The organism is Candidatus Tenderia electrophaga, from assembly GCA_001447805.1.
Classification (GTDB): domain Bacteria; phylum Pseudomonadota; class Gammaproteobacteria; order Tenderiales; family Tenderiaceae; genus Tenderia; species Tenderia electrophaga.
Window position 1 is genome coordinate 287,303 of the sequence record CP013099.1, and the last position, 57,671, is coordinate 344,973.

A 57,671-nucleotide genomic window follows, 5' to 3' on the forward strand; every position below is an offset into this window, starting at 1 on the left:
GGTCCACAGCGTGGTCCAGGGCGCCAAGGATCAAGCCCATCAGGCGCAGCGCGGCGGTTTGGTATACAAGGCCTACTGTGTGCTGTGCCACGGTGCCCAAGGTAAAGGCGGATCGCGCATGACGAAACTGCATGGTGATCTGCAATTAGAAATTGGCGTGCAGTCGACCGAACATTATCAGTCCATCATTCGTGCTGGTGGCGAAGCTGTGGGAAAATCCGAGTTTATGCCCGCCTGGGAAGACGAGCTTACGGATGAGCAGATCGAGGATGTGGTGGCCTACCTATCCCTGTTGAATGACCCGGTACGTCGCGGTGAAGTGGTGTTCAAGACCAATTGTATTCTTTGTCACGGCGTGAACGGCGACGGCAAAGGCCGCGCGGCGGTGTTGTTTGACCCGCCCCCGGCAGACTTGACGCGTAGCGATAAGAACGATGACTACAAGCGCATGATTATCACCATGGGCGGCGCCGCGATGGGGCGTTCTGACGTGATGCCGCAGTGGGGTTTGCAGCTGAATGACCAGGAAATTCAAGACGTGGTGGCCTATTTGAGAACGATCCTCCTCGTCTCATCGGCCGAGTAACGGCACGTTTCAGGTATCAAAGAGGGTTTTATGTTTGGCGTAATACATGGCTATAAAGTGAATGGAGTCTTGGCGGCGATGGTGCTGGGCCTGTTCTTTTTCCTTGCACCGCTTGGTCAGACGTACGGCGCCGACGATCTCGATGCCGAGCAAAAGAAACAGCTCAAGCATGAGATGAGGGAAAGTCGCAAAGAAATCCGCAAGGTGATGAAACAGGCCCGGGATAAGTCTCACCGGGCCGTGCGCGGCAGCCTGGTGTATAAGGCCTATTGTGTGTTGTGTCACGGCGCCAAGGGCGACGGCAACGCCAAGATGAGAAAGGTCCATGGCGACCTGCCGCTGACAATTACCAAGCGGTCACCCGAGTACTTCCGCAAGATCGTCGTCGGCGGTGGCGAAGCTGTCGGGCGTTCCAGGTTTATGCCGACCTGGCAGGATGAACTGACCGACGAGCAAATAGAGGATGTGGTGATGTATCTTTCCATGATCACTGACCCGGTGCGTCGCGGTGAAATCGTCTTTAAGACCAACTGCATTCTCTGTCATGGCGTCAACGGTGACGGCATGGGGCGCGCCTCGGTGTTGTTCGACCCGCCGCCGGCGGATCTGACCCGCAGCGACAAGAACGACACCTATAAAAAGATGATCATTACCATGGGCGGTGAGGCCATGGGGCGCTCGCCGGTGATGCCCATATGGGGGCAGGAACTAAGCGAGGCGCAGATCGACGATGTGGTCAATTATCTGCGCCACATCTTGGTGGTGCCGCCGCCGGAGTGAAAATAAATTATAGGCGTGCACGCTGACCCGTCAGGGGCATTTATCCACCTTACATACTACGTTGATTGAATGCAGGAGACCCGGCCCGGCGCCGGGTTTTTTGTGCGCGCCCGGCATGTGCGTCCTCCAGGAGGCGCACGCCCTCCCGTAAGTCGGCCACAACGAATCAGGGGACGCGCCACCACCGGGCTTATGTGCGGCTGAACACCAATTCCCCCGCCAGCAAGGTGTGACTGACCCGTCCTTTCATATCCCAGTCGCGAAACGGGGTGTTGTGGCCGCGGCTGAGCAGGTTTGCCGGTGTCACGCGCCAGTACTGCTCGGGGTCGACCACGGTGACGTCGGCGCTGGCGCCGGGGCTGAGGTTACCGGCCTCGATGCCGATGATTTTGGCCGGCGCCGTGGTAACCCGGGCGATGGCGTCCAGGAGTTCCATGCGGTTCTCCTCGGCCAGGCGCAGGGTCAGCGGCAGCAGGGTCTCCAGCCCCGAGATGCCGGAGGCGGTCTCGCGGAACGGGCGTAGCTTGGCGTCGGCCTCGTGGGGCTGGTGATCGGAACAGATGACGCCGACGGTGCCCTTGCGCACCCCTTCGCGCAGGCCCTGTAGATCGCGCTGATGGCGTAGCGGTGGGCGCACATGGCACTGGCTGTCGAATTCGCCGATGTCCATGTCGGTGAGGAACAGATGGTGGGCGGCCACGTCCACGCTCACCGGCAGGCCGTCGTACTGGGCCCGGGCGATCATCTGCAGCGCCTTGGCGGTGGAGATCTGGCTGAAGTGGGCACGCACGCCGGTGTCGGCCACCAGCGCCAAGTTGCGCGCCACCGCAACGGTCTCGGCCGCCTCCGGGATGCCGGGCAGGCCCAGGCGCGTGCTGATGGCGCCCTCGTGGACACAGCCATTGTGACGCAGGCTGGGGTCCTCGGAGAACAGGAACAGGGTCAGATCGAAGGTGGCGGCGTATTCCATGACCCGCTTTTCCACCAGGGGGTTCTTAAACGGCGTCAGGGCATTGCCCACGCCGACGCAGCCGGCGGCCTTGAGGGCGCCCATTTCGCTGATATGTTCGCCGCCCAATTTTTGTGTGGCGGCGCCGATGCTGTAGACATGGCAATAGCCCGCCAACTGGGCGGTCTTGCGGATCAGCTTGGCCACCGCCGGGGTGTCGATGACCGGGTCGGTGTCCGGCGGTGTCACCAGGGAGGTGATGCCGGCCGCGGCGGCGGCGCGGGTCTCGGAGGCGATGGTGCCTTTGTGCTCGAAGCCCGGTTCGCGCAAGCGCGCCGCCAGGTCGACCAGGCCGGGCAATACCAGTCGCCCCTGGGCGTCGATGGTGCGTTCGGCCTCGAAACCTTCCAGACTGTCGGCCACGGCCTCAATCCGGCCGCCGGCGATGTAGACGTTGGTGACACGGTCGAGGCGGTTGGCCGGATCGATGACACGACCGTTCTTGATCAGGATGCGCATCAGCCGTCCCCCCCGTCCTTGCCCTCTTTGGCATGGCTGCCCATGCAGATGGACATCACCGCCATGCGCACGGCGATGCCGTGGGCCACCTGTTGCAGGATCACCGAGCGCGGCCCGTCGGCGACGCTGGATTCGATCTCCACGCCGCGGTTGATGGGGCCGGGATGCATGACGATGGCGTCCGGCTTGGCCTTGGCCAGGCGTTCCTGGGTGAGGCCGTAGAGTTGATAGTATTCGTGCTCGCTGGGCAGCAATTGGCCCTGCATGCGTTCGTTCTGCAGGCGCAGCATGATCACCACGTCCACGTCACGCAGGCCCGCGTCCAGATCGTGATAGACATGCACGCCCAGGGCCTCCACATCCTTGGGCATGAGCGTTTTGGGGCCGATGACGCGCACCTCGGTCACGCCCAGGGTGGTGAGGGCGTGGATCTGGGACCGCGCCACACGCGAGTGCATGATGTCGCCGACGATGGCGACAATGAGGGGATAGAATTCACCCTTCTTCTGGCGGATGGTGTACATGTCCAGCATGGCCTGGGTGGGGTGGGCGTGGCTGCCGTCGCCGGCGTTGATGACGCTGATATGGGGCGCCACGTGGTTGGCGATGAAGTGGGCGGCGCCGCTGTCGGCGTGGCGCACCACGAACATGTCGCAGTGCATGGCTTCCAGATTGTGCAGGGTGTCCAGCAGGGTCTCGCCCTTTTTGGTGGCCGAGGCGTCGATGTTGAGATTGAGCACATCGGCCGACAGGCGCTTGGCGGCCAGCTCAAAGGTCGTGCGCGTGCGCGTGCTGGCCTCGAAGAACAGATTGACGATGGTCTTGCCGCGCAGCAGCGGCACCTTCTTCACTGTTTGATCGGTGACGCCGCTGAGCGAGGCGGCGGTATCCAGAATATCCATCAACAGCTGGCGCTTGAGACCCTCGACAGTCAGAAAGTGGCGCAGGCGGCCCTGTTGGTTGAGCTGGATATTGCGGCGGATCATACGGTTCCTTATTGTATTTATCGTTATTGACCTTCTTTGCGCGCCACCACCAGCCGCAGCGGGTCGGGGCCCTTCAGCTTGACGTTTTCGCCGGGCGCCAGCTCCATCTTGAGGCCCGTCACATCGGCGGCAATGGGCAGTTCGCGGTCGCCGCGGTCGACCAGCACCGCCAGGCTCACCGCCGCCGGGCGGCCGTAATCGAAGATCTCGTTGAGCGCGGCACGGATGGTGCGGCCGGTATAAAGCACGTCGTCCACCAGGATGACATGGCGATCGTCCACGTTGAAGGGCAGGTGCGACGGCTTGACCTGGGGATTCATGCCGATACGGCTGAAGTCGTCGCGATAAAAGGAGATGTCCAAGTGGCCGAGCGGCTCCTTCAGCCCCAGCAGCTCGTGCAGCCGTTGCGCCACCCAGACGCCGCCGGAGTGGATGCCGATCATCAAGGGCTGGTCGATGCCCCGGCGGTCGAGATGCCGGCGCAGCGCGTCGGCGAGCTGCTTGAGGGTGTTGTCGATATCGACGGCTTGGCTCATGATGGCTTCCTTATCGCTGCGGCCCCATAGGCCCGCGTCACCGGGGCGTATTGTAGCGCCATCTCGGCGGCTTGGCGATGGGGCGGGACGGGGCGTATGTCCGATGGTCGTGTACTATTATGAATACTCGTATTAGCGCCGCTGAGTTTGGAGAGCCATGTCGCCGTACAAAAATCACGAACGTCAACACATAATCAAGCGTATTACCGACCTGGTTGAAGAGCGGCTGGCGCCCCGCGAGGCCGAGCAGGTCCAGCTGTTCGCCCTGCAATACTATGCCGCCAGCGCCATCGAGGATCTGCACCAGCGCTCCATCGACGATCTATACGGTGCCATGCTGGCGCAATGGCGCTTGGCGCGGCAGCGCCGCCCGGGTCAGGTGCTGGTGCGGGTCTACAATCCCGACTTCGAGCAGCACGGCTGGCAATCCACCCACACCGTCTTCGAGGTGGTGGCCGACGACATGCCGTTTCTGGTGGATTCACTCAGCATGTTGTGCGTGCGTCTGGAGTTGACCACCCATCTGGTGATCCACCCCGTCATCGACGTGCTGCGCGACGGCAACGGATTGATCCAACAGCTGTTGCCGCGGGTGCGCAGCGGCGAGGGACAGAGCGAGGCGATGCTGCATTTTGAAGTCGATCGTCAGACCGATGACGCCGCCCTTGCCCTGTTGCAAACGCAGGTCGAACAGGTGCTCGGCGACGTCGGCGTGGTGGTGCAAGACTGGGGTCCCATGCGCGCCAAGATCGAGGAGATCATCCCCGTGGTTGAGGCCCAGGCCTTGCCGGTGCCGCCGCAGGTGAAGCAGGAGGCGCTCGCCTTTTTGCGCTGGATCGCCAATCACCATTTCACCTTCGTCGGCTTTCGTGCCTATGACCTGGTGCAGGAGAACGGCCAGGATGTGCTGCGCCTGGTGCCCGGTTCCGGCCTCGGCATTCTGCGCGAGAGCGAAGCCGACGGCGGCCGCGCCTCGCACAGCTTCGCCCATATTCCGCCGCCGCTGCGCAAATTGGCGCGCCAACGCACCCTGTTGATTATCACCAAATCCACCGCCGTTTCCACCGTGCATCGTCCCGTGCACCTGGATTACATCGGTATCAAGCGCTACAACGGCGCCGACGAGGTGGTCGGCGAGTGGCGATTTCTCGGCCTCTACGGCTCGGCGGCCTACAGCGCCCGGCCCGCTGACGTTCCGATCTTGCGGCGCAAGTTCGATGCGGTGATGGAAAAGGCTGGCTTTGCCGTGGCCAGCCATGACCGCAAGGCCCTGCAGCACATTTTAGAAACCTTTCCGCGCGACGAGATGTTCCAGTTCACCGAGGACGAACTGTTGGACGTGGCCTTGGGCATCCTGCAGGTGCGTGAGCGTCACAAGCTGGGGTTATTTCTGCGCCGTGACCTGTTCGGCCGCTTTGTCACCGCCTTGGTCTATGTGCCGCGCGATCGCTACGACACCCACCTGCGCCAGCGCATCCAGGAGATCCTGATGCAGGCCCTGGACGGCCAGGGCTGCGAATTCAATATTCAGTTGTCGGAATCGCCGCTGGCACGGGTGCACTTTATTATCCGCACGCGGCCGGACACGGACGTCAATTATGACGAGGCCGAGCTGCGCGCCCTGATGACCGAGGCCATGGTGTCGTGGCAGGACGCGCTGCTGAGCGCGCTGCATGAGGAGCTGGGCGAGGCGCGCGCCACCCGCCTGTTCGAGCGCTACGGCGAGGCCTTTCCCCACGCCTATCGCGACGACTATCCAGCGCGCACGGCGGTGCATGACATCCAGCGGCTGGAAAGCATCAACGATCGCCAGCCCCTGGCCATGCACCTGTACCGCCCGCCCGAAAGCGGGGATGAGCTGCTGCGCTTCAAGGTCTTCGGCCGCGAGCAGGCCACGCCGCTGTCCGACATCATGCCCATGCTGGAACGCATGGGGCTGCGCGTACTGAGCGCCCGCCCCTATCAAATCGAGACCCGCCAGGGAGATTATTACTGGACCATCGAATTCGACATGTTGCCCGCGTTTGATGTCGATGTGGAGGTGCTGACGGTCAAGGATTTTTTCCAGGAGGCCTTCGCCCGCGTCTGCAGCGGCGAGATGGAGAACGACGGCTTCAACCGTCTGGTACTGGCCGCCGCGCTCAACTGGCGCGAAGTGGTGCTGCTGCGCGCCATGTGTAAATACCTGTTGCAGACGCGCATGCCCTTCAGTCAGGCCTATATGGAAAACGCCCTGGCCAGCCATCCCGACATCGCCCGTCAGCTGGTGGCCCTGTTTGCGGCGCGCTTCTCGCCGAGCTCGCAACAGGACGCTGAACGCAGCGTACAACTGACGGGTGCCATCAGCGCGGCCCTGGGTCAGGTGGCCAATTTGGATGAAGACCGCATCCTGCGCAGCTTTCTGACCCTGGTGCAGGCCATGCTGCGCAGCAACTATTATCAGCGCGACGGGCGCGGCCATCCCAAGCCCTATCTGTCCTTCAAGCTCGACTCGCGCGAATTACCCATGCTGCCCCAGCCACGCCCCATGTTCGAGATATTCATTTATTCCCCGCGGGTCGAAGGCGTGCATCTGCGCGGCGGCCCGGTGGCGCGCGGTGGGCTGCGCTGGTCCGACCGGCGCGAGGATTTTCGCACTGAGATTCTCGGCCTGATGAAGGCGCAGATGGTCAAGAACGCCGTCATCGTGCCGGTCGGGGCCAAGGGCGGTTTCGTGCCCAAGCAACTGCCCGGCACTGAGGACCGCGACGCGCTGCAGGTCGAGGTGATCGAGTGTTACAAGACCTTCATCCGCGGCCTGCTGGACATCACCGACAACCTGGTGGACGGCGCAGTGGTCACGCCCAAGGACGTGGTGCGCCACGACGGTGACGACCCCTACCTGGTGGTGGCGGCGGACAAGGGCACGGCGAGCTTTTCCGACATCGCCAACGGGCTGTCGCAGGACTACGGTTTCTGGCTTGGGGACGCCTTCGCCTCGGGGGGCTCGGCCGGCTACGATCACAAAAAGATGGGCATCACCGCGCGCGGCGCTTGGGAGTCGGTCAAACGCCACTTCCGCGAACTCGGCCTCGACACCCAGACCGAACCGTTCAGCGTGGCCGGTATCGGCGACATGGCCGGTGACGTGTTCGGCAACGGCATGCTGCTGTCGCCACAGATCAAACTGGTCGCCGCCTTTAATCATCTGCATATCTTCATTGACCCGGCCCCCGATCCGGCCGCCAGCTTCAGCGAGCGCCAGCGCCTGTTCAATCTGTCGCGCTCGAGCTGGACCGACTATGACGCCGAGTTGATCTCGGACGGCGGCGGCGTCTACTCGCGGCGCGCCAAGGCCATCCCGCTGAGCGATGCGGCGCGCAAGGCCTTGGGCACCGATGCCACCACGGTCACCCCGAACGAATTGATACGCATCATCCTTCAGGCCCCCGTGGATCTGCTTTGGAACGGCGGCATCGGCACCTATGTCAAGGCCTCCTCCGAGCCCCACAGCGCCGCCGACGATCGCAGCAATGACGCGCTGCGCGTCGATGCCGCCGAACTGCGCTGCCGCGTGGTGGGCGAGGGCGGCAACCTGGGGTTTACCCAGTCGGGGCGGGTCGAGTACGCCCTCAACGGCGGCCGGATCAACACCGACGCCATCGACAATTCCGGCGGCGTGGATTGTTCCGACCATGAGGTGAATATCAAGATCCTGCTGGATCAAGTGGTCAGCGGCGGCGACATGACGCTCAAGCAGCGTAATCAGTTGCTGGTGGAGATGACCGACGAAGTGGCCCGCCTGGTGTTGAAACACAATTATCTGCAGTCCCAGGCCATCAGCATCGCCGCCATCCAGGCGCCCTTTCTACTCAGCGATCACGCCCGTTTCATACGGCGCCTGGAAAAAGAGGGACGCCTGCAGCGCACGCTTGAGGCGCTCCCTGATGACGAGCGCATCGCCGAGCGCGAGGCCCATGAGCACGGCCTGACGCGGCCGGAGATCGCGGTGTTGATCGCCTACAGCAAGGTCCGCCTGTTCGAGGAATTGGTCGCCTCCGATGTCACTCGCGACCCCTATCTGTCGCAGGAACTGATCGCCTATTTCCCCGGCCCGGTGCAGCAGCGTTTTGTGCAATCGATGGAACAGCATCCCTTGAAGCACGAAATCATCGCCACCCGCATCACCGACAACCTGGTGAACCGTATGGGCGGCAGCTTCTGGACGCGCACCCAGGAGACCACCGGCGACCATGCCGCCGACATCGCCCGCGCCTACACCGTGGCGCGCGAGGTGTTTCAGATCGAAGCGCTGTGGGGCGAGATCGAGACCCTGGATAACCAGGTCGGCGCCGATACCCAGTTGCATATGCTGATCGAGAGCCGCCGCCTGTTGGATCGCGCCACGCTCTGGCTGCTGCGCAACCGCCGACCGCCGCTGGGCATTGCCGAGACCATCGCCCAATTCCGGCCCGCCGCCGGCGCCATCGCCGAGCAACTCACCAAGCTTTTGCACAGCGATGACCGCAAGGCCCTGCGCGAACGCATACGGCCCTATACCGGCGCCGGCGTCGCCAAACCCCTGGCCCTGCGCATCGCCGGTCTGGAGACCTGGTATGCCGCCTTGGACATCACCGCAGTGGCCGCCGACACCGACGTCGATGTGATGACGGTGGCCGAGTTGTACTTCGCCCTGTCCAGCAAACTGGAGCTGCACTGGCTGGCAGAACAGGTCAAACGCCTGCCGCGCCTCAACCCCTGGCAGCGCAAGGCCCGCACCGGTCTGTTGGACGAATTGAACAACGAACTGCGTGCCCTGACGCTGCAGGTGTTGAGCCGCACCGACGCTACGGATGGCACGGAGGCGCGTATCAAGACTTGGTCGCTGCGCAACCGCCTGGCTATCGAGCACTGCCATAACGTGTTTGCCGAGATAAGGGCCGGTGGCAAGGCCGAACTGGCCATGCTCACTGTCGCCATGCGCGAGTTGCGGGCCTTGAGTTACGCCAGTGGCGGTACGGAGTAGCGAGGGGGCGGTGAATTGCTACGCATGCAATGATAGCCGCCCGCCTTTCGCTTAGGGCTTGTCCGGATATCGGTAAGGGAATTGGATGGTAAATACGGTTCCCCTGCCGAGCTGAGAGTCGCTCGAGAGCCCCGCATCCAGCAGCTCGCAAAGCCGTTTCACAATGGTCATGCCGATTCCCTCACCTTTGTAGCAGGCGGATTCCGACACGTCCCCGTCCTCTTCGCTGCGATCAGGATCGTCCAACTCTTTCGTGATGGGGGCACCGACGGATTCCCGCATGCCCGGCCCGGTGTCAGCGATACGCAGCGTCCAATGCAGTTCTTGCGCCTCCCACTCGACGCGGATTTCGCCATGCTCGGTATATTGCAAGGCATTGACGAGCAGGTTCTGGGCGATGCGCCGGAGTTTGTTCAGATCGGTCTGCACCACGAGCTCATCCGGCCCTGCGCTGAGCAAGGCCAGGCCTTTCTCGTCGACCGTCGGCCGAAATTCCGAGACAAGCCGCTTGATAACGTCGGCGATATTGATCTCACACAGCTCGAGCGTGTCGGCACCGGATTCGAGCCGGGAAAGATCGAGCAATGAATCCAGCATGCCGCGTAGGGATTCGACGCTCTGGTCGAGAGAGGTCAGCGCCCTGCTTGTCGATGCGTTGCCGCCGTTGGATGTCTTGAGGACATCGGTGAGCAATCTGACGGTGGCAAGGCCGCCGCGAATATCGTGCGCCGCCTCGCGCAGCATCGCGCCGCGCGTCCGGGTGAGCGTGTCAAATTGACCTTTCATGCTGTTCAGGTCACGTGCCACGCTGGCGGCCTCGGCACGACGGAGTTCGTCGAAGCGCGCCACGCTGCCGGTGGTGGCCTCCGCCATGAACTCGGCCAGGGTGTCCATGGCGATCGTCCGTTCCTCGGCACTGCCTTGGTGTTGGTGCAGGTTGAAAAATTCATCGATCACCCCCACGAGCACGCGGTTCAATATGCCCCAGTCGCGAATCAACTGTTTCAGGCTGAAGCCCTGTTTCCAACGGTGGTGCCCATGCTTGGATACCTCGGATGCGATGGTTCGCAGCGAGAAATCGGTGGATGGCTGTGCCCCTAACGCCCGACAAAACCCATCGAGCGCGGCGGGGAGGTTGTTGCGGAATTGAGCGCGGGTAAGGCGGCTGACGATCTCCATGGTGTCGTCTTTTTCACACGCCCGCCACCAACGGTCAACGATATCGGATTGCTGTTGCCCGATATGGTCTGCCAAGGTTGCCAATACACCGCTCACGCGAATCTCCTCTGTCCGCAAATAACGATGTCCAGTATAGGCCTATTTCTGCGCCGGTAAACCTTGGCCGCGCCGGGCGCCGAGACGCCTCATGCGCGTGTGTGGATTATGAGACGCGTCCCTTTAGTCGCGAAACTTCACCAGCCGCGTCACCTGGATGTCGGAAATGAACACCACCCCCGAGTGTTCGTTATAGAAAGGCGCCAGCCCTTCCAGGATGGGCTTGACCAGTTCTTCCGGGACGGCGGCGATGATCATGATCAACACATCATCCTCGTTGAACATCAGATGACCTTCGTGGAAACCGTGACTGCCCTTGCCCGACAGGTTGTTGATGATGGTGTAGCCTTTGACCCCGGCGCGGTCGAGTAAGTCGGTGGCCAGGCCCTGGTGTTCGCCGCTGAGGATGATTTCGAGTTTTTTCAGCGGGCTGAAATTGAGGTTCTTCATACTAGGCTGACTCCCTTTGTTGTGCATGGGTGACGGCGGACAGCGATCGGCGCTGCCAGTCGTCTTTGTCATAGATGTGGGCGGTGTTGCGTTCCGGGTCGATGATCAGCAAGCGAATCCAGCCGTTGCGCACCAATTGCTTGACCGCGGCCACCCCTTCGATGGCATGCCAGGCATGTTCGAAGGGGGCTTCGATGACGGTCAGCAGCCGGATCGGCTGGTGATAGGGGCGTCCCTGCTCAAGGACCGTCTGCGCGGGCAGGCCGGTGCGCAGGTCGCTGAGGTTGCCGGTCATGACACCGAAGCGCCCCGAGACGTTGTGATAGGCCTTGCTGCCGCTGCCGAAGCGTTCATTGTCGACGGTGGAAAAATAGTGCTCCATGTTGATCCACTGGCCCACCACCAGCGGCCCGGTGAGAATGCTTTCCAGCAGCCGGTGGCGGGGGTCGGCGTGGTAATCGTAGGAATGCAGAAAGGCGCGCCCGTCCAGCGGCAGTTGCCGGGTAAGATTGCGCCGACCGATGATGAAATAGGCATTGCCCGACAGGCCCCACTCGGGCCGTACCTGCGACCAGTCCATGGCGTTGCGATGGGCCAGGCGGTGGGCCGCGCCGGGATCGAGCGGGGCCGGCGTCGATTGCAATTCCGGTATGCGCTCCTGGGCGCACAGGCGCGAGGCGCCGGTCAATCCCTTGCGCAGGCGATCCAGATACACCACGTGGGAGGGCGGCAGCAGGTCGAGATCGAACAGCCTGAGTTCGTCGGTGGTGGTGTCGTGCAGCGCCGCTATAAACCAGCTGTCGTCCGGGATCTCCAGGCCCTGCTCGCGCAGCTTGTTGCGCACCTGGGCCTTGTTGGCCATCTGGGCCAGCGCACGGGCATTGGTCAGGCCGTGATTGCCGCCGCAGGCGCCGCAGTCCAGGGCCGACTCGTAGGGATTGTTCTCCGAGCGGCTGCCGTGACCGACCAGCAGAACGAAGCGCGAGAAATCCTGTTGCAGGCCGATGGAGCGCAGCGCCTGGCCGACAAAATTGACCTGCTCGTCCAGGGTAAAGCCGATGCGTCCCAGTTGTTCCATCTGCAGTTGGGCAAAGGCGGGATCAATGCGGTAGACCTGGCGCAGGCGGCGGATGAAGGCTTGTTCGTCGTCGGCGAGCTGCGGACAGGCCCGGCGCAGCGCCGGCGTTGCCGCGGCGTGGCCCAGCGCCGCTTCGCGCAGCTCGCGCACCATGTCGTCGGTAATCGCTTCGGCTTCGAGCCCGCATTCCTGTTCGAGGGCCTTGGCCACCACGGCGCGCTGTACCGCGCGCACGATGGAGTCGGCCTGATCGCGATCCAGCTTGTCTAGCAACAGATGGGTGTTCGGTTTGTCGCGGTGCAGGCCCTGACGCCAGCGGTTGTAGCTCTGCGGCATGAGCGTCTTGCCCACCATGTCCAGGCCGAACAGCATGCCGATGGCCTCGACGGTGACGTACGGCGTCAGCACCGACTCCTTGAGTTCGTGCAACAGCTTTTCCAGCGCCGTGAGCGCCTCCACGTCCTGGCGCGGTGCGGCGGCCATTTCCAGCACCAGGTGTTTGGGCTTGAGCAAAACCGGGCAAAGGTGGGTTTCGCTGCCCTTGCCCAATTCCATGAAGCTGATGGGGACGCCGAAGAAACCGGCGATGCCGAAGGTCTGGTAATCGCCGGCGCTTTCCAGGTGACGGCGAATCCGCTCCGAGCGTGTGTCGATGCAGAACAGCGCCTGGGCAAAGGGACGTTTGTCGCGCGCGGGCGGCGGCGCCAGGTTGACCCGCTGCAGCAGCGCATCCATGGCCTGCGCCTCCATGGCATGCAGCCAGATCATGCCTTCTTCAGCTTCGGCATGTTGCAGGGTGCGTAACAGTTCGGCCAGTTGTCGGCGCGACAATGACTCAAGCGCGGCGCCGGCGCCGGCCGTCTCGGCAAGGCGGCGCAGGCGTTGCGCCTGGGCCTCGGCTTCGTGGCGGCGCTTGGCCTGCGCATATTCGGCGAACAGTTTCTCGACGGCACGGGGGCGTGCGCGTGCCAGTGTCTGTTCGACCCGTTGGGCATAGGCCGGCAAGACGGCGCCGCTGTGCAGTTCATGGCGCAACCAGGTTTCCTGCGGGCGCTCGTCGACGGCCGCTTCAATGGCGGTGCGCTCGCTGGGGATGCCTTCGCGTCCGCGTTCGCTGAGCAGCGCCAGGGCCAGGGTCAGGCGGATGGCCATGAAGTCGACCAGATCGGCCGGATAGCGTCGGCTCCAGTGATAGTGCTTGGCGCTGGCGCGCCAGCGGATGAAACCGGCCCAGCCGTGCAGGCGCGCCAGCTCGCGTGAAAAGCAGGCGACCCAGCGATCCTCGGGAACGCCCAGGGTTTGCATCACGAAGGCGATCACCGCTTCCGGGCTGTTGCCCTTGGCCAGCACCTCTTTGATGTGCAAACCGCGCAGGAACAGTCGGCCGTTACGCGTCGCCAGTTCACGCCAGGCGCTAAACAGGCCCTGCTTGCGCCCCGGCATGCGCCACACCGACTGGCCTTCGTCAAAGAAATCGAGACAGCTTTTGATCACCAGCTCATCCAGCTCGGCGCCGATTTCGGTGCCATAGAGGGTGTCCACGGTTTCGTAAAATGGCTGGTCACCCAGCAGTGCCTCACGCAGCTTCGTCGTAAGCGCGGCCGGGTCGACGGCGGTATCCATTTCGGCGGGCTGCCGCTGGAGCGCGGCATGCACGTCGTCGGCTTCGGCCAGGGAACATGGCGACGCTAACGCTTGTTGGCTGCGCGTCAGCAGGGTCATTAACCAGTGCGACAGATCGATGCCGGGGATGGAAGCTTGTTGCGCCACGAAGCGCTCGATGTTGTGCGCCAGCGCGTCACGGTCCACCTTGCCCTGGGCCAGATAATGCTGGTAATCGCGGCGCGGCAGGAAGCCGCGGCCGTGAAACAGCCGCGCGCCGGTTTCCACCGCCTGGGGAAAGGGCAGGTGCTCCAGGCCGTGCAGCGGGTTGTGATGAATGAACGAGCGCATGGGCCAGAAAAACGGAATGGCTTCGCCGGCCACATAAATCATAGTGCGGATTTGCAGCGTTTGACCCAGCGGTAAGGTCATGACAGTCCTCCGATACCATAGACGCCGGCCGCCAATAGCAACAATAGGGCGAGCGCGTAGCTCCGAGTGGCGGCGTGGCTCAGATCCTCGGGCCAGGGCTCGGCGGCGGGGCCCGCGATCAGCCCCTGCAGCAGACGGGCGCCGGCCCAACTCCACAATAGCCACACGCCGGCCACGCCGAAGCCGATAGCCGGCATGCTCGGCACGGCTTCGACGAGGGTGGCGAGCATGATGAAAAAGGTCGGGAACAGGGGCGTGGCGATGATTGCCAGCACCACGAAGACCAGTATGCCCGCAAGGCGCGGGGTGGACTGAGCGAGGCCGCCATACAGTCCGGTATAGGCTGCGCCGAAGCGGCGTTCCAGACCGCGACCGAGTAGGGCGAGCAGGACCAGCGGGGCACTGAAACCGAGGGCGTATAATTGCAGGGTGGTGATGGGGGTATCACCCTGCAGCGACACCCAGAGCAAGGCCCAGGCGGAGGTGGCCAGAAAACCGATCCACTGCCCCACGTCGCGCAGCACCAGGGCGCGCAGGGCGTATAGGCCCGCGGTGATCAGCGCCAGCGGCACCAGCCAGCCCGGTGGCGGGGTGTTCAGGCTGGAGACGAGCAGCAGGCCGAGCTGCGGCCAGAGCAGCAATAGTGCCGCGCGCAGCACCACCTGCCGGCAGTGCCCCAGCAGCAGATTGAAGCCCATGCTCAGGGGAAAGAGGGGCAGGAAGATCCCCGCCATCAGGTAAAGTAAGGCCTCCATCTCAGATCCACCTCAACCAGAGATTGAGCCGTCCCGCGATTGAAAGCAGGCTGCGGCTCAGGCGGGCATATAGATCGCTGATATAGAATTCGCGCGAGATCAGGGCATAGAAGCTCAGCCACAGCCGGCCGGCGAATTTGCCCTTGCGATTGCCGTTGCGATCGGTGAAGTAGGCGAGCCCCCAACCGAAGATGATCACCAGCGAAACCAGCACCATCAGCACGTCAAACCAGAACAGATCGATGTCCGCCGCGGCATATAGCTGTTCACGGAAGGCCGGGTCGGGATAGAGGAACAGATCGAAGGCATGGCTGATTAATACATAGCCGAGGACCACCACGGCAAAGGAGCAAATGCTCAGGATCACCAGGCGGCGCAGATTCTGTCTGCGCATCCGGTAGGTGGCGAAAATCAGTTGCGCCCCGGTGATCCAGCCGAAGAACAGCAGCACGATGGCGCTTTGCTTCTGAAAATAATCCTGGGCTACCAGCCAGTGCGCCGTGACCAGGATGATGATGGGCACGGCCAGAGTGATCGCGGCCATCAGCAACCAGGGCAGGCGTTGACGTGCCAGGCGGCGTTCCACCACGAAGGTATACAAATCCTCCTTGGGTACGCCGTCGTCCTTGCGCGCGGCGTTGATGACGCCGCCCGAGCCGAGAAACAGTGTGCCCTTGAACAGGCCGTGGGCGATGAGGTGATAGATGGCCAGCGAGAAGGCGCCGATGCCGCACTCCATGATCATGAAGCCCATTTGCCCCATGGTGGAATAGCCCAAGGATTTCTTGATGTCGTTCTGGGTGAGCATCAATACCGAACCGATCACCGCGGTGAACAGGCCCATGATGAATACCCAGTGCAACACGTCGGAGCTGTGTACGAAGATTGGTGCGAAGCGGTTGATCAGGAAGCCGCCGGCATTGACGATGCCGGCATGCATCAGGGCCGAAACCGGTGTCGGCCCGGCCATGGTGTAGGGCAGCCAAGTGTGCAACAGAAACTGCGCCGAGCGGGCGAAGGCGGCCAGGGCGATCAGCCCCGCGACTGCATCCGCCAGCGGCATGCCCAGTACTTGGTGCGCGTCCGGCGCGGCGCTGATCTGTTCGAAGATGAGCGGCAGTGACCAGGTGCCATAGGCCTGATACAGCAGCACGGCGGCGATAAGCAGCGGCAGGTCGCCGATGCGGTAAGTGATCTTGGTCCAGAAGGCATAACGAAAGGCCGAGGCATCACGGGTGTTATGACCCAGCAGAAAGTAGAGCAACACGCCCACCAGGTGCCAGGCGATGAGCAGGGTGAGCAGATCGCCGGCGGCCACCATGATCAGCAGGGTGGCGGTCATGAGACCGAGCAGTACGAAAAAGCGCACGTAGCCCGGTTCTTCCGCCATGTAACGTAGCGAGAAGATGTGCACGATCAGGCTGATGCCGGCAATCACCAGCGCCATCAGGCTGCTGAGCGGATCGTGCAGCAATGTTAACCAGGTATCGTGCAGGGCGACTGTATGCGCAGCGTGCCCGCTCAGTGTCAGCCAGAGTGCGACCGCGGCGGCGACGAAGGCGAGCAATGTACCGATCACACTGATGCGTACTACCTGCCGACCCAAACGGCGCGCCAGCAGATAGGTCAACAGCGCCGCGAGCAGCGGTAGTGTGGGTATCAGTAGGATGATCTTTTCCATGCTTGTATCACCTGTCGCCAGCAGTGGTGCCGCTGTCTCTCTGATTTTTCAACCCAGCCGAGTATATCGGCATAACAGAGTGCGGGTTATCGATAATACGAATGGGCCTCATTGTCTTGAGGCAATGCCTATGCGGCGTCACCGTTATCGGGTTGCTTGCCTTATGCGTGCGGGTCAGGGGTACGTGAGGGCTAGAGGCGCAGCCGCCAGTGTCCGCGTTTCTTATTTGAAAATTATTTCGCGGTGAAAAGTGTGTAAAAGACCTCGCTAAACGATCGACACGTCGTTAATGATGAATGCCCATGTGCCAAAACCGATGGCCGCATGGGTACGGCACCTCATCGAGTATGCAGGGATGTATTCACAGCGTGTTGCGGAACGTGACTATGCGTCTTTGCGTCCCGCTAGTAATTGCGGTGGAGAAGGTGTCGTGCCGCGAGCAGGCGATTCTATGTGTTTTATTGTGGAATGTTTGCGCTTAATGGGCGGCATATAAAAAACAGCACGATATGCATTGGAATTTGAAGCGAGCGCGTTAGGATATACCCGGCCGAGTGTCCTGCCCGGCGAACCAGGTCCTCAGAATCACTTCCGCCGCTACTTGGTCCACGGCGCGTTTGCTTTGCCCTTTTTTCATGCGGCCATCGCGACGCGATGCGCTGATAATGTTTTCCGCTTCGACGGAGCTGAGGCGTTCGTCCACCAGTTCCACCGGCAGTTGATAACGACCGTTGAGTTGATTGGCAAAGCGCCGCGCCGCGCGGCTCATGTCGTGTTGCGTGCCGTCCATGTTCAGGGGCAGGCCCACCAGCACCAGCTCCGGCTGCCATTCCTGGATCAGGCGACTGATGTGATCCCAGTCCGGTTTGTTGTGTTTGACGTTGACGGTGTCCAGGGATTGGGTGCTGCCGATGAGTGCTTGGCCGGTTGCCACGCCGATACGTTTTTGGCCATAGTCGAAGGCCAACAGGGTGCGAATCATGCGTGGCCGATGTCTTCGGAGAGTTGATCGACGTCGATGCCGAGCAGTGCGGTGGCGGCGTGCCAGCGCCGTTCCACCGGAGTGTCGAAGATGATGTCGGCTGAGGCGGGGACGCTGAGCCAGGCGTTTTGCGCCATTTCCTGTTCCAGTTGACCTTCGCCCCAACCGGCATAGCCCAGCGCCACCAGGCTCTGGCGCGGGCCGCGATGTTGGGCGATGTCCTTGAGGATGTCGCTGGAGGTGGTGAGGGCGATGTCGTCGGAGACGAACAGGGTGCCCTCCCAGTTGCGCCGCGGCCGGTGCAGGATAAAGCCGCGATCCTGCTGCACCGGGCCGCCGAAATAGACCGGCTGGGCGCCGAGGGTCTGGTCGTCGTTACCGATTTCCAGCTGGGCCAGGATCTCTTCCAGGTTCATCTCCAGCGGCTGGTTGATGATGATGCCCATGGCGCCTTCATCGCTGTGCTGGCAGATGTAGGTGACGCTGTGGAAGAAATTCGGGTCCTCCAGCTGCGGCATGGCGATCAGGAAATGGTTGGTCAGGCTGACGGTATCCATACCCATAGTATCGTCGCTGAGACAGTGGTCAGCAAGGCGCGCGCCGGATTTGCGCGCCTCAGTGGGTGCTGAGCTCGTTGCCTGAGTTGAACAGCCAGGTGCGGGTGATGTGCAGTATATCGGTGTCTTCCAGCATCTCCGGCGGCAGCGGCGCGTAGGGGCCGGCCAGGCGCACGATGCGCTGGGCGGCGTCGTCCAGGATCTTGTGGCCCGAGGGGCGCAGTACGGTGATCTGGCGGATGGTGCCGTTGGCGTTGATGGCCACGTCCAGGATCAGGCTGCCCGACAGGCCGCGGCGCTTGGCGGCGTCGGGATAGTTCAGATTGCCGATGCGCTCGATCTTGCGACGCCAGGCGTCCAGGTAGGCGGCGTCGCGGAAGGACTTGGTGCTGGCCGAGATATAGCGGTGTTTCTCTTTCTGCGAGTAGATTTCAAAGGATTGCTTGATCTCGGCGGTGAGCCGGGCGATTTCCTGACCACGGCGGATCAATTCCGCCGAGGTGGCCTCTTCGGCCGGCTGCTTATCGGTGTTTTCCAGGGTGTAAACCTGGTTGGGGGCGTCGTGGCGGGTGAGCACCTCCTCCTGGGCGGTGGGCACCTGCTCGGCGGTCTGCTCCGGACGCAGGATGTCGGAACTGCCGTCCACGGGCACGGGCAGCTCCTGGGCCGCCTCCATGGTGCGCGGCGTCTTCTTGTCGCGGGTGTTGCCCATGCCGGTCTGATCCACCTGGGCCAGGAATTCGGCGTCCTGCGCTGCGTCCGAATCATTCTTTTCCACCAGGATCACTTCCAGGGTGGGCAGGGGCGATTCTTCATTGATCAGATCGTGGAAATCAAAGCCGATCCCCAGGATCACCACCGCGTTCAGGGCCAGGGACAGGAATAGGGTGAAGATCAGCCGGTCGCTGGCGGAAACCTTGGCACTGGTGATTGCTGCACTCATGTCTCTACCTGTCTGATTCTATTGATCATATGCTGTGCGATTATGCCACTGCCGATGCCCAAGGCAACGGCGATTGTCATTAGTATCGGCAGCAAATGGAATAATCCTTGATGCGGAATGAACAATGCGTAAGCGGTATAAAACTGCGCCGCCATGTGCGCCATGGCCGCCAGCAGGCTGTAGCCCACCGGTCCCAGTTGCAGCGGCAGACGGCTGGCCAGCCCCAGCACCGCCACGGCGGCCACGGCGCCGCTCAGGCTGAGGGCGAAGGTGGGCGACAGGAAGGTGCCGATCAGGATCGAGCCCACCAGCACCCGCAGGATCGCCACCCAGGCGGCGATGCGCCAGCCGTAGTGGATCAGGCAGATGATGGTGATGATATTCGCCAGCCCCGGTTTAACGCCCGGAATGGGCGCCGGCAGGGCGCTCTCGGCGATATGGATGGTGATCGCCAGGGCGGTGAGCCAGGCGATGCGCTGGTCGTCGCGGGTGGTCTGGATGTGAAGCTTCATGCCCGCCAGTGTATCGGAAAGCGGATTAGAAATTGACCGCATCGTAGCGCTTGTCACGCCCCACCATCTGTACCGTCACGCCGTTGGGTAGGCAGGCGGCCAGTTCGCCGTCGCGGCGCAGCCAGCCGGTCTGAACGCACTGCTTGCCCTGGCAGGGACTGTGGATGAAGCGCACCTGACGGTCCTTGATCTCGATGATGCTGTCGCCCAGCGCCCCGCTGACTGTGATCTGTTTGTCCCGATCCAGGGGCAGGGTCAGGTCGTCGCCGCCCGCCACCCGGATCTGCACGACCTCGCCCGCGGAACTGTTGCCCCAGAACTGGAAATAGAGAACGGGCAGCAGCAGCAGCGCCAGGGCGATGACGAGTGTGTCGGCCCGGGTCATGGGACGATTTCCGTGCGCGGCGGCGGATCGACTTCGAAGTGAACGCGCTCGGCCATGGCCTCGGTCATGTGCACCGTGCCTGCCTCGTCCACCAGCATTGCCTTGTCGATGCCCATCTGCCGGGCGGTTTCGCGCCAGTGCTTGGGCCCGGCGATGAACACGGCGGTGGCGGCGGCGTCGGCAGTGGTGGCGTCGGAATGGACGATGGTGACCGACGCGGCGCCGCGTGCCGGACGGCCGCTGCGCGGGTCGATGATGTGGTGATAACGTTGGCCCTGATATTCGAAATAGCGCTCGTAATCCCCCGAGGTGAAGACGCTTTCGTCGCCCCGGGTCTCGAGCGAGGCCAGTACCCCGGCTTGGCGCGGATGGCGGATGCCGATGCGCCACGCTGTGCCGCCCTTGCTGCCGATGGCGCGCAGATCGCCGCCGGCGTTGACGATGGCATTGTCGATGCCCATGCGGCGCAGCGCAGCGATGGCCCGGTCCACGGCGTAGCCCTTGGCATAGCCGCCCACGTCGATCATGACGGCGGGATTGGGGCTGCTGAGGCGGCCGCCCTCCAGCTGCAGCCGGCTCATCTTGGGCGCGGCCTGCACCAGGGCGGTGATGTCGTCCTCGTTCGGCGGCGCGGCGTCGGGGCGCGCGTCGCTGTGAAAGCCCCACAGGGCGATCAGCGCGCCCACCGCCGGGTTGAACAGGTCGTCGCTGGCACGGGCCAGCGCGATCCCGGCCTGGATCAGGCGCTGTTGTTCGGCGTCCAGACTGACACTCTCGCCCTGCGCCAGGCGTTGGTTAATGTAGGTCAGCTCGCCCGGTTGCCAGGCGTGCCAGTCGTGATGGACGGCCTCCATTTCATTGGTGATCGCGGTGACGGCCTGGGCCGCCTGTTCCTCGTCCACGTCGTAGAGGGAGATGTCCACCAGGGTGCCCAGGGCCAGGACCTGTTGTTGATGGACCGGGGGGCGTTGCTCGCAGGCGCTGAGGGTTAGTAGTAGGAGGAGGGGGAGGAGTAGGTGCCTGAAAATCCCCCCTAACCCCCCTTTAAGAAAGGGGGGAACCGAGGGCTTCGCCAGACATCGTTCTAGCGTCCCCCCCTTTGAAAAAGGGGGGTTAGGGGGGATTTTAAAACTAGAGGGGATTTTGGAGGTGAGCACCGATACGTCTAAATCCATAAACCTGCGTGACTAAGAATTAAGTTTGGCCTCAATACAGTCCATCAGTTCCCCGGCGATATCCAGCCCGTACTGGGCATCCAGTTCGCGGATGCAGGTGGGGCTGGTGACATTGATCTCGGTGAGATAGTCGCCGATCACGTCCAGGCCGACGAACAATAAGCCCTTTTGTTTCAGGGTCGGGCCCACCTGGGCGCAGATCCAACGATCGCGTTCGCTCAGGGCTATGCCCTTGCCGCGCCCGCCGGCGGCCAGGTTGCCGCGCGTCTCACCTGAGGCCGGGATGCGCGCCAGGGCATAGGGCACGGGTTCGCCGTCCACCAGCAGGATGCGCTTGTCGCCGGCACTGATCTCGGGGATGAAGCGCTGTGCCATGATGTACTGGCGGCCGTTGCCGGTGAGCATCTCCAGGGCCACGCTGATATTGGGATCACCGGTTTTGAGACGGAAGATGGAGACGCCGCCCATGCCCTCCAGTGGTTTGATAATGATGTCGCCGTGTTCGCCCAGAAAGCTGCGCAGTTGGGCCAGGTCGCGGCTCACCAGGGTGGCCGGGCAGCACTGCGGGAACCAGGCGGTGAACAGCTTTTCGTTGGCGTCGCGCAGGGTCTGGGGCTTGTTCACCACCAGTACGCCGGCGGCCTCGGCCAGTTCCAGCAGATAGGTGGTGTGGATGTACTGCATGTCCAGCGGCGGGTCCTTGCGCATCAGGATCACGTCCAGCTCGGTCAGCCGGGTGTCGGCCGCCTCGCCCAGCGTGTACCAATTCTGCGCATCGTCGCGCACCTCGACGCGGCGCAGGGCGGCCTGGATGTGGCCGTCGCGCAGCGAGAGGTCCTCCTGGCGCAGGTAGTGCAACTGCCAGCCGCGCTGTTGCGCCGCCAGCAGCATGGCCAGGGTGCTGTCCTTTTGCGGCTTGATGGCCGCGATGGGGTCCATCAGCACGCCGAGTTTGATGGCCATGGTTCAGCCTTTGCCGTTTGAGGTGGCGATCTCGCGCGCCGCGGCCAGCAGCGCCAGGCGGGCGATGACGCCGTAGGCGTAAAAGCGGTTGGGATTGGCGTCCGGTGATTTCTTGTGGTCGGGCGTATTGCAGGGCTCGGCGAAGGCCAGCGGCTCGAAGTGCATGCCGGGGGCGTTGAGGTTTTCGTTGCGGCCGCGGCCCTTGTGGACGCGGTAAAAGCCGCCGACGACGAAGTGATCCATCATGTAGACCACCGGCTCGGCCACCGCCTGTTCCGCGCCCCAGGTCTCGAAGGAAAAGACCCCTTCCTGGATGATTACTTGGGTGACCGCCTGACCGCCCTTGGAGGCGGCCATTTTGTTGCGCTGCTTGCGGTTGAGTTCCTGGATCTCCTCCACCGATTGCACGGTCATGATACCCATTCCATACGTGCCGGCGTCGGCCTTGACCACCACAAAAGGTTTGTCCTTCAGGCCGTATTCGTCATATTTTTCCTGGATCTGCCACAACAGTTTGGCCACGTGCCGGGCCAGGCAATCGCCGCCTTCCTGAGTCTTGAAATTGATTTTGCCGCAGTGCAGGAACTTGGGATTGATTAGCCACGGATCGATCTCCACCATGGCGGCGAACTCATCCACCACCTTGTTGTATTCGCCGAAGTGGTCCGACTTGCGGCGGTGCGCCCAGCCCAGTTCCAGCGGCGGCAGGATGGGCTGTTCGATGTCCTGCAGTATTTCGGGAGTGCCGGCCGAGAGGTCGTTATTGAGCAGCACCATGCAAGGATCAAAGCCCGGCAGGCAGAGCCGGTCTTCATTGCGTTGTACGGGCTCCAGTCGCACGCACTTGCCCGAGGGCAGTTCGATGTCCAGGGATTCGTCCAGTTCCGGCAGCAGCGAGCCGATGCGCACGGAATAACCGGCGGTGGCGATCATATCGCGTAGGGTGGCGATATTGTCCAGGTAGAACATGTTACGGGTGTGGTTCTCCGGGATCAGCAGGATATTGCAGGCCGCCGGCATCTCGCGTTCGATGATGGACTGGATGGCTTGCACACACAGCGGCATGAAGGCCGGGTTGAGGTTATTGAAACCAGCCGGGAACAGATTGGTATCCACCGGTGCCAACTTGAAACCGGAATTGCGTAGGTCCACCGAGCCGTAAAACGGTGCCGGGGTCTTGATCCACTGTTGGCGGAACCAGGCTTCGATGTCGGCCTGATGATCGAGGAAGTGGCTTTCGATCTCCAACAGGGGGCCCTTCAGCGAGGTGGTGAGGTGGGGTACGGCGTGCAGATGTTCAATGCTCATGGTGATTTACCTGTTTGAGTAGCAAGCATTTTAGCCTAAATGGCGGGCGCGGAGAAATGCGCCCCAAACGGCACCGAATGGCGCCACCGGCGCATTCACCTGGTCTAATCGCTGGATTCAAGTGGGCGGGTAAACATCGAGGTGGCTCAAAAGCAGGGGTGCCGCGCCTTGCCGCGGCAGGATTTTATGAACTGATCGCCGACATCTACCGCCGCGCTCAGGTGATTCGCGCTGCAGCGCGGCAATAAAGTAGGTCGAGCCCGCGATCGACGCGCGCCATGCTGCGCAACCACGGCGGCAAGCACGTTTTCAAGCCCCGCCCGGCTTAGCCGAGATCGCCCCACCGGTGCTGCATTACGCTCAGGGCGGCGACGCCCGCCGTCTCGGTGCGCAGGATGCGAGGTCCCAGCCGCAGCCCGGTAAAGCCGCTGTTGACGGCTGCATCGAGCTCCGCTTGGGTCAAACCGCCTTCCGGGCCGATCAGCAAGGCCACCTCGCCGTCAGGGTGATCGAGCGCCGCCAATGAATCCGCCGCTGTGGGATCGAGCACCAGCTTCAGTGAGCTGCTTAGGTGCTCCAGCCATTGATCCAGTCGCATCGCTTCACGCAACCGCGGCAAGCGGTTGCGACCGCATTGTTCACAAGCGCTGATGATGACCTTGTGCCAATGCTGCAGCCGTTTTTGCTGCCGCTGCTGATTGAGCTTGACCCCGCAGCGCTCGCTGAACAGCGGCACGATTTGGTGCACGCCCAGCTCCACCGCCTTCTGGATCGTATAGTCCATCTTCTCGCCACGCGAGATGCACTGGCCGAGGATGATGGGCAGGGGCGACTCGCAGGTCGTGTCGAGAAAGCGGCCGATGCTGGCGCTGGCGTGCTTCTTTTGCACCTCGATCAGTTCGGCTTCGTATTCACCGCCGCTGCCGTTGAACAGGATGATTGAGTCGCCCTGTTTCAGGCGCAGCACCCGCACGGCATGGTTGAAGGCGTCTTCATCCAGCGCGATGGTAGCGCCGTCGGCCAGTGGTGCAGGGGTGTGAATTCTTGGAATGCGCATGGATCCTAGGTTTCGTGGTTCAAGCCCCGCCACGGTGTGCAGGCGCGTGGCGCGTGTCCACAGACGCAGCGGCGCGGCGCCGTCCATGGTCGCTCATCACCGGCCGGTTCGCAGCGAATCATACAGCATATGAGGCGTTGCTTCATGCCGCTGGCGAGCGCGAGCTAAGTTTGGGTGGCAATGTGTATACCCTCCGTCGCGACGCGGGCCAGGTGATCGATCTGATCGGGGGTGATGACATAGGGCGGCATGAAGTAGACCACATTGCCCAACGGCCGCAGCAGGGCCTCGTTTTGCAAGGCATGCTGATAGACCTTGAGGCCGCGCCGTTCCTGCCACGGATAGGGTTCACGCGTGGTTTTGTCCTTGACCATCTCCATAGCCAGTATCATGCCGGTCTGGCGGATCTCGGCGACGTGGGGATGATCCTGCAAGTGGGCCACAGCCTGCCCCATATGGGCCGCCAGGTGTTTGTTGTTGGCGATAACATCGTCCTGTTCAAAGATGTCCAGTGTCGCCAGCGCCGCAGCACAGCCCAGCGGGTTGCCGGTATAGCTGTGCGAGTGCAAAAACGCGTTCAGATTTTCGTAATCGTCGTAAAAGGCCTGATAGATGCGGTCATGGGTGACGACCGCGGCCAAGGGCAGATAACCGCCGGTAAGTCCCTTGGACAGGCAGATGAAATCAGGACTGATGCCGGCCTGCTCGCAGGCGAACAGGGTGCCGCTGCGGCCGAAGCCGACAGCGATTTCATCGGCGATGAGTTGTACGCCGTATTTATCGCAGGCCTGCCGCAGCAGCTTGAGATAGACCGGATCGTACATGCGCATGGCGCCGGCGCATTGTACCAGGGGTTCGACGATGACGGCGCAGACCTGATCGGCATGTTGCGCCAGTGCTTGTTCCATGTGCGCGAACATGCGCGTGGAATGTTCGGACCAGCTTGCACCGGGTTCGCGCTGAAAACAGTCAGGTGAGGGCACAGTGATGGGTTGCATTAACAGCGGCGCGTAGGTCTCTTTGTAGAGCGATACATCACCCACCGCCAGAGCGCCCAGGGTCTCGCCGTGGTAACTGTTGGACAGGGCGATGAACTTGGTCTTTTCATGCCGCCCCTGGTTGCGCCAGTAATGAAAGCTCATTTTCAGCGCCGCCTCGATGGCGGAAGAACCGTTGTCGGTATAGAAGCAGCGGGTCAGCCCTGGCGGGGTGATCGCAACCAGTTTTTCCGACAAGGCCACCACCGGCTCGTGGCTGAAGCCGGCCAGGATGACATGCTCTAGGGCATCCAGTTGTTGTTTAATGCGCTCATTGATGCGCGGATTGCTATGGCCGAACAGGTTGACCCACCAGGAGCTGATGGCATCGATATAGCGTCGCCCGTCAAAGTCCTCCAGCCAGACCCCTTCGCCCTTTTTGATGGGCACGAGGGGCAGCCATTCGTGGTCCTTCATCTGGGTGCAGGGGTGCCACAGCGTGGCCAGGTCGCGTTGGATCAGATTGGAATTGTTCATCATGTTGACCGCTTCAAGTGAGGGCTTATTGTAAAGGATGACATACCGTTGCTTGAAGGGTGAGCCCGGGTAAGGCGGTATTTCCGGTCCCTGGTTCGCATGGTAAATGATGGGGAATGCGTGCTCTAAAGCGTTCGAGCGGGCAGGCGATATAGAGTTGTATCCTTAATTTAACATTTCACCGCATGGTGCGGGTTGTAGGAGGGCAGGACATCAAGGCGAAACAGCTGTGGGCGCTGAGCCTGGTGGCGGGGTGGCTGGTATTTACCGCCGTGGCCTTCTGGTGGTTTCAGCTCAAGGATGTGCGCCCGTTTGCCCCCTCGTCCGAGAATCGGGCGGTATTTTTTCGCGCCGATGCGCTGCTTCAGCGCCTGGGTTCGCTGGTGGAGGACGCCCCGACGGGGCGTATTACCGTGGTCCACTTCTGGGATCCGGACTGCGCTTGCAGTCGCTTCAGCGATGCCCATGTGGCTGAGCTGATCCAGGCATATGGCAGTCGGGGCGTGGCGTTTATCGTGGTGCCCCGCGCGGTGGCGGCAAGGGACGAGGCCAGACGCCGGGCGGTCGAGCTGTTCGGCGCCCCGGTCACGGTTGCCGCCATGGATGATCTGGCGATGCCCTCCAGCCCCGCCGCCGCGGTGCTGGATGCAGCGGGCCGGCTGGTCTACTTCGGACCCTACAGCAATGGCGCGGTCTGTGGTGCAGGTGGCGATGCCTTTGTCGAAAAGGCCCTGGATAAGGCCTTGGCGGGCGACACCGCCCAGGTTTTGAATATGGCGGCCGTGGGCTGCTTTTGTGATTGGAATCATCGAGGTTAAAAAAATGACAGGCACGACACACATTGGGGGTCACTTTACCCTGCAGGGGCTCTACCGTGATGGTGACAGGATTATGGTCAGCGTGATCTGGCTCTGCATGTTGTTGTCGCTGGCCCTGGCCGGTTGGTACGGCACCTGGCAGGAGGCCCTGATCATCGGGCTGCCCGCTGCCATCGTCCCCAGCGTGCTGGTCTATTCCATGCCGGGGACACGGCTTACCCGTATCGTCAACGGCTGCGCCTTCATGATCTTCTCCGCCCTGTTTATTCATCAGGGTCACGGCATGATCGAACTCCACTTCGGTATCTTCGCCCTGTTGGCCTTCCTGCTCTACTACCGCGACTGGTTGCCCATCGTGGCGGCGGCGGGGGTGATCGCCGTGCACCACCTCAGTTTCAATTTTTTCCAGGCCTGGGGCTACGGGGTCTATGTCTTCGAAAACCGCACCGGCGTGGACCTGGTCTTGATCCATGCCGCCTATGTCGTGTTTGAGGTGGCGGTGCTGGTCTACATGGCTCTGAAACTCCACAAAGAGGGCCTGCAGTCCCAGGAGGTCGGCAAGATCGCCGCCCAGTTGGCGGTTCGCGATGGCGATATCGATCTGCGCGTCAGATCCGAGGTCCAGACCGGTGTCGCCGCCGGCATCAACGCCTTCATGCAGAATGTCCATGATGCCATTGCTAAGACACGCACCGTCTCGGAAAAGCTGGCCGAGGTGGCCGGCAGCGTCAACCAGGTCATCCACGATTCCAATCAGGGGGCCCAACGCCAACGCGCGGAGACCGATCAGGTGGCCACGGCCATGAACCAGATGACCAGCACCGTCCAAGAGGTGACCCGGAATGCTGAAGAGGCCGCCAACTACGCTGTCGATGCCGACGATGTGGCGGCAGAGGGCAGCGCCGTGGTGGACAAGACCGTCGCCGCCATCAACGCCATGGCCGAGCGGGTCGAGCGGGTCAGCGGTGTGATCTCCCGGGTTGAAGAGGACAGCAACAATATCGGCTCGGTGCTGGATGTGATCAAGGAGATCGCGGAACAGACCAATCTGTTGGCCCTCAATGCCGCCATCGAGGCGGCGCGCGCCGGCGAACAGGGTCGGGGGTTCGCCGTGGTCGCGGATGAAGTGCGCACCCTGGCCGGTCGCACCCAGCAGTCCACCGAGGAGATCCAGCGTATGATCGAGGCACTGCAGTCCGGCTCCAAGGAGGCGGTGACAGCGATGGAAGAGGGGCGGAACCAGGCCCAGGACGGCGTCACCCAGGCCTCGCAAGCGGGCGAGGCGCTGGCCAATATCGTCCAGTCGGTGAGCCGCATTCGCGAGATGAATACCCAGATTGCCACGGCCGCCGAGCAACAGAGTTCAGTGGCGGAGGAGATCAACCGCAACATCGTCAATATCCATGAGATCTCTGGGGCCACCGCCGGGAGCATGAGCACCGCTTCCAGCTCCAGTGACGAGTTAGCCCGTCTGTCCCGGGAATTGGAACAGTTGGTGAAACACTTTCGGGTCTAGCCTCAAGTCCGGGCCGACACCCGCGCCCGGCGCCCATGCCCCTGCACAAGCTCCGATTGGATGGTGCGCGTGCCGTGCGCCCAATCCCCTGTCATTCAGCTCAGCGATGGGCTAGTTTTTTATTATTCCTAAGGAACAGACCGGGATGGCAGCTCGCTGGGATCATTTCGAACACGAGGCGGATTTCGGCGTGCGCGGCATTGCCGCTACGCTGGAACAAGCCTTTATGCAGGCGGCACTGGCCATGATGGCGGCGGTGATCGTGGAGTCTGCAAGGATCAGTGCCTCGGCGTGTGTGGAGATTACCTGTCAGGCGCCGGATACTGAACTGCTGCTGGTGGACTGGCTCAACGCCCATCTCTACGAGATGGCGGCACGCAAGAGACTATTCTCACGCTTTGAGGTGAAGATCGTCGGCGATACCTTGACGGGGCGGGCATGGGGTGAAGCGGTCGATTTGGAAAAACATCAACCCACGGTCGAGATTAAAGGCGCGACCTATACCGCATTGAGGGTGGCGCAGGAAAACGGTCACTGGTTGGCCCGGTGCGTGGTGGATGTGTAGGGTGCGCACCACGATGTTTGAGCACGGTGGCAAGCGGGAAAAGTGGTGCGCAATGAGCACTCTACACAGGCCAACCATTGACTGACGGGAGGCGGGAATGGATATCTCAGAACTCATCAAATGCAACGACTACTGCTGGGAGATTCCCGCCCAGGGCAAGATGCGTGTGCCGGCGGTAATCTATGCCGATGAGACGCTGCTCCAGGCCATGGACGAGAAGGTCGCCCAACAGATCAGCAACGTGGCCAAGTTGCCGGGCATTGTACAGGCTGCCTATGCCATGCCCGATGCCCACTGGGGTTACGGCTTTCCTATCGGCGGCGTGGCGGCCTTTGATGCGGAGGACGGTGGCGTGGTCTCCGCCGGCGGCGTTGGCTTCGATATCTCGTGTGGCGTACGCACCTTGCTGACCGGTTTGAAAAAGCAGGAGCTTATGGCCAAGCAAACGGCCTTGGCCGACATGCTGTTCTATCAAATCCCGGCCGGGGTCGGCAGCACCGGCTGCGTCCATCTCAATCATCAGGAAATGGACGCCATGCTTCAGGGGGGTGCGCGCTGGGCGGTGCGACGCGGTTTCGGTCTGGAGTCTGATCTAGAGAGGATCGAGGAGCAGGGTTGCATGGCCGGGGCCGATGCGAGCCAGGTCTCGGAACAGGCCAAGAAGCGCCAAAAAGATGAAATGGGCACCTTGGGCTCGGGCAATCATTATCTCGAAGTGCAATGTGTCAGTCGTATTTTTGATCAGCGCGCAGCGGCCGCCTTTGGCTTGCAAGAGGGCGACGTGGTGGTCAGCATTCATTGCGGTTCGCGCGGTCTGGGTCATCAAATCGGTACTGAATTTTTAAAGCGCATGGTGCTGGAGGCGGGGCGGCACGGTATCGAGCTGCCGGATCGTGAACTGGCCTGCGCACCCGTCAATTCAGCCACCGGGCAGGCCTATCTCGGCGCCATGCGTGCCGGCATTAACTGCGCCCTGGCCAATCGCCAGATCCTGACCCATCTGACCCGCAAGGTATTTGCCGAGATTCTGCCGCAAGCCGAGCTGCGCCTGCTTTATGATGTATCGCACAACACTTGCAAAGTGGAGACGCATGAAGTCGAGGGTCGCAAGCGCAAGCTGTTCGTGCATCGTAAGGGTGCGACCCGCGCCTTCGGGCCAGGCCACCCCGCAGTGCCCGGGGACCTGAGATCCGTGGGCCAGCCGGTGATCATCGGCGGCTCCATGGGCACGGCCTCGTACATCCTGGCCGGCACGGCGGGGAGTGAGCAGTTGGCGTACAGCTCCGCCTGCCACGGCGCCGGGCGGGCCATGAGTCGCCATGCCGCCACTAAACGTTGGCGCGGTCGCGAGGTGATGGATGTACTGGCGGGGCGCGGCATTATGATCCGCAGTCCCAGTCAGCGCGGCGTCGCCGAGGAGGCGCCGGGTGCTTATAAAGACGTCGCGGCCGTGGTGGAAGCCGCCGATGCCGGCGGCCTGGCCACGACGGTGGCACGGCTGGAACCCTTGGTGTGTGTCAAGGGATAGTCCCATCACCCTATTCAACTGGCGGCATCAAGCGGTACGCGATCTGGCCTGGGTAATGGCCAGTCCCTCATTGCTGGCCCAACAGGCCGAGCCGTACGCCGGCGACAAGGTGTCGGACCGTTGGTGCCGCCAAGTCTATGCCCAACACGGCGCCTGGTTAATGCAGTTGGACGCCGCGCCCGCACCGTTACATCACTGGTTGGCACGCAATCAAAGCCCTTTGCTGGGTCGGTATTTCGAATCCTTGCTGGCGTTCTGGGTTCGGCAGCTGCCCGATTGCGAGCTATTGGCGCAAAACCTAATCGTCGAACGGCTCGGTCGGCACAGCGGCGAGTTTGATCTTTTATGGCGCGATCCCGCCGGTCAAATGATTCATTGGGAGGCGGCGGTCAAGTTTTATCTGCGTTATGACCGGCATGAGCTGCAGTGGCTCGGACCCAATCCGCGTGACTCCCTGCGCGGCAAGCTGAATAAACTTTTCACGCGGCAACTCCATTTGCATCGCCAGCCGGCGGCGCGGCGGCTGTTGCAGGCGCGCTTCGGAACCGCGCAGATCAAGCCCCGGGCCTTTGTTAAGGGCTATCTGTTTTATCCTTATCATGGCGATTGGCGTGCGCCGCAAATTGCGCCGGCCGGTGTGTCGCGCACGCATCTCAGAGGCTGGTGGTGTCGCCATGCCGAAATGCGCGAGCGTGTGTCGCACAGCAGCCGCTTCGATGCCCGCTGGTGTGTGTTGTCCCGTTTGCAACGCCTGTCGCCTGCCTATCGGCCGGACACCGTGGGCAGTATGACGGCGGCCGAGTTGCTGAATTATCTTGACGCCCATTTCGCCCAACATTTCCAGGCGGTGCTGATTGCGGAGTTGGATGCCTGTGAGCAGGGTTGGTGCGAAACATCGCGCGGATTCGTGGTGAATCCGCATTGGCCTGATGGCGAGGCAAGGACCGCGGCGCAAGCTTGACCAATAGGCCGCATGGACTAACCTAATGCTGGATATGAGCGCAAGGACGCGCCGATCATTACTTTCAGGCCAGGGGGGGATATGGGGACACGTCAGGGAAACGGCGGGGGCTCGGCGGCGCACACGGATACGGTTTCGATTTTAATTGTGGATGATGATCCGGATATTTGCTGCTTTATCAGCACTATGTTGTCCGGCAATGATTATCAGGTCGATTGCGCTATGGACGGCGTGAGCGCCATGGCCACAATACTCCGAAACGAGCCCGATCTCATTTGTCTGGATATGTACCTGCCCGATATCAGCGGCCTGGAGCTGTTGCGCCTGATTCGCGCCGAGGCGGCCAACAGCCAAATCCCCATCGTTATGATCACCGTCGATGCCGAGCGCGACCTCAAGCTGCACTGTCTGGAGAGCGGCGCGGATGAGTTTCTCAACAAACCGCTGGACTATGCCGAGTTGAGCGTGCGCATGGCCAATCTGTTGCGGGCCAAACGTTATAACGATTTACTCAAACATTACAGCGCCAGTTTGGAGGACGAGGTCAGGCAGAAGACCGACGACATCCGGCGCTATTGCATCGACACGGTGATGACCCTGACGCGCGCCGCCGAGTTTCGCGATGAAAACACCGGCTGCCATGTGGCGCGTATCAGTCACTATGCACGCGAGTTGGCACAACGTCTGGGGATGGGGGAGGAATTTTGCGAGCAGATTTTCTACGCCAGCCCCATGCATGACATCGGCAAGCTGGCGATACCGGATAACATTTTGCTGAAACGCGGCGGCCTGTCGGGTGCCGAGTGGGATGTAATGAAGACGCACACCAGCATGGGCAAGCAAATCCTCAGCGGTCACGGCAGTCCGTATCTGGAAATGGGGCAGCAGATCGCTGAGAGTCACCACGAATACTGGGACGGTTCGGGTTATCCTCAGGCGCTTGCCGGTGCGGCCATTCCTCTGGCGGCACGCATCGTTACCTTGTGCGATGTGTACGATGCCCTGCGCAGCAAGCGGCCTTACAAGCCCGACTACAGTCATCACCGCGCGCTTGAGCTGATGCGGCGCGGAGACGAGCGGACTTACCCCGAGCAGTTTGATCCGGAAGTGCTGAATGCCTTTGCCGCCATCAGCGGCAGGTTCGACGAGATCTTCGTCGAGTCGCAGCGCGACAGCGAGTTCACTAGCCGAATTTCACAGTTACCCTGATAGGGCTCAGGCCAGGCTGGCCTCTAACCCGCGGGCGTAGTCTTCCAGTGCTTTGAGCACCTTCAATTCTGTGTCGGTGCGCTCCGCCATTTGACTCAGGCGGGTCAGCTCGGCGAGGTAGGCGCCCACATCGAGACGTGTCTGTCTGAAGGTCTGCCAGCGTTGTTGCTCCGCTTCGGTAAGCGTTTCGGGCCAGTTGCGGGCGCGCATGCGAAACAGCATTTCGGGCAGGCGGCTGTCGTTGAAAGGCGGTTGGTAGCCGACCAGGTCTTGCGGCGCCATGCTGTGGATGTGGCGCATGCGCTCCTTGTCATCATCATTGAAGAAGGGGCCACCGTAGAGCATCTCATCGGGGTCGGTGCGTTTTTCGAATTCGGTTTCGCTCATGACCTTCTGGATCTTTTTCGCCAGGCCCGGCTGGCCGCGAATGATTTCCAGGTGGGTGCGGCAGACATTGAGGTCAATGCCGTATTTCTTGGCCGCCTTGCCGTCCAGGGTCATGAACGGCGCAATTACGGGGCACTTGTTGACGTGCACGGTCTTGAGCGGGATGCGCGCCACGCCTTCAGCTAGATCTTCATTGCGGGTGAATAGGCGTTCGTGAATCTTGGCCGGACTGAGATTGAGCAGGTCTTGCGGATCGGCGCTGAGGTCGTAGACGATAATGCCGTTCTTGTTGATCGGGTGCTGGGCCACCGGCACCACCACCGCCATATTGCCCTTTTCCACCGGGTACATGCCGGAGACGTGAATCACCGGCTTTTGTTCGCGCAGATTGAGCAGCTTGAAAAGTTTGTTCTTGCTGCGGTTGTTAAAGGCGAAATCGAACAGCTTGGGTTGTTGCTGTTTGATCAATTTGGCCACGGCAATGGTGGCGTAGACATCGGAGAGGGCGTCATGGGCGGATTCGTGACTGATGCCGTTGGCCACGGTTAGATCCTCCAACCGCACACTGGGGCGCCCCTCGTCATTGACCGGCCATTCGATGCCTTCCGGGCGTAAGCTGCGGGTGGCGCGCACCAGGTCCAGCAGATCCCAGCGCGAACAGCCGTTTTGCCATTCGCGGGCGTATGGGTCGAATAGATTGCGATACAAGGTATGGCGGGTGAACTCGTCATCGAAGCGCAGGTTGTTATAACCCAGTACGCAGGTGTTGGCTTGGCTGAACTCCTGATTAATGCGTTGAATAAATTCCGCCTCCGGGAGGCCCTCGGCCAGGGCCTTTTGCGGCGTGATGCCGGTGATCAGGCATGAGCTCGGATTGGGTAGAAAATCGTTCGCCGGTTTGCAATACATCATCACGGGCTCGCCGATGATATTCAGGTCCATGTCGGTACGGATGCCGGCGAACTGAGCCAGGCGATCGCTCATGGGGTTAAGGCCGAAGGCCTCGTAGTCGTACCAATAAAAGGTCGGTGTGGCTGAATTATTCATTTGCCGCTTTCTGGTTGTTTGCTGCCGGGACGGGCAATTTAACACATGTGGGCCGTTTCCCCGCTTGACATGCCGTCGTGCGTCGGTCGCAGGACTGCGTGAATAGTCATGAAAAGGGTATAAAAACCTAAGGGAAACAAGCGTTCAGCGTTGGTCCTCGGTGCCCTGTCTTCGCTACAGCGAGCTCGGATCCTATTGATAAATCTCAATGCATAGCAAGGCGGCTTGCGAAATACTATTACTCAAGTATTCGCCGCGACCCTACTAACTAGGGAGGCGGGTGCAAGTAAGAGTACCACGAGGGGTTGTCCCCTACGCCAATGGCAGCCCCCCAACATCAGCATAATTGCTGAAAGGAGGCAATCATGGCCAAGATACGTGCAGTCTTAAATACAGGGCCTGCTGACCGCATTACCCGATTGGTGCTGGGTTTCGCGCTATTTTTCTGGATGTATTCGCTAGGCACCCTGGAACCGTTGGAGATTGCGGGGATGTTCGTCTCGTTCTACCTGCTCCTGACCGGCCTGCTGGGCTGGGATCCGATTTATCACGTGCTTAAATTCAAGTCCATGTCGGAAGAACAGGCACAAAAAGGGCAGCCCTACTGCGAGAATAAGCCCCGGCACGATAGCAATGTGACATCGACTCGCCCCGATGGCCACTCGGCCCTGCGTCGCTGAGCCGACGCTCTTCGGGCAGATACCCGGAGACAGCGGCTAAAGAAAACGTCCATGTAGGCGAAACGGGCGGCGTTCCCAAGCGGGGAGCGCCGCCTTTTTACTTGCCTGGTGGCGCTGTTTCGCTTCCCGAAGTTTTCCGGCGTCCGGTGGTCGCTGCGGATATCGCCATGGTTGTGGCGTATGATGTGGATTCGGTGCATCCCGGCGCGGGGAACCTCGACCATGTTTACCTGGGCTGCACTGCTAAGGCGAGGCGTGTGATACCCGCCTGTTGCAAATCCCCCATCACTCCGGCCAGGGTCTCATAATGTGTCATGCCATCGGCATTGAGCCGCAACACCAGCTCCGGTGTGGCCTTAAGACGTTGCTGCAGATGCTCAATCACGCTGCTACGGGTCACGGCATCGCCCTCCAGCAGCAGCCCACCATCGGGCATCAGCACCAGGTCGACCACCACCGGTTCGTTCAGGGGTTGGGCCTTGGCCTGCGGCAGTTTGACTTGCAGGGCGTTGGTGATCATGGGCGCCAGCAAGATGAAAATCACCAACAGCACCAACATGATGTCCACCATCGGGGTGACGTTGATCTCCGACAGGGGTTGATCGTGATGATCGGTGGTACCGGCGCTCATGGTGCTGCCTCCGCAGTGGCCGCGGGTCCGCGGGCCAGCAGAGCACGGGTATTGACCTCGATGATGGCGAGCAGCTTGCGCAGGCGCCGAATCAGCAGATTGTAACCGGCCACCGCCGGGATGGCGGCGAACAGTCCCATGGCCGTGGCCACCAGGGCCTCGCCCACCGGTCCCGCCACCGTCTCCAGGGAGATGCCCGTGCTGCCGCCCAGATTCTGCAGGGCGTGCATGATGCCCCACACCGTGCCCAGCAGGCTGATGAAGGGGGCGGTGTTGCCCACCGTGGCAAGCAGGGTAAGTTGATTCTCCAGCTCCAGGCGTTGCCGTGTTAGGCCGTCGTTACGGGCGCTCTCGTCGGCCGGGTTGCCGTGCTTGAACAGTTGGCCCGACAACTGATGTGGTCTGATACATCCGGACACCGAGTTAAGGCTGTAAAATGCCATAACGGGGTGAATGATGCCAACAGAGAAGAAGACAAGACGGAAATACACGGAAGACTTCAAGCGGGACGCGGTGGCGCTGGTGACCGAACAGGGTTACAAGGTGGCGGAGGCGGCCCGGAGTCTGGGGATCAACGACAATCTGCTGCGCCGATGGCGGCAGGAATTTTCGGACGATGCCAGCGGTGCGCAGCTGTCGGCGGATGAGCGCGAGGAGCTGAATCGGCTGCGGAAGGAGAACCGCATGCTGCGGATGGAAAAGGAGATTTTAAAAAAAGCCAGCCAGTACTTCGCGAAGGAAATGAAGTGAAGTACGCCTTCATCCGGGACCATGCATGCCGTTGGCCGGTATTGCATCTGTGCCGCCTGCTAGGTGTGCAGCGCAGTGCCTACTACGACTGGCGGGACCGGCCTGGCCAGGTCATTCCGGCCGAGGAACTGGCCTTGCGGCGGCGCATGAAGGCGTTGTTCAAGGCCTCCCGGGACAGTTTGGGTAGTCGAACGATGGCGCGCAAACTGCGCGAGGAGGGCTTTGAGATCGGCCGTGACCGGACGCGCCGCCTGATGAAGGCGTTGAGCCTGGAGGTTAGAGCGAAGCGCAAATACAAGGCGACAACCGACAGCAAACACCAGCTGCCGGTGGCGGAGAATGTGCTGAACCGCCAGTTCAACCCGACGAGGCCGAACCAGGCCTGGGGCGCAGATATCACGTATCTGTGGACGCAGGAAGGCTGGGTATACCTGGCGGTGGTGATCGACCTGTATTCGCGCCGCGTGGTCGGCTGGGCCATGGATCGGCGCATGAAGAAAGCCCTGGTGATCCGGGCCTTGCTGATGGCGATCAATCTGAGAAACCCGCCACCAGGCCTGATCCATCATTCGGACCGTGGCAGCCAATATGCCAGTCGCGCCTATCAGAAGCTGCTGGCACAACATGGGATGGTTTGCAGTATGAGTCGCAAGGGTAACTGCTGGGATAATGCCCCGGTGGAACGCTTCTTCAGTAGCCTGAAGCGGGAATGGACCGGTGATCGCTTGTACCGGACCCGGAAGGAAGCGATTGCTGATGTCCGGGAATACGTGGCGGTGTATTACAATGCTCAGCGCCTGCATTCGACGCTGGGTTACAAGACACCGATGGATTACGAAAAGGACCTTAACAAAGTGTCCGGAAACACTTGACCACTACATTAAGAACCGGTCCTCTTCTATTTCGGAATTCTCAGGATCGTAGAATTGAATTGCAAATTCATCGTAAAACACGGACTTAGCTTCATCAAAGGAAACTCCGTGTTTTCGCTGATTTGATATGGCTTTTGCAGAATCCCATTCGAACTTGATCATACGTACAGTGTATGTACATTCTCGGGATTTTTCAAGCGGCCCTAACGCCACGGCTCACAGGCGACAGACTCGTAGCGCAGCGGAGTGATCTAGCACCACTTTTGTGGACAGTTTATCACTGTACTGCTGAAGAGGCGCAAGATGGGAAAGACCATCAAGAAAAACTATGACCGCTACACTCTGGAATTCAAACTGCACGCCATAAAACTGTCCGATCATCCAAATATCACCGCGCTGGATGTGGCGGAGACGCTAGGTATCCACCCTGTCATGTTGTATCGTTGGCGAATGGAAAAGAAAAATGGAACCTTGCGTGAAAACAAACAGATGAAGAAGAAAGCCAAGCCATCCCGGAAAGCAAAACCACAGCCTGATCCCATGGTCGAGAGGCAGGCCGAATTACTAAAAGCTAATAAACGAATTAAGGATCTCGAGAAGACTCTGGCAGCAAAGCAAGAGGAGCTCGATATCCTAAAAAAAGCCAAGCGGTTCTTTTCGAAAGCAAGACGGTAAGATTTGAATTTATCGAGAAGAACCGCTGTTTTCATAAAGTGTCGACATTATGTGATTTATTGGGTGTCTCCACGAGTGGTTTTTATGCCTGGCGTGTACGCCCGATAAGTCAGCGACGCCAATATGATATTCAGTTAATGAAACTTATTCGTGAGTTGCATCAAGGGCATCGTCGAGCCTATGGGGCCGCCAGAATGCATTGGGAATTACGTAATCGAGGCTATGGCTGCAGCCGCAGGCGCATCAACCGCCTTATGCGCGAGCTTGGCATTAAGGCCTCAACGACAGGGTTGTATGCGTGGAGACCAGGGCAGCATGAGTTTTATTCGTCAACGGGAAACCAGCTCAAGGAACTGCAGGAGCCGGGAAAAGTGGGTGAGCAGTGGGTCAGTGACTTCACCTATATACGCACCCGGAATGGATGGATCTATCATGCTGTCGTGTTGGATCTGTTCAGCCGAAAAGTAGTTGGCTGGTCGTTCAGTAAAAAACGAAACACTGAATTGACGAAGAGCGCATTAAGAATGGCCTTGGTACGAAGCAAACCAGACACCGACTGTATATTCCATTCTGACCAAGGCATTGAGTATGCCGCTCATGAGTTCCGGGACATGGTTCTAGGTGCAGGATTTGTGCGTAGCATGAGCAGAAAAGGAAACCCGCTGGATAATGCCACTATGGAATCCTATTTCCATACAATGAAAGCCGAGCTTGTTCATCAGAAAATGTTTGAAAATGAAATTGAAGCCGTGGCTCATATTGTGGAGTACATTGAATTCTACAACCGGGAGCGATTGCATTCCTCATTGGGCTATCAATCGCCAGATATGTATGAAAAACTATTGGCTTAAGGCGTCCACAAAAGTGGTGCTAGATCAGAGAGTTTGGCGTCCTTGTGGAGCCGATTGTTAGAGCATCTACATTGGGCTCTTGAACTCAGAATGCACATTTCTGTACCTCGGCTGTTCCTGCTTTGGATTGTAGGCTCTCGCGTTCCTTTCTTTTGCCACACGACTTCCCAAGATATCTCTCGCCTCACCCAGTGACCATACTGTCGAGATGTCATTGGTAAGATTCCGGTAAGCTGCACGGAACCCCCTTGGCTGATGTAAATCTGCCAAAAACTCTGGAACTTTCATTTTCAGCCCGAAATCAGGCGCCCGCGGCAGACCTTTAAGTGCAGCATAGGAGTTGTAAACCTGAACTAGTTTTGTAATCGGAATGCCTTGGCGGGTCTGAATTCCGTACTTGATTCGCATGTCATTCGAACCCTTCTGAATATCACGCATTATTTTCGCCACCGCCTGATTCGCCTGAGTAACCCCAGATTCGTCAAACAACCGCCTAACCTCTCGAAGCTGCTCTCTAGCCTCAACGAGTTCAGGAGCGTCCCGGACTTGGCGAGCAGCTACAATGATTTGAGCTGGATCTCCTGTTTGCATGGCTAACCACGCCGAAAAGACCGGTAACTGAAGTCCAGTAGATGCTGTCAAACCGGCGTGATGAATTTCAAAAACGTCATCGACTAATGAATTTGAAAAGCCGTTGACGATGTGGCGTGCGTAGTCGAAGCCGTAGTTACACGTTTGGCTGAGGTAGCTTTGCTGGTAAGTTTGCCTTATGGGGTATAGGAAAGTATCTGCCTGTAGGTGCCTGCCGGCCATGCTGTAGAAAATTGAACGATTCGCGAGCCATACGAGCGATGCAACGAAAGCTTTGATAGCTCCCGATGCTTCTCCAGTCGATTCACCACCATTGTTCCATTTCGCCCCAGGAACTGTGTATCCCTTAGTGATGGGTTGGCCATATCGATCTACTAGTTCGACCGCACTACCTGATCTATGCCCCGACTCACTGGCATCACTCAATTCTGAAAATATCGCCGCCGCAATGTTTCCGTATTTCGCGAAATCTTCAGCATTGTCGGAAAGGCTCTTGAGGGTGAGATGGTAGACACTGGAGTTGATATCCCATGTGCAGACAATGTGTGTTTGCAGGAGCTCAATCAGATTCCTAAATTCCTCATTTACAAACTCACCACCCTGAATTCTTGGCCTCAGCTGGTCTGCTTCTCGTCCTGCAACCGATTCTATTTCTGTGAATCCGTAGCCGTCTTTGTCCAAGAATGTAATCTCGGGAAAGGCCGTCTTCCGAGTATCTCTGTAGGCTTCAATGTAGTCGTCTACAGCCACCAATCTGTCGTAAAACAACGTGGCTTGAACAAAGTTTTCAAGCGCGACGATATCAACATCTACTGAGTCATCCGTTTTCGAGAGTGCTTCGCCAGTGAGTCTCTGCACTGCCGTGAGAGTTGCGTTGTCAATTAATGCGTACGTCAACTTCTCCTCCTTATAATCGGCGTGGGATGCTCTAACGCCCGCAGTGAGGGGCTTGCTAAAGTGGTGGTTGTTTTGTGCTATTCAAGGCACAAAACAATCGCCGCGGAAGCAAGTCCCTCTCGACTGCGCTCGTTATGTGTCGATTCTTACGCACGCTTATTTGAGCAATATATTCACACTGGTTTGACCTTGTTTGCACACGGTCCCTTCTGGCCTTGCCCTACTTCAAATTCTACTTTCTGACCATCACTGAGTGTTGCATAGCCACCGCCCGCCTGAATTTCTGAATGATGAACAAACAAATCCTTACCACCATCATCTGGAGTAATGAAGCCGAAACCTTTGTCTGCATTAAACCACTTTACTGTACCTGTACTCATGCCGTATTTTCCCTTCGATAGATTGATTTCAATTAACTTACTTTGTTCTGACTTTTCCACAGAACTTTTTAACAACAACACACTTCATGGCTGAACTGAAACATGCAAATACTTCTTTGACACATAACATCGCAAATCAGCCGACCATTGTAGCGGGGTGAGGCTTGTGGCATCCGCCACAAACGAAACACCGCGGAAATGGGTCGGCTGAATTTGCCTTGTTATAACTCATTTCATGGAAGTTCATAGTACTGCCTGTGCCTATAAATACGGGATAATTCGCCCTCTGAGAATGTTAACCGAACCATATTTTGCAAGTCCCCCTCTTCACCTATCGCTACGTAAATGATATTGCAGTCATATAACTCAGCGGGAATACCGTTCTTTACCTTTACCCACTTAAGTTTACCTGCGCACGATATTTTTTTGTAACCATGTGAGGTAATTAATTTTTTAACTACTGATATAGTTTCTTCTTTTCCATCCCCAATTGAAAACCCGTAGGCAGAGCCATCAGTAACACTGTGATGCTTTGTAGTTAATGCAAGCCATGCAACATAAATGGTGGGAACTCCTATTATTACTACTAGAAAAAACCATCCAAGCCATTTCACTTACTAACAACCCTCCTATGAGTTATAACGTTAAAACTCAGGCGCGCCGCTTTTTGGCGTCGACTGAAGTGACGTGTTAGGCAAATATGGCCCTGCCAGTTTCCAACAAGCATTCGACCTCACGGCCACAAATTGCAACATCACAGTTCCGTCATTACCAAGCTTACATCTCTCCACAACCGTTACCTCCCCAGATACTTTTTGTTCGTAAACATTGCAATCAACTCCGGGGTTTGGAGGAAACCCCGTTTCCAAAAGTGTCCTCTTGTACTCACTGAGAAGCTCGTCTGCATCGAAGGCTACGCCAGTGAGTTCGGAAGATAATATTGCCCATTCACCGAAATCAAACGATTGAATTACATTTTCGACGTCGTGATTTAAATAGGCGCTAGTCATATTTTTGTATGCCTCAACTGGATTGTCAGCGCACTCGTCTGTCGCCAGTAACGGTGATGAAAACAACAGTAACATCCAAAATATGGCTTTCATAAATGTACGCCTAACAGCTGGATAAACGAGACCCGCTGTCTCGTTATCCTTTTTTATGTGCATTCTTCCAATGATATTTATCTATTTATAATAGAACTCTACTTCGTCAATAACCTTATTAGCTTCTTGAATTAGGTTAATAGCCTGTTCCTTTAACTTTGGATCTTCCATACCAGTTATTGAAGAAGATAATTTTTCAACATCATTCTTGGTTTTATTAGCCATATCCGTCATCATCACCCTAATCGGAGTACCATTTTGCTCTCTCGCAGCTAAATTCCCTAGGATATCGACATCGCTTTTTAACTTATCAATACTTCTTTGCGCTTTGAGTTTACTTGCATAGCTTTGTGTAGCATCAAGCACTTCATTAAATGCTTTATTGTGACTATTTATCTCCTCAGACAGATAAATAGTCGAAACAAACAATCCGCAAAAAAACGATACAAGAGCAATAATAATTAATTTCATGACCTAGTGACTTAATTTTATCTTTGCACATAACGAGTCTGTAGAAAAACCCAAATACAAGTCTCACCACCATCACTCGCCTCAGTTAATATTTTACTACTCCCCATTTGATCCAATCCTCACCGAGAAATAATACAGATCAATTCTTCCCGATACTTGAGACCTATTCCATTCGTTATGCCCCATTCCACGCATATCGGTGTATTTTAAATATGTTGTGGATCATGCTAATCAATTGCCACTGACCGTTGACCTTCTGTTTTCCTCGCAGACTAAATCGCTTGAATCCTATACTGCTGGTGATATTTCCGAATACAGGTTCAACAGTGCCCAGTCGTTGGCTGTAGATATGCCGTCCCATGGCACTGTCGATCTTTTGTTTCATCTTCTCGATGAGACTGGTTTGTTGATGTTTTTTGGTGTTGCCTAGCTTTACGGCAAACTGGCGCGGGCTCTTTTGTTGCTCTGATCTGAGGCAGCGTTTTCTAAGATGACAGTGACGGCAATCATTTTCATAGCCCTGGAATTTCATGAACAGGCTGTTGCCGATTTTTGTCTCTTCGCACTGCAACCACATGGCATTGCCGGCGGGACAGATACAGGTTTTGTGCTTGAGATCGACCTTGAATTCATTTGAGGTGAAGCGCTCTTTGGGCTTGAGCCGTGTGACGGGCTTGTGGCGTTCGTAGTCCTTGAAACGGGGATCGCGTGATCGAAAGCCAACATCGGCGATGTAGCCGTCGAGCTTTTCCTGATCCAGGTATTGCAAGGCGCTTAGGTTGTGATAGCCGCTGTCGGCGGTGATCTTGATCTGGCGACGCTCCTGCTTGTTGAGTTTGAGATTGGCACTGGCCGATTCGAGGCTGGGCTTGAGCAGGTTGTGCTCCTGACCTTGACCGTGGGCTTCAGCACTGACGATGACCTGGTGCTTGGCGTCAACGGTGGCGACGCCGGTGTAGCCTTGAATGACGCCGTGACTGGTTTTCATCTTGGCGCTGTCATTATCAGTGATGTTGCTCTGTACGGTGCGACCACTGACGCCTTTGCGGTCGTCGTGGCTGTCGAGAAAGGCCTGGATCTTTTTGGCGGTCTTGGCCAGCTTTCGGCACTGTTGTTTTTGCCGCTCGACGATCGTTTCATCGAGACCATGCTTGTCTACTTCGCGATGTTTGCTGAGCATGCGCCGCACGGCCTTTTCCATTTTGAGCTTCTTTTTCTTAAGATCGGCCTGGGTGCCGCTCCACTCCTTGCTAGCATTGCTGGGCAGCTTGCAGCCATCGATGGCGAACATGTCTTTGCCGATCAGGCCTTCCTGGTCACAGACCATCAGTACCTGGAGGAACAGCTTTTCGATTTCTTGATGAGAGGAGGAAATAAAATCGGCGATGGTGGTGAAGTGAGGCTGACTATTGGCGGATATGGCTATAAATAGAATGTTATCGCGGCACAGCTGCTCGATCTTGCGGCTGCTGGTGATCCCTTTTGAATAGGCCAACAAAACAACCTTCAACAGGATCGCTGGATCATAAGCTGGACGCCCGCCATCATCGTTTTTGTAGCGATGGTGAAAAATGGAGGGGTCCAGGCACTCTTCAATGAGATAGGTGAGATTGTATTCGAAACTGCCGGGAAGTATCTGTCGATCAAACGACACCGGCAACATGGTCATCTGCTCGTAGCTGTAGTCTTTGAAGCGTGCCATCAATCCCCCCGACGATGTTTTTATATATAGAGTGATGTTAGCAAATTTGGGGTTTTTCTACAGCCTCAACGTCAAAAATAAAAAATCGAAGCCCAGATTCAGGCCGGCATAGAGCCGGCGATCACCCTGCCACGAGTCAATCACCGCCTGGGCACGCGTCAGGTCGCCGGCCAGTTGCAGCGAGAGTATCCCCAGTGGGGCCTCGGCGGTTTCCAGCGCTTGGTTCAGGGCGGCGACGGTGACAAAGGCGATCAAGCTGCAGACGATCAACGGTCCGAGCAGCCGCGCCTGCTGTTTGTCCGAGAGCCATTGAAACGGATGTGGCATGCGCATGGGTACTAGTTATACCGCAATCCGGTACGGGATATCACCTGCGCCTGGGGCATGTCATTCCAATAGTCAATGCCACGCAGCTGAAACTCAGTGTGGGTAGGCGGGTCTTGATTTATACTCAAGCCGTGTGCCGGCTCCCTCAAATATCGCGCTAAGCGCAAGGACGCACAATGTCTGGATTCGAACCCGATACCGTGATGTTGGCCCGCCTGCAGTTTGCCTTCACAGTTTCGTTCCACATCATCTTTCCGGCCTTCACCATCGGCCTGGCCAGTTGGCTCGCCGTGGTGGAGGGGCTTTATCTGAAAACGGGTCGGCGGGTCTATGAAGAGATCTACAGGATGTGGGTCAAGATCTTCGCCGTCTGCTTCGGCATGGGGGTGGTGTCGGGGGTGGTGATGTCGTATCAATTCGGTACCAACTGGTCCGAATTCTCCGACAAGGTGGGCAACGTCCTGGGTCCCTTGCTGGGCTATGAGGTGTTGACTGCATTTTTCCTCGAGGCCTCCTTCCTGGGCATCATGCTGTTCGGCTGGGGGCGGGTGAGCAGGAAAATGCACTTCGCCGCCACGCTCATCGTCGCCGTCGGCACCTTGATTTCCGCCTTCTGGATCCTGGCCGCCAATAGCTGGATGCACACCCCGCAGGGGTATGAGATCGGCGCCGATGGTCTGTTTTATCCGACCAGTTGGCTGCAAATTATTTTTAATCCCTCATTCCCCTATCGCCTGGCCCACATGGTAACCGCCGCCTATCTCACCACCGCCTTCGTGGTAGGCGGTGTGGGGGCGTATTATTTATGGCGCGGAACGCATACAGAGCCGGCCAAAATCATGTTCGGCATGGCCATGTTGATGGCGGTGTTCGTCGCGCCGCTGCAGCTTTTTATCGGCCACGCCCATGGTGAAAACACGCTGCATCACCAACCCATCAAGGTGGCCGCCATGGAGGGCAATTGGGAACGCGGCCCCAATGCGCCGCTGTATCTGTTCGGTCTGCCCAATGAAGCCACCGAGAGCACGGATTACGGCGTCACCATCCCCAACGGCGCCAGCTGGATACTCACCGGCTCGGCCGACGGTGTCGTCCCCGGTCTGACCGAGGTGGCCAAGGAAGACCGCCCGCCGGTGGCCGTGGTGTTCTGGGCCTTTCGCATCATGGTGGGGGTGGGCTTGGCCATGATCATCACCGGCGTCATTGCCGCCGTGCTTTTTTTGCGCAAACGCTTGTACGCGCGCGGACCGTTCCAGCTCTGGTGCATGGCCATGATGCCCAGCGGTTTTGTCGCCGTGCTGGGCGGTTGGTTCGTGACCGAGGTGGGGCGCCAGCCCTACACGGTGTATGAGGTGATGCGCACCGCCGAGAGTATCTCGCCGGTCATCACCGCCCAGGTGGCCTTGAGCCTGATCGCCTTCATCGTCGTCTACACCCTGATCTTCGGCGCCGGCAGTTATTACATCCTCAAGCTCATCGGTAAGGGTCCGGGGCAACAGGCCGGGCCTTATTACGAGCACAGCCGCGAGGCGGCGGTCACCAATAGTCTCAGCGAGGCGACGCAGAGGAGAGAGTGATGTTGGACTTTTCGAGCTGGCTGGACCTGCCATTGATCTGGGGCGGCTTGATCGCCGCGGCGGTGTTCCTGTACGTGTTGTTGGACGGCTTCGACCTGGGCTGCGGCATTCTGTTTCCCTTCGCCCGGTCCGACCGTGAGCGCAACAGGATCATGAATTCCATCGCCCCCTTCTGGGACGGCAACGAGACCTGGCTGGTGCTGGGCGGCGGCGGCTTGTTCGCCGCCTTCCCCGTGGCCTACGCCGTCCTCATGCCGGCATTCTATCTGCCCGTCATTCTCATGTTGCTGGGGCTTATATTTCGCGGTGTGGCCTTTGAGTTTCGCTTCAAGACCGAAGGCCGGGACCGCAAGTTGTGGGATATTTCCTTTCATACCGGTTCGCTGCTGGCGGCCTTTATGCAGGGCGTGATCCTGGGCAATATCGTCCAAGGCGTGGAGGTCAGCGGGCGCAGTTTCGCCGGCGGCCCCTTGGATTGGGCCAACGGCTTCGCCATGTTTACCGGTGTCGCCCTGGTGTTCGGCTATGCCCTGCTTGGCGCCACCTGGTTGATCTGGAAGCTTGAAGGCGACGCCCAGGCATGGGCGCGGCGTATGGCCAACTATGTCTTCATGTTCGTCGTTTTGGGTATGGTGGTGGTGAGCGCGAGTATGCCTTTTATAGATGCACACATCGCTGGGCTCTGGTTCAGCGTGCCCAATATCTTCTTGCTCGCCCCCATCCCCATGGTAACCATGGCGGCCTTTTATCTGTTGTGGCACGACCTACAGCGGCCGGCGGAGCGGCGACCCTTCTTGCTCACCATCTTCATCTTTCTCATGGGCTATGTTGGCCTGTTGATCAGCCTATATCCCTGGATCGTGCCGTTCCGCTTTACCGTGTGGCAGGCCGCGGCGGCCTCGAGTTCCCAATCCCTGCTGTTGGTGGGCATGCTCATATTTCTGCCCATCATCCTGGCCTATACCGCCTACAGCTATTATGTCTTCCGCGGCAAGACCGATGACCAATCCCATTATTAAGCGGTTAACTACACGCTGGTCTCAGCGGCAGCGTGAATGGGGCTGGTTTCTCGTGCTATGGTGCGCCGGCATGCTGGGTGTGCTGGGGCTGACGGCGCTAGTAAGGCTGGTTATGGCCTTATAAAGGACGCCCGCGCTGTCATTGCCGCCGTATCGATCCAGCCATGGGCGATGGCGTCGCGCATTATGGCAAATGTGTCGCGTGCCGCTAGCCCGCATTTCTCACCACTCTCCTACTGCGAACGCCAATCCATCTGATTTGACGGGGCGTTCTCACTCCAGCCAGCTTGACGTAGTGTCGACTACGCCTGCACCGTCTTCCGCTCCGAGCACCCCGTCAAATCAGCGCCTTGGCGCTCTCGCAACGAACAATGGTGAGAAATGCGGGCTAGGGAAGGCCTGTAGCATCTTCGAGTAGAGTTTTTAAGCGTCCGTGCATAGAGCAGGGCTAGCCTTGCGGGTATCCGGGGTGCTCGCGCTCCGGCCTGATGCTATCTATACTCTCTTGTGCCACGGCCGCGCGAACACTACGCCCATGCCAGACTTGACGCCACAACAGATCATCGACGCCTATTTGGAGGCGATAGAGGCGCGCGACTTCGAGCGCGCCAGGCGCCACCTCGACGACAGGCACTTTCAATACAGGAGCCCTGTCCTGAATAGTGACGGCGCCGACGAATTCATCGCCAATATTTCCCATATCGGCGCCATACTGGCGCGCATTGAACGGCGCCACATCTTTGTCGACGGTGCGGACGTCTGCCATGTTTTGCGATTCATCACCAGCTGGTCAACGGCCACCGCCACCGATGTTGTGCAGTGGTCCAAAGTCAAGGATGGGAAAATAAGAAGTATCGAGACCTTCTTCGATGCCCGCGTCTACCGTGAAATGTTTACTCTGGAGGGCGAGTAGCGGCTATGCGATTTCAATCACAATCACCAACAAGCGTGCCAAGGCGTTAACTATGTGCCGATAAACTTACCGGCACGCAAGGCGGCGGTGATGACCACATTGTCAGCATAAGGATGCTGACTCGTTGCTAACATGAAGGGGGGGCGGGTGACGTGCCGGCCTTTACTTATCTTTGTTTTCGTCGAGCCTGCTTTGCAGCTTATTGATCTTGGCGTCGGCGCGCCACATGAAGATTACCAGCACGACAAGAAGAACCAGCGATGCGATCTGAATTATTGCCCACATTTCCATTGTTTGCGCTCCCGTAGAAACCAAATGCCCTAAGCCATTAGATAGTTATCAGTGCGGAGCATCAAGGGAAAACTGAGCGCCGCTGTGGCGCTGCGCCGCCGGTTTGCGTTCGGCTTTACGCGTGCCTTTAACTCGGCCCTGTTTGAACAGGAGTTCCATTTTAAAGATTGAGCGCGAGTCTCTTTAGCCGGCATTTCTCACCGGTGTCCATAAACCGTGACGTCGGCCGGGTGAAAACGCTAGGATAGAAATCCACCTGCAGCCATTGGCGGCGGTGGGCCAAGGATACCGGTCTCAAGAGGCCAGTCTGAAACAAGGAGTGCTGATATGCAGACATCTCACGTTTTGCCGGGCTTGTTGTTTACCCTTCTATTCGTCCTGGCCGGAGCCACGCCGAGCCACGCTGTCGAGGCCGTGGAGATCACTGAGTGGCGCGTGCCCTGGGACAACAGCCGTCCGCGTGATCCCTGGGTCGGTGGTCCCGGGCGTATCTGGTTCGTGGGCCAGGTGGGGGATTACGTCGCCAGTTTGAATCCCAAGACGGGCGAGTTCCGGCGCTATGACTTGGAGCCGGGCACCGGTCCCCACACCGTCATCGCCGATGCGCGCGGCGCTTGGTATGCCGGCAATCGCGCCCGGCATATCGGTTTAATCGATCCGCACAGCGGCGTCGTCGACAAGATCATGATGCCCGGTGACGGCCGCGGCGATGTGCACACCATGGACTTTACCAGTGCGGGCGATATCTGGTTCACCGTGCAGCACGGCAATCAGATCGGCTTTCTCGATACCGAGACGCGGGAAGTGACGCTGTACCCGGTCCCGACGCCATCGGCCCGCCCCTACGGTCTGGTGGTCGGCAAGGACGATCGGCCTTGGGTGGCCTTGTTCGGAACCCACAAGCTGGCCACCGTGTCCGATGGCGAGGTCAAGGAGTTCGACCTGCCGCGCCAGGACAGTCGGCCGCGACGCCTGGGCCTCGATGGCGACGGCAAGGTCTGGTACGTGGATTATGCCGCCGGCTATCTCGGCCGTTATGACCCGCGCAGCGACAAGGTCGAGGAATGGCGCACGCCGGCGGCGCAGCATGCCATGCCCTATGCCATGGGCATGGATCACCGCGGCCGGCCCTGGTTCGTCGAGACCGGCGTGCAGCCCAATCGCTTCGTCGGTTTTGATCCCGCCACGGAGACCTTTACCGAACCGGTTAAGATCGGCAGCGGCGGCGGCACGGTGAGACACATGGTCTTCGACGCACGCCGCCAGGCCTTTTGGTTCGGCACCGATACCAATACCATCGGCAAGGCGGCGCTCAAATAGCCAGGTGGTGTGGTGACATGGCGCAGGTCACGGCTCGGCGCTGGCTGCTGCCCTGCCTGCTGGCGCTGCCGCTGACGGCGGGGGGCGCGCCGGCGCCGATTATCATCTCGGCGCCGCGCCTGGCCATGCCCCTGGGGGATTTCCCTGCCGCCGTGGATGTGATCGAAACTCCGGCCGCCACCCAGGCGCGCCAGGGCCTGCAATTGGACGAGGCGCTCAACCGCGTGCCCGGCGTATTCGCCCAGAACCGCTACAACTTCGCCCAGGACGTGCGTCTGTCGATCCGCGGCTTCGGCGCCCGCGCCCCCTTCGGCATTCGCGGCCTGCGCATCCTCCAGGACGGCATCCCCGAGACTACCCCCGACGGTCAATCCCAGGTGGACGCCATCGACCTGCTCAATATCCGTTCCATCGAGATCCTGCGCGGCCCCGGCGCCGCCCTGTATGGCAACGCCAGCGGCGGGGTCGTGGCCATCACCACCCGCAACGGTAGCGCCGCGCGCGGTCACGGCGGCGGCCTGCTGGCGGGCAGCTACGGCTTCCGACGGCTGGAGGCGGTCAGCGAGGCCCAAGGCGATGCGGCACGTTACTCGCTGACGGCGCACGCGCTGCGCCTCGACGGCTACCGTGATCAGGCGCGTGCGGAGAAGCGCCTGCTGCGGCTGCATTCGCAGCATGACCTGGACGCCGGCGTGTTGAGCCTGCATTTGCGCTATCTGGATGCGCCCCTCACCGAAGACCCGGGCGCCCTGACACGCGCCGAGCTGGCGGCGGACCGGCGCGCCGCGGCCCCATTGGCCCAATTCCTGGATAGCCACCAGCGCGCCGAGCAGCTCACCGCCGGGGCCCAGTGGCGCCGGCCGGCGGGGGCGGGCGAGCTGCGCCTGGGCGGGTTTGTGACGCAACGCGACTACAGACAGCAACTGCCCTTCTTCGGCAGCAGCCAGGTGGCCTATACGCGCGACTTTTATGGTCTGAGCCTGGGTTATCAGCGCTACCTCGGCCCGACCCGGCTGCTACTCGGTGTTGACCTGGAACGCCAGCGCGACGACCGCACCCGCCACTGTATCAATGCCGCCCTGGAGGCCTCCTGCGCCGCGCCGGGCGAGCCAGTGAGCGGGCCGCTGGCCCTGGATCAGCGCGAGACGGCGCAAAGCCGCGGCGTCTTCGTGCAGAGCGACACGCGTCTGGGCGGCGGATGGAACCTGGCCGCCGGGCTGCGCCAAGACCGCATTCGCTTCACTCTCGACGATCATCTACAGAGCGGCGCAGAAGACCTCTCCGGCGCGCGCGAGTTTGACGAGACCAGTGCCAGCGCCGGGCTGATCTGGCAGTGGCGCCCGGGGCAGCGTGCCTTCATCAATGCCGCCACCGCCTTCGAGACGCCCACCTTCACCGAGTTCGCCAATCCCGCCGGCAGCGGCGGCTTCAATCCCGACTTGCAGCCGCAGCAGACGCGCAGCGTCGAGGTCGGACTGCGCGGCGACGCCGCCGGGCTGGGCTACGATCTAACCGCCCATGTCACCCGCGTGCGCGACGAACTGGTGCCCTATGAGCTGCCCGGCGACGGTCGCACCTATTATCGCAACGCCGGCCACACCTTGCGGCGGGGCTTGGAGGCGGGGTTGGATTGGCGTCCGGCACCGCCCTGGGACCTGCGTGCGGCCCTGACCCTGAACGATTTCCGCTACCGCGAATTCAACGCTCTGGACGGTGAATCCCTGGACGGTAAGCGTCTGCCCGGCCTGCCGCAGCGGCAAGTGTTTCTGGAGGCCGCCTGGCGCCCCGGGGATGTGTTTGTGATCGCCGACCTGCTGTATGTGGGCGCGCGCTACGCCGATGACGCCAACACGGAGCGTGTTGCGGCGCACAGCGTGATGAATCTGCGTGCCGGGCGGCAGTGGAGAGCCGGTCCGCTGCACGGCGAAGCGTTCGTGGCCTTGAACAACATCTTGGATCGGGCGTACATCGACAATCTGCGTATCAACGCCGGCTTCGGCCGTTACTTCGAAGCCGCGCCCGAGCGCAATCTCTTGCTTGGGCTGCGTCTTTTCTATCGGCCCTGAGCGGCCTTTGTCATTGCCACATCGCGCAGGATTTGCGTTAAGGTTATAGTAGTCTGCGTATGCAAGGTGTTGGATTATCTTGCAAAATTAACGAGGTTATAAGGAAGTCGGCGATGCTTTATAGCGCCCAGTGTGCCATTCGACTTAGACGTTTCACCCCCATTGTGACCCTGCTGGCATTGCTGCCAGGCGGTCTGATCTTTGCCGCCGATGCGCCCCGCGTCGTGGTTGATGAGGCGCGCCAGGTCGACATCGTGCGCCAGATTCCCTTGACCGGCACGATCACCTCGGCGCGCGTATCGCGGCTGTCGCCGGAGGTCGAAGGCCGGGTAAAACGCCTGTTCGTCGATGTGGGGGACGATGTGGCTCAGGGCGATCGTTTATTGCAGGTCGACAGCGAGTTGGCCGAGTTGACCTATGAAGCCACGCAAGCCCTCACCGAGCAGACCCGCGCCGAGTTGGCCGACGCCAAGCGTCGTTATGCCGATGCCCAGCGCCTGCGCAAACAAAACACAGTGTCGGAAAATGAACTGCTGCTGCGCGAGGCGGAGGTGCAGATCAAGTCGGCGGCGCTGGCGCGCCAGCAGGCGGAACAGCGCAGGCAACAGGCCGAGCTGGAACGCTATGTGGTGAAGGCGCCGTTTGAAGGTGTCATTAGCGCCAAGCTGACCGAGGCGGGGGAGTGGATCGAGCCGGGCACGGCGCTGTTCAACCTGGTCGCCACCCATGAGTTGCGTGCCGATTTCGCCGTGCCGCAGGGCGTTTATACGCGCATCAATGAGCACAGCCGCATCCACTTGACGCTGGACGCGCTGGCTGAGCACAGCGTGCCCGGCCGTATCAGCGCGGTGGTGCCGGTGAACGACCCCAGTGCGCGGACCTTTCTGCTGCGGGTATTGTTCGACGATGCGGAGCTGCGCGCCATTCCGGGCATGTCGGTGGCCGCTACGCTGGAGGTCGGCAGCGGCGATCGCGGGGTGGTGGTGGCGCGGGATGCGGTGTTGCGTTATCCCGACGGGCGGGTGACGGTGTGGGTGGTCAGGCAGGACGGTGATCAGGCTACTGTGTCCGAGCGCCATGTGACCCTGGGGCACAGCTTTGACGGCCAGGTGGAAGTGCGCGACGGCCTGCAAGCCGGCGACACGGTGGTGGTGCTGGGTAACGAAGCCCTGGAACAGGGGCAGGCGGTGCGCATTGAGAAAGCCCGGCAGTAGCGAGCGCCGCAGCCATGTTTGAGTCGATTACCAAGCACGGCACCCTGATCGCCGTCGCGGTCTTGATCATCAGCGTGCTCGGCGTGGTGGCGGCCCTGCGCATCCCGGTGCAGATGATTCCCGACCTGGAAGTGCGCACCATCACCGTGCGCACCTCGTGGGCGGGCGCCACGCCTCAGGATATCGAAAAAGAGATCGTCATTGAGCAGGAGGAATACCTGCGCAGCGTGCCCGGTCTGCAGCGGATTATTTCCGAGGCGTCTTTCGGTCAGGCCTCGATCGAGCTGGAGTTTCCCTTCGGCATCGATCTCAACGAAACCCTGATCCGCATCAACAACGCCCTGTCCCAGGTGCCGTCCTATCCCATTAACGTGGACGAGCCGCGCATCTTCGCCGCCTCGTTTTCGAGCAACTCCTTTATGTATTTTCGCGTCATGCCGCAGGACGGCAATCCGCGCAATCTCAAGATGGAGATGATGCAGGATTACATCGACGACAATGTGCGCCCGCGCATGGAGTCCGTGCCCGGGGTATCGCAGGTGGATGTCTACGGCGGCGCGCAGCGGCAGATCCAGATCTTACTCGACCCGATGCGCTTGGCGCAGCGCAACATCACCATCGCCCAGGTGCGCGACGCCATCACCGAACGCAACCGCGACGTCTCCGGCGGCGAGCTGGAGTCGGGCAAGCGCCGTTATCTGCTGCGCACCATCGGCCGCTTTTCCGATCTGGAGGATTTGCGTTCCTTGATCCTGGAGCGGCGCGGCGACGCCGTAATTCGGCTCGGCGATGTGGCCGACGTACAACTGGATCATTTCGAGCTCAGCCGGCTCTCGTTTACCGACGGCAAGCCGGTGATCGGCATGTCGGTGCGGCGTCAGCCCGGCTCCAACGTCATCGACATCAAAGACACCCTGCTGGCGCAGGTGGCGGCCATCAACCAAGAGCTGTTGCAACCGGCCGGCATGCGCATGATGTTGGTGGCCGACGACGTTACCTATGTCAAGGCCTCGCTGCAAAACGTTTGGACCAATCTGATCATCGGCGCGCTGTTGGCCAGTCTGGTGATGTTCCTGTTTCTGCGTTCGGGCAAGGCGACCCTGGTGGGCGTGATCGGTATCCCCATCTGCACCATCGCCGCCTTCATCGGGCTGCAACTGACCGGCCGCACCATCAACGTCATTTCGCTGGCCGGGGTGGCCTTCGCCATCGGCATGACCCTGGACAACAGCATCGTGGTGCTGGAGAGCATCGAACACGAACGCCGCCGCGGCCTGGAGCGGCTGCGCGCCGCCGTGGTCGGCGTGCAGAAGGTCTGGCCCGCGGTGCTGGCCTCGACCCTGACCACGGTGATGGTGTTCCTGCCCATCCTGTTCATTGAGGAAGAGGCGGGGCAGTTGTATTCGGATATCGCCATCGCCATCGCCGCCTCCATCCTCGCCTCCATGTTGGTGGCCATCACCGTCATCCCTGCGGCGGCGGCGCGGCTGCGTTTTCATGATGACCCGAAGGCGATGGCGCAGGGCGATACCGGCACGCGCGCCTGGGTGTTAAATACGGTCAACCGTCTGCTCGCCGGCCGTGCGTCGCGCTGGAGTGCGATTGTGGTGACCTTGGTGCTGTGCGGCGGGATTTATCTGTTTCTGACGCCGGCGGCGGAGTACCTGCCCGAGGGCGAAGAGCCCAAGACCTTCGCCCGCTTGAGCGCCCCGCCGGGCTACAATCTGGAAACTATGGCCAAGATCGGGCGCGAGATTCAGCAGTATTTTCTCACCTACCTGGAGCACGACCCCGGGCAGTTCGAGCGCGGCGAGACCGAGGTGCCGGCCATGAAGTACCTCAACTTGAGCATCGACCCCAACGGGATCCGGATTATCGCCGAACCCAAGAAGCCCGCCCATATCGAGGTTTTGATGACGGCCATCGATGCGAAATACCGCGAGTATCCGGCCATGCGTCCGTTCGTTACCCGCGGTTCCATCATTACCAGTAACTCCGGCGGCACCCGCAGCGTCAATCTGGATATCTCCGGTCCCGATCTGGCGGCGGTGTATGCCGCCGCCAACAAGGCCTATCAACGCGCCGAGACGATCTTCGATGCGCCGCGCCTGCGCGCCAATCCTTCCACCTTGTCCTTGTCGCAACCGCTGGTACAGGTGCGGCCGCTGTGGGAGCGCGCCAGTGAAGTGGGTATGAATACGCGCGAGCTGGGGTATACCGTGGCCGCCCTCACCGATGGTGCCTTCGTCGATGAATTCTTCTTGGCGGACGACAAGATCGACATCTATCTCTACAGCCAGGACGGCGTGAACGCGACGCTCGACAGCTTGGACCAGAAACAGATCTATACGCCCATCGGCGCGGTGATGCCCTTGTCGTCCATCGCCCGCATCGAAGAAACGGTGGATACCAATATCATCCGCCGGCTCAACGGCCAGCGCACGGTGACATTGAATATCATTCCGCCGCAGGACGTGGCCCTGGAGACCGGGGTTGCGCGGGTGCGCGAGGAGATCGTGCGGCATTTGCGCGCCGCCGGCGAGGTGCCCAGCAATATCACCATGAGCATCTCCGGCGCCAGCGACCAGTTGCAGGCCACACGCGAGGCGCTGACCGCCAACTACATCGTCTCCGTGGCGATTATCTATTTGTTACTGGTGGCCATCTTCACCCATTGGGGTTACCCGCTGTTTATCATGGCCACCATCCCCTTGGGCGTAAGCGGCGGCTTCGTCGGGTTGGCATTGTTCAACCTGGTGGGGGGCTGGTTTCCCGCCCTGGGCATGCAGGCGCTGAACATCCCCTTCGACATGATCGCCATGCTCGGCTTTTTGATCCTCATGGGCACTGTGGTGAATAACCCCATCCTCATCGTTCACCAATCCATCGCCAATGTGCGCGAGGAACAGATGAGCGCCCGTGACGCCGTCGCCGATGCGGTGAAGACACGGCTGCGACCCATCGCCATGTCCACCTTAACCACCGTGTTCGGTTTGGCGCCTCTGGTGTTCCTGCCCGGCGAAGGGACCGAACTTTATCGCGGCGTCGGCGTGATCGTGATGTTCGGGCTGCTGGGCACCGCGGTGGTGGCACTGACGTTTTTGCCGGCCTTGCTTGTGACGGTGTTGAAATTCACCCAGCGTGACTCCGGGGCGTCCGCTTAAAATGTTTTCTGTGCGGGGTGTGGCGATGTGGGCCAGATATGTCACTGTTTCACAGCAGTGAACCCTGTCGTCGTCGATCCGAATCGTCTGTTTGCCGATGAACAGCTCCAGGCTCGCTGGAAGTCGTTGTTGGTGCTTGCTGACGGCGAACAGCAGCGTATGCGTAGTCGTCTGCCGCGGCGCAAAGTAGCCGCCGTTGCTTTGTCGAATAAGGGCCTGCCGGTCGCCCGATCGGGGAGAAACATAATGCGTAATCTCTATGAGGCCAGCAATGCCATCGAGGCCAATATTCTCAAGGGTTTGTTGGAGGTTGAAGGGATCGAGGTGTTTATCAACGGTGAATACCTGCAAGGCGGCATGGGCGATCTGCCGGTATCGGGGATCATCACCCTGAGTGTGGAGGAGTGCGATGTCGCCAGGGCGTTAAAGATTATTGAGGCTTATGAAGCCGGCGAGTTTGAACTGAAAGATTCCTGATCACTTGGTGGCCCATGCCGGATCAAGCCAGGGCCGCCTTTTGGTGTTGTCCTGACGGCGATTCCATATTTTTTTGAGACTCTGAACTATGCTGCCCTGCGCGGCGGACACTATTCCCAATCCGGGATGTTGTGTGCGCGTTTAAACGCCTCAACATACCCCCGGATCAATGCAACGCTTTCGGGATGGGTGGCGCGATACTTGTTCTGCTGCGCGCGGATGTCGGCAAGGGCTTGGTCGATGTTGTCCGGTGTCAAACGTATTCCGAAATCTGTTGGAGCCGCGCCGACACCAAACAGTCGATTCAACACCAAGTCGCCGACATTGGCTTTGAAGTGTGAGGAATCCCAGTAATGGTTCATCGCCTTTCTGCTGCCGCGTGGCGGCAGGGGCTCGGTCGTGACCGATGAGTAAGCGCTGAAGTCATGCAGTACAAAAGGTTCCTGGCCGGGATGGGCGGCTGCGTCCTCGCTCAATAGTCGTACCAACGCCCGCTTGCCGCGCTCGACGGATGACCAGCCGCCGGTGGCGGCGGAAAGTTCCATCTGATGAGCGTGAGACGGGGTGAAAAAAATGCGCAGTGATATATTATTGTCCCGGCAGAACGCAATGATGCGCTGGATGTAATCCAGTGAGCTGAGTGTCTCAGCTTGTGATTCCGGGACGGGTTTGCGATTAGGTTTCGATGTTGGTTCTGTTGGGATGCGCCATTCCAGTTTATAGCGCACTTCGAGTGTGTCGATCTTATCGAAATAGGCGCGTGGCCCCTCGGTCTGATATGCCTCCCAGGGCTGATGAAAAAAGATCTCGCCGAGGCGCTGTCCGTCAGGCGCAAACCATGCGTCATTGGCGTGCTGTTGGGCACCCACGGTGTGGATGCTCTCCAGCAGGGTGTCAAAACTGATCAGCAGTTTGAGATCGGCCAGCAGTACTTCAATCCAGTTCGGCGGCGTATCGTCGTCCAGCAACAACTGTTCGTCGAAGCCGGACCGATGGCTGGCAGGCGCCGTTGTGGCGTGATAGGTGTCGAGTCCGAGAACTACCTGTTTCAAGGGCTGTACCGCATGGGCGTGGCGCAGATAATGAAACATCTCCTTGGTCATGGCGCCGTCAAAGGCCAGATTGTAGACGGGTTGGTCATCGGCCCGCCAGGCCGGGTGAGACGGTCGCAAGCCCAGATGGGTGCGCGAGGTGCCAAGGATGATGCTGCGGGGTTTGATACGGCGCACGTCGTATGCCTTTATCAAGCGGACGCGGTTGTAGACGGCCGGTTTGTGCTGGTTGAAACCCTCGATCGTCACCAGTCGGTACATGCCGTAGGGATCGACAACAATGTTAAAGGCGATAACAGCGCACAGTAGGATTATTGCCGACATCAAGGCCGTGATGCTGAATCTTTTTGCCAGTGCGGCTTCGATTCTGATCACCTCGTTCCCCTAGAACTGGAAGTAGATAAATTCGGAGACGCGCGACATCAGCATGAAGCTGATTGTCAGCAGTACCGCGGCATAAAACGCCCACCCTCGGGAGCTGTTCCAACCTAGCCGTGCAGAAACAGGTTCTGCTTCGCCGGAGCCACAGGCACCTTCGGGACCGGCATAGGCGGTCAACTGCTGGGTATTCGGCGCCAGCCACGCCA

The 57,671-nt window shown here is 59.8% G+C and carries 50 protein-coding genes (2 of these 50 running past the window's edge); 22 read left to right on the forward strand and 28 right to left on the reverse strand.

What is annotated here, in order from left to right:
- Together Tel_01350 and Tel_01355 are read left to right on the forward strand one after the other, a co-directional pair.
- Nucleotides 1–586, forward strand: the 3' end of a protein-coding gene (locus Tel_01350) for a hypothetical protein (GenBank protein ALP51890.1). The gene continues 632 nt to the left of window position 1, outside the view; the window shows 586 of its 1,218 coding nt (coding positions 633–1,218); the start codon falls outside the window, past its left edge; its stop codon occupies nucleotides 584–586.
- 78 nt (nucleotides 587–664) lie between these two features.
- A complete protein-coding gene (locus Tel_01355; GenBank protein ID ALP51891.1) occupies nucleotides 665–1,366 on the forward strand; it encodes a hypothetical protein in 702 nt (233 codons plus the stop codon).
- Between the two features lie 190 nt (nucleotides 1,367–1,556).
- Here Tel_01355 and Tel_01360 read toward each other — a convergent pair whose 3' ends face one another.
- The 3 genes from Tel_01360 to Tel_01370 are packed head-to-tail and all read right to left on the reverse strand — an operon-like array spanning nucleotide 1,557 to nucleotide 4,356.
- Nucleotides 1,557–2,834, reverse strand: a complete 1,278-nt coding sequence (locus Tel_01360) for a dihydroorotase (protein ID ALP51892.1) — start codon at nucleotides 2,832–2,834, stop codon at nucleotides 1,557–1,559.
- Nucleotides 2,834–3,820 (reverse strand): hypothetical protein, encoded by a 987-nt coding sequence (locus tag Tel_01365; protein ID ALP51893.1) that lies wholly within the window; start codon nucleotides 3,818–3,820, stop codon nucleotides 2,834–2,836. Before Tel_01365 ends, Tel_01360 begins: the two co-directional genes overlap by 1 nt.
- Nucleotides 3,821–3,843: 23 nt before the next feature.
- Nucleotides 3,844–4,356, reverse strand: coding sequence for a hypothetical protein (locus tag Tel_01370; GenBank protein ALP51894.1), 513 nt, complete (start codon nucleotides 4,354–4,356; stop codon nucleotides 3,844–3,846).
- Between the two features lie 157 nt (nucleotides 4,357–4,513).
- On the opposite strand from Tel_01370, the gene Tel_01375 reads away from it, so the two are divergent.
- The gene (locus Tel_01375) at nucleotides 4,514–9,361 is read left to right on the forward strand and encodes an NAD-glutamate dehydrogenase (GenBank protein ID ALP51895.1); all 4,848 of its coding nucleotides are present in this window, start codon (nucleotides 4,514–4,516) and stop codon (nucleotides 9,359–9,361) included.
- Between the two features lie 51 nt (nucleotides 9,362–9,412).
- Here Tel_01375 and Tel_01380 read toward each other — a convergent pair whose 3' ends face one another.
- The 15 genes from Tel_01380 to Tel_01450 all read right to left on the reverse strand — a co-directional run bounded on the left by Tel_01380 (nucleotide 9,413) and on the right by Tel_01450 (nucleotide 26,033).
- Nucleotides 9,413–10,636: a hypothetical protein gene (locus tag Tel_01380; protein ALP51896.1), complete on the reverse strand. Its 1,224-nt coding sequence runs from the start codon at nucleotides 10,634–10,636 to the stop codon at nucleotides 9,413–9,415.
- Between the two features lie 123 nt (nucleotides 10,637–10,759).
- On the reverse strand, nucleotides 10,760–11,086 hold the full coding sequence (locus Tel_01385) for a transcriptional regulator (protein ALP51897.1): 327 nt from the start codon (nucleotides 11,084–11,086) through the stop codon (nucleotides 10,760–10,762).
- Nucleotide 11,087: 1 nt separating this feature from the next.
- Nucleotides 11,088–14,159, reverse strand: coding sequence for a hypothetical protein (locus Tel_01390; GenBank protein ALP54689.1), 3,072 nt, complete (start codon nucleotides 14,157–14,159; stop codon nucleotides 11,088–11,090).
- A 35-nt stretch (nucleotides 14,160–14,194) separates the two neighbouring features.
- Complete coding sequence (locus tag Tel_01395; protein ID ALP51898.1) at nucleotides 14,195–14,953, reverse strand: hypothetical protein; 759 nt, start codon at nucleotides 14,951–14,953, stop codon at nucleotides 14,195–14,197.
- A gap of 1 nt (nucleotide 14,954) precedes the next feature.
- Nucleotides 14,955–16,634 (reverse strand): oxidoreductase, encoded by a 1,680-nt coding sequence (locus Tel_01400; GenBank protein ALP51899.1) that lies wholly within the window; start codon nucleotides 16,632–16,634, stop codon nucleotides 14,955–14,957.
- 535 nt (nucleotides 16,635–17,169) lie between these two features.
- Entirely contained in the window at nucleotides 17,170–17,616 is a 447-nt protein-coding gene (locus Tel_01405; protein ALP51900.1) for a hypothetical protein, read from the reverse strand.
- Complete coding sequence (locus Tel_01410; protein ALP54690.1) at nucleotides 17,613–18,173, reverse strand: hypothetical protein; 561 nt, start codon at nucleotides 18,171–18,173, stop codon at nucleotides 17,613–17,615. The genes Tel_01405 and Tel_01410 overlap by 4 nt, the downstream gene beginning before the upstream one ends.
- Before the next feature lie 58 nt (nucleotides 18,174–18,231).
- Entirely contained in the window at nucleotides 18,232–19,116 is an 885-nt protein-coding gene (locus Tel_01415; protein ALP51901.1) for a hypothetical protein, read from the reverse strand.
- Nucleotides 19,113–19,628, reverse strand: coding sequence for a heptaprenyl diphosphate synthase (locus Tel_01420; GenBank protein ALP51902.1), 516 nt, complete (start codon nucleotides 19,626–19,628; stop codon nucleotides 19,113–19,115). Before Tel_01420 ends, Tel_01415 begins: the two co-directional genes overlap by 4 nt.
- A gap of 25 nt (nucleotides 19,629–19,653) precedes the next feature.
- A complete protein-coding gene (locus tag Tel_01425) occupies nucleotides 19,654–20,013 on the reverse strand; it encodes a hypothetical protein (protein ID ALP51903.1) in 360 nt (119 codons plus the stop codon).
- Entirely contained in the window at nucleotides 20,010–21,041 is a 1,032-nt protein-coding gene (locus Tel_01430) for a thiamine biosynthesis protein ApbE (GenBank protein ID ALP54691.1), read from the reverse strand. Before Tel_01430 ends, Tel_01425 begins: the two co-directional genes overlap by 4 nt.
- A 159-nt stretch (nucleotides 21,042–21,200) precedes the next feature.
- Entirely contained in the window at nucleotides 21,201–22,151 is a 951-nt protein-coding gene (locus Tel_01435; GenBank protein ALP51904.1) for a glutathione synthetase, read from the reverse strand.
- 3 nt (nucleotides 22,152–22,154) lie between these two features.
- A complete protein-coding gene (locus Tel_01440) occupies nucleotides 22,155–23,459 on the reverse strand; it encodes a glutamate--cysteine ligase (protein ALP51905.1) in 1,305 nt (434 codons plus the stop codon).
- A gap of 325 nt (nucleotides 23,460–23,784) precedes the next feature.
- Nucleotides 23,785–24,516 (reverse strand): 16S rRNA methyltransferase, encoded by a 732-nt coding sequence (locus Tel_01445; protein ALP54692.1) that lies wholly within the window; start codon nucleotides 24,514–24,516, stop codon nucleotides 23,785–23,787.
- 164 nt (nucleotides 24,517–24,680) lie between these two features.
- Nucleotides 24,681–26,033 (reverse strand): adenosylmethionine-8-amino-7-oxononanoate aminotransferase, encoded by a 1,353-nt coding sequence (locus tag Tel_01450; GenBank protein ALP51906.1) that lies wholly within the window; start codon nucleotides 26,031–26,033, stop codon nucleotides 24,681–24,683.
- A gap of 182 nt (nucleotides 26,034–26,215) precedes the next feature.
- Here Tel_01450 and Tel_01455 point away from each other — a divergent pair, with 182 nt between their 5' ends.
- The 6 genes from Tel_01455 (at nucleotide 26,216) to Tel_01480 (ending at nucleotide 32,627) form a co-directional block, all read left to right on the forward strand.
- Nucleotides 26,216–26,848, forward strand: coding sequence for a hypothetical protein (locus Tel_01455; protein ALP51907.1), 633 nt, complete (start codon nucleotides 26,216–26,218; stop codon nucleotides 26,846–26,848).
- A gap of 4 nt (nucleotides 26,849–26,852) precedes the next feature.
- A complete protein-coding gene (locus tag Tel_01460) occupies nucleotides 26,853–28,364 on the forward strand; it encodes a hypothetical protein (protein ALP51908.1) in 1,512 nt (503 codons plus the stop codon).
- A 145-nt stretch (nucleotides 28,365–28,509) separates the two neighbouring features.
- Nucleotides 28,510–28,929 (forward strand): archease, encoded by a 420-nt coding sequence (locus tag Tel_01465; protein ID ALP51909.1) that lies wholly within the window; start codon nucleotides 28,510–28,512, stop codon nucleotides 28,927–28,929.
- 97 nt (nucleotides 28,930–29,026) lie between these two features.
- Nucleotides 29,027–30,457, forward strand: coding sequence for a tRNA-splicing ligase (locus tag Tel_01470; GenBank protein ID ALP51910.1), 1,431 nt, complete (start codon nucleotides 29,027–29,029; stop codon nucleotides 30,455–30,457).
- A 55-nt stretch (nucleotides 30,458–30,512) separates the two neighbouring features.
- Complete coding sequence (locus Tel_01475; GenBank protein ID ALP51911.1) at nucleotides 30,513–31,418, forward strand: hypothetical protein; 906 nt, start codon at nucleotides 30,513–30,515, stop codon at nucleotides 31,416–31,418.
- A gap of 186 nt (nucleotides 31,419–31,604) precedes the next feature.
- Nucleotides 31,605–32,627 carry a hypothetical protein gene (locus Tel_01480; GenBank protein ALP51912.1) on the forward strand — a complete coding sequence of 341 codons (1,023 nt, stop codon included), beginning with the start codon at nucleotides 31,605–31,607 and terminating at the stop codon, nucleotides 32,625–32,627.
- Between the two features lie 6 nt (nucleotides 32,628–32,633).
- Here the strand turns inward: Tel_01480 and Tel_01485 are convergent, their stop codons facing one another.
- Nucleotides 32,634–34,061 (reverse strand): exonuclease I, encoded by a 1,428-nt coding sequence (locus tag Tel_01485; protein ID ALP51913.1) that lies wholly within the window; start codon nucleotides 34,059–34,061, stop codon nucleotides 32,634–32,636.
- A 365-nt stretch (nucleotides 34,062–34,426) separates the two neighbouring features.
- Here Tel_01485 and Tel_01490 point away from each other — a divergent pair, with 365 nt between their 5' ends.
- Nucleotides 34,427–34,741 carry a hypothetical protein gene (locus Tel_01490; protein ID ALP51914.1) on the forward strand — a complete coding sequence of 105 codons (315 nt, stop codon included), beginning with the start codon at nucleotides 34,427–34,429 and terminating at the stop codon, nucleotides 34,739–34,741.
- Between the two features lie 226 nt (nucleotides 34,742–34,967).
- Here Tel_01490 and Tel_01495 read toward each other — a convergent pair whose 3' ends face one another.
- Entirely contained in the window at nucleotides 34,968–35,372 is a 405-nt protein-coding gene (locus tag Tel_01495; GenBank protein ID ALP51915.1) for a hypothetical protein, read from the reverse strand.
- On the reverse strand, nucleotides 35,369–35,764 hold the full coding sequence (locus Tel_01500; protein ALP51916.1) for a hypothetical protein: 396 nt from the start codon (nucleotides 35,762–35,764) through the stop codon (nucleotides 35,369–35,371). The genes Tel_01495 and Tel_01500 overlap by 4 nt, the downstream gene beginning before the upstream one ends.
- A gap of 64 nt (nucleotides 35,765–35,828) precedes the next feature.
- Here Tel_01500 and Tel_01505 point away from each other — a divergent pair, with 64 nt between their 5' ends.
- The 4 genes from Tel_01505 to Tel_01520 all read left to right on the forward strand — a co-directional run bounded on the left by Tel_01505 (nucleotide 35,829) and on the right by Tel_01520 (nucleotide 38,520).
- Entirely contained in the window at nucleotides 35,829–36,122 is a 294-nt protein-coding gene (locus Tel_01505) for a transposase (protein ALP54693.1), read from the forward strand.
- Nucleotides 36,119–36,994 carry a transposase gene (locus Tel_01510; protein ALP51917.1) on the forward strand — a complete coding sequence of 292 codons (876 nt, stop codon included), beginning with the start codon at nucleotides 36,119–36,121 and terminating at the stop codon, nucleotides 36,992–36,994. The genes Tel_01505 and Tel_01510 overlap by 4 nt, the downstream gene beginning before the upstream one ends.
- Nucleotides 36,995–37,297: 303 nt before the next feature.
- Nucleotides 37,298–37,669: a hypothetical protein gene (locus Tel_01515; GenBank protein ID ALP51918.1), complete on the forward strand. Its 372-nt coding sequence runs from the start codon at nucleotides 37,298–37,300 to the stop codon at nucleotides 37,667–37,669.
- Nucleotides 37,670–37,707: 38 nt separating this feature from the next.
- Complete coding sequence (locus Tel_01520) at nucleotides 37,708–38,520, forward strand: transposase (GenBank protein ID ALP51919.1); 813 nt, start codon at nucleotides 37,708–37,710, stop codon at nucleotides 38,518–38,520.
- Between the two features lie 66 nt (nucleotides 38,521–38,586).
- Here the strand turns inward: Tel_01520 and Tel_01525 are convergent, their stop codons facing one another.
- From Tel_01525 to Tel_01545, 5 genes are all read right to left on the reverse strand, one after another.
- Nucleotides 38,587–40,008 carry a hypothetical protein gene (locus tag Tel_01525; protein ID ALP51920.1) on the reverse strand — a complete coding sequence of 474 codons (1,422 nt, stop codon included), beginning with the start codon at nucleotides 40,006–40,008 and terminating at the stop codon, nucleotides 38,587–38,589.
- Nucleotides 40,009–41,032: 1,024 nt separating this feature from the next.
- On the reverse strand, nucleotides 41,033–41,554 hold the full coding sequence (locus Tel_01530; protein ID ALP51921.1) for a hypothetical protein: 522 nt from the start codon (nucleotides 41,552–41,554) through the stop codon (nucleotides 41,033–41,035).
- A gap of 18 nt (nucleotides 41,555–41,572) precedes the next feature.
- Complete coding sequence (locus Tel_01535; protein ALP51922.1) at nucleotides 41,573–41,962, reverse strand: hypothetical protein; 390 nt, start codon at nucleotides 41,960–41,962, stop codon at nucleotides 41,573–41,575.
- A 175-nt stretch (nucleotides 41,963–42,137) separates the two neighbouring features.
- Nucleotides 42,138–43,664 (reverse strand): transposase, encoded by a 1,527-nt coding sequence (locus tag Tel_01540; protein ALP51923.1) that lies wholly within the window; start codon nucleotides 43,662–43,664, stop codon nucleotides 42,138–42,140.
- 57 nt (nucleotides 43,665–43,721) lie between these two features.
- Nucleotides 43,722–43,997 carry a hypothetical protein gene (locus tag Tel_01545; GenBank protein ALP51924.1) on the reverse strand — a complete coding sequence of 92 codons (276 nt, stop codon included), beginning with the start codon at nucleotides 43,995–43,997 and terminating at the stop codon, nucleotides 43,722–43,724.
- A 170-nt stretch (nucleotides 43,998–44,167) separates the two neighbouring features.
- Between Tel_01545 and Tel_01550 the strand changes: the two genes are divergently transcribed.
- The 8 genes from Tel_01550 to Tel_01585 all read left to right on the forward strand — a co-directional run bounded on the left by Tel_01550 (nucleotide 44,168) and on the right by Tel_01585 (nucleotide 56,032).
- Entirely contained in the window at nucleotides 44,168–45,568 is a 1,401-nt protein-coding gene (locus tag Tel_01550; protein ID ALP51925.1) for a cytochrome D ubiquinol oxidase subunit I, read from the forward strand.
- Complete coding sequence (locus tag Tel_01555) at nucleotides 45,568–46,587, forward strand: ubiquinol oxidase subunit II (protein ALP51926.1); 1,020 nt, start codon at nucleotides 45,568–45,570, stop codon at nucleotides 46,585–46,587. Before Tel_01550 ends, Tel_01555 begins: the two co-directional genes overlap by 1 nt.
- 535 nt (nucleotides 46,588–47,122) lie before the next feature.
- A complete protein-coding gene (locus Tel_01560; protein ALP54694.1) occupies nucleotides 47,123–47,500 on the forward strand; it encodes a hypothetical protein in 378 nt (125 codons plus the stop codon).
- Between the two features lie 618 nt (nucleotides 47,501–48,118).
- Nucleotides 48,119–49,111 (forward strand): lyase, encoded by a 993-nt coding sequence (locus Tel_01565; GenBank protein ID ALP51927.1) that lies wholly within the window; start codon nucleotides 48,119–48,121, stop codon nucleotides 49,109–49,111.
- A gap of 17 nt (nucleotides 49,112–49,128) precedes the next feature.
- Nucleotides 49,129–51,177 (forward strand): TonB-dependent receptor, encoded by a 2,049-nt coding sequence (locus Tel_01570; GenBank protein ID ALP51928.1) that lies wholly within the window; start codon nucleotides 49,129–49,131, stop codon nucleotides 51,175–51,177.
- A gap of 161 nt (nucleotides 51,178–51,338) precedes the next feature.
- Nucleotides 51,339–52,391, forward strand: coding sequence for a hypothetical protein (locus Tel_01575; protein ALP54695.1), 1,053 nt, complete (start codon nucleotides 51,339–51,341; stop codon nucleotides 52,389–52,391).
- A gap of 14 nt (nucleotides 52,392–52,405) precedes the next feature.
- The gene (locus Tel_01580; GenBank protein ALP51929.1) at nucleotides 52,406–55,555 is read left to right on the forward strand and encodes an acriflavin resistance protein; all 3,150 of its coding nucleotides are present in this window, start codon (nucleotides 52,406–52,408) and stop codon (nucleotides 55,553–55,555) included.
- 246 nt (nucleotides 55,556–55,801) lie between these two features.
- Nucleotides 55,802–56,032, forward strand: coding sequence for a hypothetical protein (locus Tel_01585; protein ID ALP51930.1), 231 nt, complete (start codon nucleotides 55,802–55,804; stop codon nucleotides 56,030–56,032).
- 110 nt (nucleotides 56,033–56,142) lie between these two features.
- On the opposite strand, the gene Tel_01590 is transcribed toward Tel_01585, so the two are convergent.
- Both Tel_01590 and Tel_01595 read right to left on the reverse strand, forming a co-directional pair.
- Nucleotides 56,143–57,459, reverse strand: a complete 1,317-nt coding sequence (locus Tel_01590) for a hypothetical protein (protein ID ALP51931.1) — start codon at nucleotides 57,457–57,459, stop codon at nucleotides 56,143–56,145.
- Nucleotides 57,460–57,468: 9 nt separating this feature from the next.
- Nucleotides 57,469–57,671: the 3' end of a hypothetical protein gene (locus Tel_01595; GenBank protein ALP51932.1), read on the reverse strand. The gene runs 1,327 nt beyond the window's last position; the window shows 203 of its 1,530 coding nt (coding positions 1,328–1,530); the start codon falls outside the window, past its right edge; the stop codon is at nucleotides 57,469–57,471.

Bases quoted from the DNA above. Each gene is read 5' to 3' on its own strand.
- Tel_01355 (ALP51891.1), top strand. From the start codon at position 665: ATGGTGCTGGGCCTGTTCTTTTTCCTTGCACCGCTTGGTCAGACGTAC.
- Tel_01360 (ALP51892.1), bottom strand. From the start codon at position 2,834: ATGCGCATCCTGATCAAGAACGGTCGTGTCATCGATCCGGCCAACCGC.
- Tel_01365 (ALP51893.1), bottom strand. From the start codon at position 3,820: ATGATCCGCCGCAATATCCAGCTCAACCAACAGGGCCGCCTGCGCCAC.
- Tel_01370 (ALP51894.1), bottom strand. From the start codon at position 4,356: ATGAGCCAAGCCGTCGATATCGACAACACCCTCAAGCAGCTCGCCGAC.
- Tel_01375 (ALP51895.1), top strand. From the start codon at position 4,514: ATGTCGCCGTACAAAAATCACGAACGTCAACACATAATCAAGCGTATT.
- Tel_01385 (ALP51897.1), bottom strand. From the start codon at position 11,086: ATGAAGAACCTCAATTTCAGCCCGCTGAAAAAACTCGAAATCATCCTC.
- Tel_01390 (ALP54689.1), bottom strand. From the start codon at position 14,159: ATGATTTATGTGGCCGGCGAAGCCATTCCGTTTTTCTGGCCCATGCGC.
- Tel_01395 (ALP51898.1), bottom strand. From the start codon at position 14,953: ATGGAGGCCTTACTTTACCTGATGGCGGGGATCTTCCTGCCCCTCTTT.
- Tel_01400 (ALP51899.1), bottom strand. From the start codon at position 16,634: ATGGAAAAGATCATCCTACTGATACCCACACTACCGCTGCTCGCGGCG.
- Tel_01405 (ALP51900.1), bottom strand. From the start codon at position 17,616: ATGATTCGCACCCTGTTGGCCTTCGACTATGGCCAAAAACGTATCGGC.
- Tel_01410 (ALP54690.1), bottom strand. From the start codon at position 18,173: ATGGATACCGTCAGCCTGACCAACCATTTCCTGATCGCCATGCCGCAG.
- Tel_01415 (ALP51901.1), bottom strand. From the start codon at position 19,116: ATGAGTGCAGCAATCACCAGTGCCAAGGTTTCCGCCAGCGACCGGCTG.
- Tel_01420 (ALP51902.1), bottom strand. From the start codon at position 19,628: ATGAAGCTTCACATCCAGACCACCCGCGACGACCAGCGCATCGCCTGG.
- Tel_01425 (ALP51903.1), bottom strand. From the start codon at position 20,013: ATGACCCGGGCCGACACACTCGTCATCGCCCTGGCGCTGCTGCTGCTG.
- Tel_01435 (ALP51904.1), bottom strand. From the start codon at position 22,151: ATGGCCATCAAACTCGGCGTGCTGATGGACCCCATCGCGGCCATCAAG.
- Tel_01440 (ALP51905.1), bottom strand. From the start codon at position 23,459: ATGAGCATTGAACATCTGCACGCCGTACCCCACCTCACCACCTCGCTG.
- Tel_01445 (ALP54692.1), bottom strand. From the start codon at position 24,516: ATGCGCATTCCAAGAATTCACACCCCTGCACCACTGGCCGACGGCGCT.
- Tel_01450 (ALP51906.1), bottom strand. From the start codon at position 26,033: ATGATGAACAATTCCAATCTGATCCAACGCGACCTGGCCACGCTGTGG.
- Tel_01455 (ALP51907.1), top strand. From the start codon at position 26,216: ATGGTGCGGGTTGTAGGAGGGCAGGACATCAAGGCGAAACAGCTGTGG.
- Tel_01460 (ALP51908.1), top strand. From the start codon at position 26,853: ATGACAGGCACGACACACATTGGGGGTCACTTTACCCTGCAGGGGCTC.
- Tel_01465 (ALP51909.1), top strand. From the start codon at position 28,510: ATGGCAGCTCGCTGGGATCATTTCGAACACGAGGCGGATTTCGGCGTG.
- Tel_01470 (ALP51910.1), top strand. From the start codon at position 29,027: ATGGATATCTCAGAACTCATCAAATGCAACGACTACTGCTGGGAGATT.
- Tel_01475 (ALP51911.1), top strand. From the start codon at position 30,513: ATGGCCAGTCCCTCATTGCTGGCCCAACAGGCCGAGCCGTACGCCGGC.
- Tel_01480 (ALP51912.1), top strand. From the start codon at position 31,605: ATGTTGTCCGGCAATGATTATCAGGTCGATTGCGCTATGGACGGCGTG.
- Tel_01485 (ALP51913.1), bottom strand. From the start codon at position 34,061: ATGAATAATTCAGCCACACCGACCTTTTATTGGTACGACTACGAGGCC.
- Tel_01490 (ALP51914.1), top strand. From the start codon at position 34,427: ATGGCCAAGATACGTGCAGTCTTAAATACAGGGCCTGCTGACCGCATT.
- Tel_01495 (ALP51915.1), bottom strand. From the start codon at position 35,372: ATGAGCGCCGGTACCACCGATCATCACGATCAACCCCTGTCGGAGATC.
- Tel_01505 (ALP54693.1), top strand. From the start codon at position 35,829: ATGCCAACAGAGAAGAAGACAAGACGGAAATACACGGAAGACTTCAAG.
- Tel_01515 (ALP51918.1), top strand. From the start codon at position 37,298: ATGGGAAAGACCATCAAGAAAAACTATGACCGCTACACTCTGGAATTC.
- Tel_01530 (ALP51921.1), bottom strand. From the start codon at position 41,554: ATGCACATAAAAAAGGATAACGAGACAGCGGGTCTCGTTTATCCAGCT.
- Tel_01535 (ALP51922.1), bottom strand. From the start codon at position 41,962: ATGAAATTAATTATTATTGCTCTTGTATCGTTTTTTTGCGGATTGTTT.
- Tel_01540 (ALP51923.1), bottom strand. From the start codon at position 43,664: ATGGCACGCTTCAAAGACTACAGCTACGAGCAGATGACCATGTTGCCG.
- Tel_01545 (ALP51924.1), bottom strand. From the start codon at position 43,997: ATGCGCATGCCACATCCGTTTCAATGGCTCTCGGACAAACAGCAGGCG.
- Tel_01550 (ALP51925.1), top strand. From the start codon at position 44,168: ATGTCTGGATTCGAACCCGATACCGTGATGTTGGCCCGCCTGCAGTTT.
- Tel_01555 (ALP51926.1), top strand. From the start codon at position 45,568: ATGTTGGACTTTTCGAGCTGGCTGGACCTGCCATTGATCTGGGGCGGC.
- Tel_01560 (ALP54694.1), top strand. From the start codon at position 47,123: ATGCCAGACTTGACGCCACAACAGATCATCGACGCCTATTTGGAGGCG.
- Tel_01565 (ALP51927.1), top strand. From the start codon at position 48,119: ATGCAGACATCTCACGTTTTGCCGGGCTTGTTGTTTACCCTTCTATTC.
- Tel_01570 (ALP51928.1), top strand. From the start codon at position 49,129: ATGGCGCAGGTCACGGCTCGGCGCTGGCTGCTGCCCTGCCTGCTGGCG.
- Tel_01580 (ALP51929.1), top strand. From the start codon at position 52,406: ATGTTTGAGTCGATTACCAAGCACGGCACCCTGATCGCCGTCGCGGTC.
- Tel_01585 (ALP51930.1), top strand. From the start codon at position 55,802: ATGCGTAATCTCTATGAGGCCAGCAATGCCATCGAGGCCAATATTCTC.